The organism is Tsukamurella sp. DT100, assembly GCF_049844855.1.
Classification (GTDB): Bacteria; Actinomycetota; Actinomycetes; order Mycobacteriales; family Mycobacteriaceae; genus Tsukamurella.
Map to the genome: position 1 here is coordinate 196,642 of NZ_JBNCLV010000007.1, position 57,020 is coordinate 253,661.

At 71.5% G+C, this 57,020-nt stretch carries 53 protein-coding genes (1 of these 53 running past the window's edge); 44 read left to right on the forward strand and 9 right to left on the reverse strand.

The window, feature by feature from the left end:
* Positions 1-116: 116 nt before the first annotated feature.
* Entirely contained in the window at positions 117-1,526 is a 1,410-nt protein-coding gene (locus tag ACLQ3K_RS18150; RefSeq protein WP_224644962.1) for a hypothetical protein, read from the reverse strand.
* A 441-nt stretch (positions 1,527-1,967) separates the two neighbouring features.
* Between ACLQ3K_RS18150 and ACLQ3K_RS18155 the strand changes: the two genes are divergently transcribed.
* The 11 genes from ACLQ3K_RS18155 to ACLQ3K_RS18205 all read left to right on the forward strand — a co-directional run bounded on the left by ACLQ3K_RS18155 (position 1,968) and on the right by ACLQ3K_RS18205 (position 13,105).
* Complete coding sequence (locus ACLQ3K_RS18155; protein ID WP_426000994.1) at positions 1,968-2,681, forward strand: hypothetical protein; 714 nt, start codon at positions 1,968-1,970, stop codon at positions 2,679-2,681.
* 18 nt (positions 2,682-2,699) lie between these two features.
* Positions 2,700-3,122, forward strand: a complete 423-nt coding sequence (locus tag ACLQ3K_RS18160) for a TIGR02611 family protein (RefSeq protein ID WP_426000995.1) — start codon at positions 2,700-2,702, stop codon at positions 3,120-3,122.
* Positions 3,119-3,631 (forward strand): (2Fe-2S)-binding protein, encoded by a 513-nt coding sequence (locus ACLQ3K_RS18165; RefSeq protein WP_426000996.1) that lies wholly within the window; start codon positions 3,119-3,121, stop codon positions 3,629-3,631. The genes ACLQ3K_RS18160 and ACLQ3K_RS18165 overlap by 4 nt, the downstream gene beginning before the upstream one ends.
* Before the next feature lie 150 nt (positions 3,632-3,781).
* Entirely contained in the window at positions 3,782-5,779 is a 1,998-nt protein-coding gene (thrS, locus tag ACLQ3K_RS18170) for a threonine--tRNA ligase (protein ID WP_426001048.1), read from the forward strand.
* Between the two features lie 34 nt (positions 5,780-5,813).
* Positions 5,814-6,374: an HIT family protein gene (locus ACLQ3K_RS18175; protein WP_068525168.1), complete on the forward strand. Its 561-nt coding sequence runs from the start codon at positions 5,814-5,816 to the stop codon at positions 6,372-6,374.
* 2 nt (positions 6,375-6,376) lie between these two features.
* Complete coding sequence (gene pgsA, locus ACLQ3K_RS18180; RefSeq protein ID WP_336670436.1) at positions 6,377-7,036, forward strand: phosphatidylinositol phosphate synthase; 660 nt, start codon at positions 6,377-6,379, stop codon at positions 7,034-7,036.
* Positions 7,036-7,950: a phosphatidylinositol mannoside acyltransferase gene (locus ACLQ3K_RS18185; RefSeq protein ID WP_336670723.1), complete on the forward strand. Its 915-nt coding sequence runs from the start codon at positions 7,036-7,038 to the stop codon at positions 7,948-7,950. Before pgsA ends, ACLQ3K_RS18185 begins: the two co-directional genes overlap by 1 nt.
* Positions 7,950-9,074, forward strand: coding sequence for a glycosyltransferase family 4 protein (locus ACLQ3K_RS18190; RefSeq protein ID WP_336670435.1), 1,125 nt, complete (start codon positions 7,950-7,952; stop codon positions 9,072-9,074). Before ACLQ3K_RS18185 ends, ACLQ3K_RS18190 begins: the two co-directional genes overlap by 1 nt.
* A 14-nt stretch (positions 9,075-9,088) precedes the next feature.
* Complete coding sequence (locus ACLQ3K_RS18195) at positions 9,089-10,117, forward strand: NUDIX hydrolase (RefSeq protein ID WP_426001049.1); 1,029 nt, start codon at positions 9,089-9,091, stop codon at positions 10,115-10,117.
* A 9-nt stretch (positions 10,118-10,126) separates the two neighbouring features.
* Complete coding sequence (locus ACLQ3K_RS18200; protein WP_426000997.1) at positions 10,127-11,725, forward strand: protein kinase domain-containing protein; 1,599 nt, start codon at positions 10,127-10,129, stop codon at positions 11,723-11,725.
* 255 nt (positions 11,726-11,980) lie between these two features.
* Positions 11,981-13,105, forward strand: a complete 1,125-nt coding sequence (locus tag ACLQ3K_RS18205; protein ID WP_426000998.1) for a hypothetical protein — start codon at positions 11,981-11,983, stop codon at positions 13,103-13,105.
* A 43-nt stretch (positions 13,106-13,148) separates the two neighbouring features.
* Here the strand turns inward: ACLQ3K_RS18205 and ACLQ3K_RS18210 are convergent, their stop codons facing one another.
* Complete coding sequence (locus ACLQ3K_RS18210) at positions 13,149-13,868, reverse strand: hypothetical protein (protein ID WP_426000999.1); 720 nt, start codon at positions 13,866-13,868, stop codon at positions 13,149-13,151.
* Between the two features lie 152 nt (positions 13,869-14,020).
* Here ACLQ3K_RS18210 and pdxS point away from each other — a divergent pair, with 152 nt between their 5' ends.
* From pdxS to ACLQ3K_RS18270, 12 genes are all read left to right on the forward strand, one after another.
* Positions 14,021-14,953, forward strand: a complete 933-nt coding sequence (pdxS, locus tag ACLQ3K_RS18215) for a pyridoxal 5'-phosphate synthase lyase subunit PdxS (RefSeq protein WP_224644971.1) — start codon at positions 14,021-14,023, stop codon at positions 14,951-14,953.
* Between the two features lie 96 nt (positions 14,954-15,049).
* Positions 15,050-16,393 carry an RDD family protein gene (locus ACLQ3K_RS18220; protein ID WP_426001000.1) on the forward strand — a complete coding sequence of 448 codons (1,344 nt, stop codon included), beginning with the start codon at positions 15,050-15,052 and terminating at the stop codon, positions 16,391-16,393.
* Positions 16,390-17,193 carry a PP2C family protein-serine/threonine phosphatase gene (locus ACLQ3K_RS18225; protein WP_426001001.1) on the forward strand — a complete coding sequence of 268 codons (804 nt, stop codon included), beginning with the start codon at positions 16,390-16,392 and terminating at the stop codon, positions 17,191-17,193. The genes ACLQ3K_RS18220 and ACLQ3K_RS18225 overlap by 4 nt, the downstream gene beginning before the upstream one ends.
* A gap of 20 nt (positions 17,194-17,213) precedes the next feature.
* Positions 17,214-18,038: an acyl-CoA thioesterase gene (locus ACLQ3K_RS18230; protein WP_224644974.1), complete on the forward strand. Its 825-nt coding sequence runs from the start codon at positions 17,214-17,216 to the stop codon at positions 18,036-18,038.
* A 27-nt stretch (positions 18,039-18,065) separates the two neighbouring features.
* Positions 18,066-18,671: a pyridoxal 5'-phosphate synthase glutaminase subunit PdxT gene (pdxT, locus tag ACLQ3K_RS18235; protein ID WP_426001002.1), complete on the forward strand. Its 606-nt coding sequence runs from the start codon at positions 18,066-18,068 to the stop codon at positions 18,669-18,671.
* 37 nt (positions 18,672-18,708) lie between these two features.
* The gene (locus tag ACLQ3K_RS18240; protein ID WP_426001050.1) at positions 18,709-20,091 is read left to right on the forward strand and encodes a WS/DGAT/MGAT family O-acyltransferase; all 1,383 of its coding nucleotides are present in this window, start codon (positions 18,709-18,711) and stop codon (positions 20,089-20,091) included.
* Between the two features lie 45 nt (positions 20,092-20,136).
* Entirely contained in the window at positions 20,137-20,892 is a 756-nt protein-coding gene (locus ACLQ3K_RS18245) for a YebC/PmpR family DNA-binding transcriptional regulator (RefSeq protein WP_224644976.1), read from the forward strand.
* 69 nt (positions 20,893-20,961) lie between these two features.
* Positions 20,962-22,665, forward strand: a complete 1,704-nt coding sequence (locus ACLQ3K_RS18250; RefSeq protein WP_426001003.1) for a VanW family protein — start codon at positions 20,962-20,964, stop codon at positions 22,663-22,665.
* 88 nt (positions 22,666-22,753) lie between these two features.
* Positions 22,754-23,341 (forward strand): crossover junction endodeoxyribonuclease RuvC, encoded by a 588-nt coding sequence (ruvC, locus tag ACLQ3K_RS18255; RefSeq protein WP_224645189.1) that lies wholly within the window; start codon positions 22,754-22,756, stop codon positions 23,339-23,341.
* On the forward strand, positions 23,338-23,937 hold the full coding sequence (gene ruvA / locus ACLQ3K_RS18260; protein ID WP_426001004.1) for a Holliday junction branch migration protein RuvA: 600 nt from the start codon (positions 23,338-23,340) through the stop codon (positions 23,935-23,937). Before ruvC ends, ruvA begins: the two co-directional genes overlap by 4 nt.
* Before the next feature lie 51 nt (positions 23,938-23,988).
* The gene (gene ruvB / locus ACLQ3K_RS18265; RefSeq protein ID WP_224645190.1) at positions 23,989-25,026 is read left to right on the forward strand and encodes a Holliday junction branch migration DNA helicase RuvB; all 1,038 of its coding nucleotides are present in this window, start codon (positions 23,989-23,991) and stop codon (positions 25,024-25,026) included.
* A 46-nt stretch (positions 25,027-25,072) separates the two neighbouring features.
* Positions 25,073-25,999: an SDR family oxidoreductase gene (locus tag ACLQ3K_RS18270; protein ID WP_336670431.1), complete on the forward strand. Its 927-nt coding sequence runs from the start codon at positions 25,073-25,075 to the stop codon at positions 25,997-25,999.
* On the opposite strand, the gene ACLQ3K_RS18275 is transcribed toward ACLQ3K_RS18270, so the two are convergent.
* The 3 genes from ACLQ3K_RS18275 to ACLQ3K_RS18285 form a co-directional block, all read right to left on the reverse strand.
* Positions 26,000-27,982, reverse strand: a complete 1,983-nt coding sequence (locus tag ACLQ3K_RS18275; RefSeq protein ID WP_426001005.1) for a glycosyltransferase family 39 protein — start codon at positions 27,980-27,982, stop codon at positions 26,000-26,002.
* Complete coding sequence (locus ACLQ3K_RS18280; protein WP_426001006.1) at positions 27,979-29,235, reverse strand: glycosyltransferase; 1,257 nt, start codon at positions 29,233-29,235, stop codon at positions 27,979-27,981. The genes ACLQ3K_RS18275 and ACLQ3K_RS18280 overlap by 4 nt, the downstream gene beginning before the upstream one ends.
* Before the next feature lie 70 nt (positions 29,236-29,305).
* Complete coding sequence (locus ACLQ3K_RS18285) at positions 29,306-30,325, reverse strand: AraC family transcriptional regulator (RefSeq protein ID WP_426001007.1); 1,020 nt, start codon at positions 30,323-30,325, stop codon at positions 29,306-29,308.
* A gap of 124 nt (positions 30,326-30,449) precedes the next feature.
* Between ACLQ3K_RS18285 and ACLQ3K_RS18290 the strand changes: the two genes are divergently transcribed.
* The 12 genes from ACLQ3K_RS18290 (at position 30,450) to ACLQ3K_RS18345 (ending at position 44,145) form a co-directional block, all read left to right on the forward strand.
* Positions 30,450-31,430, forward strand: a complete 981-nt coding sequence (locus tag ACLQ3K_RS18290) for a quinone oxidoreductase family protein (RefSeq protein ID WP_415676369.1) — start codon at positions 30,450-30,452, stop codon at positions 31,428-31,430.
* A gap of 35 nt (positions 31,431-31,465) precedes the next feature.
* Positions 31,466-32,350: a TauD/TfdA dioxygenase family protein gene (locus ACLQ3K_RS18295; protein WP_426001008.1), complete on the forward strand. Its 885-nt coding sequence runs from the start codon at positions 31,466-31,468 to the stop codon at positions 32,348-32,350.
* A gap of 52 nt (positions 32,351-32,402) precedes the next feature.
* Positions 32,403-33,455 carry a 3-keto-5-aminohexanoate cleavage protein gene (locus ACLQ3K_RS18300; RefSeq protein WP_426001009.1) on the forward strand — a complete coding sequence of 351 codons (1,053 nt, stop codon included), beginning with the start codon at positions 32,403-32,405 and terminating at the stop codon, positions 33,453-33,455.
* Between the two features lie 14 nt (positions 33,456-33,469).
* Positions 33,470-34,816: an MFS transporter gene (locus ACLQ3K_RS18305; RefSeq protein WP_426001010.1), complete on the forward strand. Its 1,347-nt coding sequence runs from the start codon at positions 33,470-33,472 to the stop codon at positions 34,814-34,816.
* Positions 34,813-35,403, forward strand: coding sequence for an RBBP9/YdeN family alpha/beta hydrolase (locus ACLQ3K_RS18310; protein ID WP_426001011.1), 591 nt, complete (start codon positions 34,813-34,815; stop codon positions 35,401-35,403). Before ACLQ3K_RS18305 ends, ACLQ3K_RS18310 begins: the two co-directional genes overlap by 4 nt.
* 20 nt (positions 35,404-35,423) lie before the next feature.
* The gene (locus tag ACLQ3K_RS18315; RefSeq protein ID WP_224645191.1) at positions 35,424-35,792 is read left to right on the forward strand and encodes a carboxymuconolactone decarboxylase family protein; all 369 of its coding nucleotides are present in this window, start codon (positions 35,424-35,426) and stop codon (positions 35,790-35,792) included.
* Positions 35,793-35,882: 90 nt separating this feature from the next.
* Positions 35,883-37,991 (forward strand): RecQ family ATP-dependent DNA helicase, encoded by a 2,109-nt coding sequence (locus ACLQ3K_RS18320; RefSeq protein ID WP_426001012.1) that lies wholly within the window; start codon positions 35,883-35,885, stop codon positions 37,989-37,991.
* 101 nt (positions 37,992-38,092) lie between these two features.
* Positions 38,093-38,431 carry a preprotein translocase subunit YajC gene (yajC, locus tag ACLQ3K_RS18325; protein WP_426001013.1) on the forward strand — a complete coding sequence of 113 codons (339 nt, stop codon included), beginning with the start codon at positions 38,093-38,095 and terminating at the stop codon, positions 38,429-38,431.
* A gap of 83 nt (positions 38,432-38,514) precedes the next feature.
* Entirely contained in the window at positions 38,515-40,077 is a 1,563-nt protein-coding gene (secD, locus tag ACLQ3K_RS18330) for a protein translocase subunit SecD (protein ID WP_426001014.1), read from the forward strand.
* The gene (secF, locus tag ACLQ3K_RS18335) at positions 40,074-41,210 is read left to right on the forward strand and encodes a protein translocase subunit SecF (protein WP_426001015.1); all 1,137 of its coding nucleotides are present in this window, start codon (positions 40,074-40,076) and stop codon (positions 41,208-41,210) included. The genes secD and secF overlap by 4 nt, the downstream gene beginning before the upstream one ends.
* Entirely contained in the window at positions 41,203-41,763 is a 561-nt protein-coding gene (locus tag ACLQ3K_RS18340; protein WP_426001016.1) for an adenine phosphoribosyltransferase, read from the forward strand. The genes secF and ACLQ3K_RS18340 overlap by 8 nt, the downstream gene beginning before the upstream one ends.
* 39 nt (positions 41,764-41,802) lie before the next feature.
* Complete coding sequence (locus tag ACLQ3K_RS18345) at positions 41,803-44,145, forward strand: RelA/SpoT family protein (RefSeq protein WP_224644993.1); 2,343 nt, start codon at positions 41,803-41,805, stop codon at positions 44,143-44,145.
* Positions 44,146-44,228: 83 nt separating this feature from the next.
* Here the strand turns inward: ACLQ3K_RS18345 and ACLQ3K_RS18350 are convergent, their stop codons facing one another.
* Complete coding sequence (locus ACLQ3K_RS18350) at positions 44,229-45,362, reverse strand: peptidylprolyl isomerase (RefSeq protein ID WP_426001017.1); 1,134 nt, start codon at positions 45,360-45,362, stop codon at positions 44,229-44,231.
* A 108-nt stretch (positions 45,363-45,470) separates the two neighbouring features.
* Between ACLQ3K_RS18350 and ACLQ3K_RS18355 the strand changes: the two genes are divergently transcribed.
* The 7 genes from ACLQ3K_RS18355 to ACLQ3K_RS18385 are packed head-to-tail and all read left to right on the forward strand — an operon-like array spanning position 45,471 to position 51,405.
* Positions 45,471-46,208 carry an MBL fold metallo-hydrolase gene (locus tag ACLQ3K_RS18355; protein WP_224644995.1) on the forward strand — a complete coding sequence of 246 codons (738 nt, stop codon included), beginning with the start codon at positions 45,471-45,473 and terminating at the stop codon, positions 46,206-46,208.
* Positions 46,205-47,503 (forward strand): histidine--tRNA ligase, encoded by a 1,299-nt coding sequence (gene hisS / locus ACLQ3K_RS18360; protein WP_336670421.1) that lies wholly within the window; start codon positions 46,205-46,207, stop codon positions 47,501-47,503. The genes ACLQ3K_RS18355 and hisS overlap by 4 nt, the downstream gene beginning before the upstream one ends.
* Before the next feature lie 5 nt (positions 47,504-47,508).
* On the forward strand, positions 47,509-48,201 hold the full coding sequence (locus ACLQ3K_RS18365) for a hypothetical protein (protein WP_224644997.1): 693 nt from the start codon (positions 47,509-47,511) through the stop codon (positions 48,199-48,201).
* A 54-nt stretch (positions 48,202-48,255) separates the two neighbouring features.
* Entirely contained in the window at positions 48,256-49,296 is a 1,041-nt protein-coding gene (locus ACLQ3K_RS18370) for an Rv2578c family radical SAM protein (protein WP_426001018.1), read from the forward strand.
* A 33-nt stretch (positions 49,297-49,329) separates the two neighbouring features.
* The gene (locus ACLQ3K_RS18375) at positions 49,330-49,719 is read left to right on the forward strand and encodes a metalloregulator ArsR/SmtB family transcription factor (RefSeq protein ID WP_426001019.1); all 390 of its coding nucleotides are present in this window, start codon (positions 49,330-49,332) and stop codon (positions 49,717-49,719) included.
* Positions 49,716-50,204, forward strand: a complete 489-nt coding sequence (locus tag ACLQ3K_RS18380; protein WP_426001020.1) for an SRPBCC family protein — start codon at positions 49,716-49,718, stop codon at positions 50,202-50,204. Before ACLQ3K_RS18375 ends, ACLQ3K_RS18380 begins: the two co-directional genes overlap by 4 nt.
* Positions 50,205-50,250: 46 nt before the next feature.
* Positions 50,251-51,405 (forward strand): GTP-binding protein, encoded by a 1,155-nt coding sequence (locus ACLQ3K_RS18385; RefSeq protein WP_426001021.1) that lies wholly within the window; start codon positions 50,251-50,253, stop codon positions 51,403-51,405.
* On the opposite strand, the gene ACLQ3K_RS18390 is transcribed toward ACLQ3K_RS18385, so the two are convergent.
* Complete coding sequence (locus tag ACLQ3K_RS18390; RefSeq protein ID WP_426001022.1) at positions 51,399-52,949, reverse strand: glycerol-3-phosphate dehydrogenase/oxidase; 1,551 nt, start codon at positions 52,947-52,949, stop codon at positions 51,399-51,401. The two genes, ACLQ3K_RS18385 and ACLQ3K_RS18390, sit on opposite strands and share 7 nt — an antisense overlap.
* Positions 52,946-53,554 carry a TetR/AcrR family transcriptional regulator gene (locus tag ACLQ3K_RS18395; protein ID WP_426001023.1) on the reverse strand — a complete coding sequence of 203 codons (609 nt, stop codon included), beginning with the start codon at positions 53,552-53,554 and terminating at the stop codon, positions 52,946-52,948. The genes ACLQ3K_RS18390 and ACLQ3K_RS18395 overlap by 4 nt, the downstream gene beginning before the upstream one ends.
* A 15-nt stretch (positions 53,555-53,569) precedes the next feature.
* Between ACLQ3K_RS18395 and ACLQ3K_RS18400 the strand changes: the two genes are divergently transcribed.
* Together ACLQ3K_RS18400 and ACLQ3K_RS18405 are read left to right on the forward strand one after the other, a co-directional pair.
* Positions 53,570-55,159, forward strand: a complete 1,590-nt coding sequence (locus ACLQ3K_RS18400) for an FAD-binding oxidoreductase (protein WP_426001024.1) — start codon at positions 53,570-53,572, stop codon at positions 55,157-55,159.
* Entirely contained in the window at positions 55,156-56,037 is an 882-nt protein-coding gene (locus ACLQ3K_RS18405) for a diacylglycerol/lipid kinase family protein (protein ID WP_426001025.1), read from the forward strand. The genes ACLQ3K_RS18400 and ACLQ3K_RS18405 overlap by 4 nt, the downstream gene beginning before the upstream one ends.
* Before the next feature lie 3 nt (positions 56,038-56,040).
* Here the strand turns inward: ACLQ3K_RS18405 and ACLQ3K_RS18410 are convergent, their stop codons facing one another.
* On the reverse strand, positions 56,041-57,020 hold the 3' portion of the coding sequence (locus tag ACLQ3K_RS18410) for a DUF885 domain-containing protein (RefSeq protein WP_426001026.1). It continues 652 nt past the right edge of the window; only the last 980 of its 1,632 coding nucleotides appear in the window; the start codon falls outside the window, past its right edge; its stop codon occupies positions 56,041-56,043.

Sequence of the window (57,020 nt, forward strand, 5' to 3'; positions counted from 1 at the left end):
TGGCGCTGTGTCTCCGCGCGTGGGTCCTCGCACCTGGCGGGCCTCTTGTCCTCCTCGCCCCCGCGCGGCGGCGGGGGGAGCCCCGCCCCGGCCGCCGTGCGGTCGTCATGCCGGTATCAGTGCACGTCCACCGAGGGGGTGTCGGTGACGCTGACGCCGCTGGAGCTGGCGGTAGCCGAGCCGGTGTCGGCCTCGACGCCGTGGGTGCCCGCGGCCGTGGTCGTCTCGACACCGCCCGACGGGCCGGTCACCGAAGCCGACCCGGTGCTCGGGCTCACCGACGCGCTGCCGGTCTCGACGTGGCCGCTCGCGCTGCCGACCGGCGTGGTGACCTCGGCCTCGGCCTTCGGGCCGGTCACCGTGGTGTTGCCGTTGGGCGCAACGGTTGCCGACCCCGTCGAGACCGAGGCCTCGCCGCTGGCGACGGGGGTCGTGACCGAGCCGCTCGCGGCGGGGCCGGTCACCGAGACGCCGTTCGCGCCTGCGGAGGCGCTGCCCGTACTGGCCGTGACGGTGCCGCCGCCGACCGGCGTCGAGACGGTGCCGGTTCCCGACGGACCGGTCACCGAGACGCCGGCCGGGGTGATGCTGCCGCCGCCACCGTTGACGTTGAGCCCTGCCGTGACGACGTTGCCGACGTTCACGCCGGCCGTCACGTCCGGAGCGTCGACGGTGAGGCCGCCGGTTCCGACGGTGATCGTGCCGGGCGTCACGCCGACGGTGCCGCCGCCGAGCGGCGTGGTGATCGCGCCCGAGAGGCTCGGGGTCACGAGAACGAGCTGGCCGTTCTGGAAACCGATGCTGCCGAGGTTCAGGACGAGGTTGCCGCCGCCCAGAGGGGTGGTCAGGCCGAGGTTGATCGCCGGGAGGCCCACGATGAACGTGTTGGCACCGTAGGTCACCTTCACCGGCACGATCGTCGCGCTCGCCGCACCGAGGCCCAGGGGCGCGGTGGCGTTGAGCCCGAGCGACGGGGTCCACGTGGTGAGACCGCCCGCGGTGATCGCGCTGAGCGAGGTGTTCAGGCCCAGCGAGCTGCCCAGCGGGCCGTTGATGTTGGTGATGTTGCCGCCGACGCTGCCGACTCCGAGCCCGGGGCCGAGACCGACGAGGCCGTAGGTGGTGCTGGACAGGCCTCCGAGGCCCAGCGGAGCACCGACGGTGAAGGTGTCCTGCTGGCCGAGGCCGACCCAACCGGCCGGCGCGCCCGGCACCTGAGCGGTCGAGACGATCGGGCCCGACGTGTTGCTCACCGGAATCAGGCCGCTGAGAACGGGGATCTGGTTCCAGGCGGCGACGCCCTGGTTGATCTGCGGCGCGACGATCGGGATCGTCACCAGCGGAATGCCGCCGGGGAGGAGGGGGGCGGCGCCGAGGATCGCGTCGACCTGCGGGATGCCGGTCGGTGCCGCGTTCGCAGTCGCCGGGGTGGCGACGGTCAGTGTTGCGGCGGCCGCGACGGCGGTGGCGGCAACGGCGCTGCGGCGCACCGTCTTCCGGGCGTGCTTGGGTGAGGTAGGGGACATGGGAGGACCTCCGGTTCATGAAGGTTCGGCACGCTCGATCGAGCGCGCCGGTCGGTAGGGATGTGGACCCAGCAGAAAATAGAGGCGTCTGCGCTCGGTGCGAGTGCCTGAAGCGGCGCCTGTGCATCTCCTGGGAGTTCTGAAGTTATCAGTATTTCCACGGTTTCCCAATAGCTTTCGAAGCTATTCGTTCAAAGCGATTCTGGCTACTACGCAGTAGCGAAATCCAATGAGTTCTAACAGAACCCGTTCCACTCCTTTGCGATCAAAGGCCGCTGCTCAATCGATGTATTCGTAACCGATTGGGGTCGCCGTGAATGACGAGCGCAAGCGCGATGAATGGCAATCTAGGCACGCTAAAGATCCGATCCGCACAAGTGGATGTGCGAGCTGTCCTCCACTGTTTCGCGACGTTCCGATCGACCCGTTATCGTGAACGTCATGTTCACTGCGATGCAACGACAGGATGTCGGCAACCGCCTCATCGCCGCCGCCGAGGCGACGGAGGGCGTTCATGCCGGGGCCGTGGTCGGCGCCGCGGCGGCAGGAGCACTCGACGCGTTCACCGGCATCGACCTGATGTTCGCCGCCGCAGCGGATGTCGCGATAGCCGACCTCCGCGAACGATGGACCGAGCTGATGTACCGCGACTTCGGCGCGATCCACCACACCGCGGATCCGGGCGGCACCGTCTATTTGCTTCCCGACCTTCTGACGGCGCGGATCGCGGTCGTGCCGGCTGCGCGGTTCGGCCCCCGGCCGGGCGAGCCCTTCCATCAGGTCTTCGGGCCCGCCGGGCCGCAGGCGACGGCACCGTCGGGCCACCCGGACCTGGTCGGACCCGCCTGGCTCGCCGCACTGCGCACCCGCGCGGCGCTGCTCCGCGGCGACGGACCGGCAGCCGCGCTCGCCCTCGACGGCCTGCGCGACGCACTGATCGCGCTCGCGGGCGCCCGCACCGGCGCTCCGCCCGGATACCTCGAGCCCGCGGACCGTGATCGGATCCGCGTCACCGAGACCGGATCCCGCGACGTCGGCGCCGTCGCCAAGGCCTTCGGCGTCGCGGTGCAGATCCTCGACGCCGAGCTGCAGGCCGTCGCGCCCGCGATCGCGGACGCCGTCGCGCTCCCGCTGCTCGAGGAGGTCGCCGGCTGACGCCGGTACCGTGGAACCATGCATGACCAGCAGAAGGAGTTGTCGCAGAGCGGTCCGCGCGCGTGGCGCGCACGGATCAAGGCGTCCCGGCACGGCACGCTCGCCTGGCGCATCTGCGTCGGCGTCATCGGCGGCATCGTGCTCATCGCGGGCATCATCGCGATCCCGTACCCGGGGCCGGGTTGGCTGATCGTCTTCGCCGGGCTCGGCATCCTCGCCACGGAATTCGAGTGGGCGCACCGGCTTCTGCGCTTCGCCCGTGAACGCTACGACCGTTTCGCCGCGTGGCTCTCCCGGCAGAACATCGTCGTCAAGGGGGCCTTCGGGATCGGCACCTGCCTCATCGTGCTGGCCACCGTGTGGCTGCTGGGCGCGGCCGCGATGATCGGCGGCTGGTTCGGCATCCACTGGCCCTGGCTCGCCAGCCCGATCTTCGGGTGATCGCGGAACTCCGGCGTTCGGTCGCCGCCCCCGACGACCGCGTCGCCGGAGTCCTGTACTGGTACGCCCTGTCGGGAGCGCTCGCCCGCGTGGCCGTCGCGGGGCGGGACGCCGGGTCGGCGGTCGTCCGTTCCGGGGCCGGAGGCTGGCCCGAGGTGGGGGAGACGGCACCGTCGGACGATCCCGGCGGCGGCCTCGCTCGCGCCTGCCGCCGCCTGATCCCGGCGATCGCGACCGAGTCGGGTGCCTCGCAGCGGTCCCTCTGGGCGATCGCGACCGACTCGATCGCGTCCGCGGCGCTGGATACGACGGACCCGCGGACCGTCGCCGACGGGCTGCTGCGCGCGTGCGGTCCCGAGGCCCCACCGGCGCGGTTCGAAGAGGTGCCCGGGCGCGGCACCGTCGTCCGACGGGGCTCGTGCTGCCTGCTCTACCTGTGCCCCGGCATGGCGAAGTGCCTCAGCTGCCCCCGACAGACGCCGGACGAGCGGCGGACGCGGCTCGCCTGAGCGTCGCCTCCGGCGAGCGGCACGCGCGATGACCGATAGGATCGGATCCACTGACAACCGCGTGCGGCCAGGTATGCCGCCCGCTACATGACTAGGAGCACTGTGAGCACCACCTTCGTCGTCCCGGCAGGAATCGCCGCCGGGGCAGCCATGCGCGATCTGGACCTGCCGAACAAGGGCCCCGAGGCCGTCGTCGTCGTCAAGACCACGGACGGCACCCTCAAGGACCTGAGCTGGATCCCCGAGACCGACACCGAGGTCGAGGCCGTCGCGGCGAACACGGAGGACGGGCGCAGCGTGATCCGCCACTCGGCGGCGCACGTCCTCGCGCAGGCCGTGCAGGACGGCTTCCCCGGCACCAAGCTGGGCATCGGCCCGCCGATCAAGGACGGCTTCTACTACGACTTCGACGTCGCCGAGCCCTTCACGCCCGAGGACCTCAAGAGCCTCGAGAAGAAGATGAAGCAGATCATCAAGGCGGGGCAGAAGTTCAGCCGCCGCGTCTACGCGAGCAAGGACGAGGCCCGCGCCGAGCTGGCGAACGAGCCCTACAAGCTCGAGCTCATCGACGACAAGGGCGCGGCCGACGACAGCGAGGTCATGGAGGTCGGCGGCGCCGAGCTCACCGCCTACGACAACCTCAATCCCCGCACCGGCGAGCTGATCTGGGGCGACCTGTGCCGCGGCCCGCACGTGCCCACCACCAAGTACATCCCCGCGGTGAAGCTGACCCGCAGCTCCGCGGCGTACTGGCGCGGCGACCAGAACAACGCGGACCTGCAGCGCGTCTACGGCACCGCGTGGGAGTCGCCCGAGGCGATGGACGAGTACCTCGAGCTGCTCGCCGAGGCGGAGAAGCGCGATCACCGCAAGCTCGGCGCCGAGCTGGACCTGTTCAGCTTCCCGGACGAGCTGGGCTCCGGTCTGCCGGTCTTCCACCCCAAGGGCGGCATCATCCGCAAGGAGCTGGAGGAGTACTCGCGGCAGCGGCACATCGACGCCGGCTACGACTTCGTCAACACCCCGCACCTGACCAAGAGCACGCTCTACGAGGTCTCGGGCCACCTGGATTGGTACAAGGACGGGATGTTCCCGGCCATGCACCTCGACGCCGAGTACGACGACGAGGGCAACGTCACCAAGCCCGGCCAGGACTACTACGTCAAGCCGATGAACTGCCCGATGCACAACCTGATCTTCGACGCCCGCGGCCGCTCGTACCGCGAGCTTCCGCTGCGGCTCTTCGAGTTCGGCTCCGTGTACCGGTACGAGAAGTCCGGCGTGATCCACGGCCTGACCCGCGTGCGCGGCATGACGCAGGACGACGCCCACATCTACTGCACCAAGGAGCAGATGCACGAGGAGCTGACCACGACCCTCGAGTTCGTGCTCTCGCTGCTCAAGGACTACGGCCTCGACGACTTCTACCTCGAGCTGTCCACGAAGGACCCGCAGAAGTACGTCGGCTCCGACGACGTGTGGGAGGAGGCCACCAAGACGCTCCAGCAGGTCGCCGAGGCCTCGGGCCTCGACCTGGTGCCGGACCCGGGCGGCGCCGCCTTCTACGGCCCGAAGATCTCCGTCCAGGCGAAGGACGCGCTCGGCCGTACCTGGCAGATGTCCACCATCCAGCTGGACTTCAACCTGCCCGAGCGGTTCGAGCTCGAGTACACCGCGCCCGACGGCACCAAGCAGCGCCCCGTGATGATCCACCGCGCGCTGTTCGGTTCGATCGAGCGTTTCTTCGGTGTGCTCACCGAGCACTACGCCGGTGCCTTCCCCGCGTGGCTGGCGCCCCAGCAGGTGGTGGGCATCCCCGTCGCCGAGCAGTTCGGGGACCACCTCGAGACGGTGATCCGCGAACTGAAGAAGCACGGGATCCGCGCCGAAGTCGACCACAGCGACGACCGGATGCAGAAGAAGATCCGCAACCACACCACGCAGAAGGTGCCCTTCATGCTGCTCGCGGGCGAGACCGACCGCGACGCCGGCGCGGTCAGCTTCCGGTTCCGCGACGGAACCCAGGTCAACCAGGTGCCCGTCGACGACGCCGTGCAGCGGATCGTCCACTGGGTCCACTCGCGCCGCAACGAGTCCCCGACCGCCGAGCTGCTGGGCCCGGCGGAGGCCACCGTCGGCATCGCCTGACCGGGACCGCAGGGACGACAGGGGAGAGGAATCGATGACGGACGCCACGGACGGCGACGCGCGCGGCGCGCACACCGACTTCGGGGTCGGCGACGGTGACGAGAGCATCGAGCGGCTCTGGACGCCGTACCGGATGCGCTACCTCGTCGATTCCCCTCCCGTCCCGGAGGGCAGCACAGCCTTCCTCGAGATCCCCAAGCTGGCCGACGAGGACGGGCTGATCGTGGCCCGGGGCGAGCACTGCTACGTGGTGCTCAACCTGTTCCCCTACAACCCGGGCCACTGCATGGTGGTGCCGTACCGGCAGGTCGCGGAGCTGGAGGACCTCACCGACGACGAGGCCTTCGAGCTGATCAAGCTCACCCAGAAGACCATCCGCGTGATCAAGCGGATCTCGCGGCCGGCGGCGTTCAACGTGGGCTTCAACCTGGGCCGGTCGGGCGGCGGTTCGATCGCCGAGCACCTGCACCAGCACATCGTGCCGCGGTGGCCCGGCGATGCGAACTACATCACGGTGCTCTCGGGCACTAAGGTGATGCCGCAGCTCCTCGGACAGACCCGGGCGCTGATGGCGAAGGCCTGGGAGGAGGTCTAGCAGTGTCGTCGATCTTCAGTCGTGAGGCGGTCTCCAAGGTCACCCACCCGATCGCGAAAGTGCTGATCCGGACCGGGTTGACGCCGGACGCCGTGACGCTCTTCGGCACCGCCTGCTCGGTGACCGCCGCGCTGTGGCTCTTCCCGACGGACCACCTGTTCGTCGGCACGTTGATCATCTGGTTCTTCGTGATGTTCGACATGCTCGACGGTGCCATGGCCCGGGTGCGGGGCGGCGGCACCCGGTTCGGGGCCTGGCTCGACGCCACCTGCGACCGGGTGGCCGACGGTGCCATCTTCGCCGGCCTGGCCTGGTGGGCCGTGTTCACCGAGGACAACCGCTACAACCTGTTGATCGCCACCCTGATCTGCCTGGTCACCTCGCAGGTGATCAGCTACGCCAAGGCGCGGGCCGAGGCCTCGGGTCTCAAGGGCGACGGTGGCTGGATCGAGCGCCCGGAGCGCCTCATCATCGTGCTCGTGGGCGCCGGCATCACGGGCCTGGGTGTCTGGTGGGCGATCCACGTCGCGATGTGGGTGCTCGCCGTGACCAGCGTCGTCACCGTTCTCCAGCGGGCCCTGACCGTGCGCCGCTCGCCCGGCGCCACCGACTTGCTGCCGCTGCCGCAGGCGGCCGCGCAGCACGAGGAGGACCAGGCGTGATCGATCCGCGCGAGGAGGTCGCCGACCTCGCCTACCGCACCGGCTGGGCCGTCACCAAGCGGATGCCGGAGTTCGCCGCCAAGTTCCTCATCGACGACGTGGGCGGGCGGATCGGCGCGCGTGGCGACAACACACAGCTCCGCAAGAACCTCGCGCGCGTGCTCGGGACCACCCCGGACCTGGTGCCGCAGAGCCTGATCGAGGAGTCCTCACGCTCCTACGCGCGCTACTGGCGCGAGTCCTTCCGGCTGCCGTCCATGGACCTGGTCGAGCTCGGTGCGCGGCTCGACGAGTACGTCGACACGCCCAGCCTGCACGACGCGATGGCCGCCGGTACCGGCGCGGTGCTTGCCCTGCCGCACAGCGGGAACTGGGACATGGCCGGAGTGTGGCTGGCGCAGAAGTACGGCCGGTTCGCGACCGTCGCCGAGCGGCTCAAGCCGGAATCGCTGTTCCGGCGGTTCGTGGAGTACCGCGAGTCCCTCGGCTTCGAGATCTTCCCCCTCTCCGGCGGCGAGCAGCCGCCCATGCCCGCGCTCGCGCAGCGGCTGCGCGAGGGCCGCCCGATCTGCCTGCTGGCCGAGCGCGACCTCACGCGGCACGGCGTCCCCGTCACGTTCTTCGGCGAGCGCACCCGGATGCCCGCGGGCCCCGCGAAGCTCGCGATCGACACCGGCGCGCCGCTGTTGCCGGTGCACTGCTGGTTCGAGGGCGACGCCTGGGGTTTCCGGTCCGAGGCTCCGATCGACGTCTCCGGCGGCATCGAGGACGCGACGCAGCAGCTCGCGCAGGCCTTCGAGCGCAACATCGCCGAGCATCCCGCGGACTGGCACATGCTGCAGCCCCTGTGGGAGTCCGACTGGTCGCAGGCACGGCGCGACCGGATCCTCGGCGAGGGTCCCGAGGTGCGCTGATGCGGATCGGGATGATCTGCCCGTACTCCTTCGACGTCGCGGGCGGGGTGCAGGCTCACGTCGTGGACCTGGCCCGCGTGCTTATCGAGCGCGGCCACGAGGTCTCGGTGCTCACCCCGTCGTCGAAGGAGACGGTGCTGCCCGACTTCGCCGTCTCCTCGGGCAAGGCCGTCGCGATCCCGTACAACGGCTCCGTCTCCCGGCTCTCCTTCGGGCCCAAGGCGTTCGGCCGGTTGCGGAAGTGGATCCGCAAGGGCGAGTTCGAGGTGCTCCACGTGCACGAGCCGAACGCGCCGAGCCTCGGCATGCTCGCGCTGGCGATCGCCGACGGTCCCATCGTCGCCACCTTCCACACGTCGACCGAGAAGTCGCTGGTGCTCTCCGTCTTCCAGAGCGTGCTGCGCCCGTCGCACGAGAAGATCCGCGGCAAGATCGCCGTCTCCGAGCTGGCCCGTCGCTGGCAGATGGAATCGCTCGGCTCCGACGCCATCGAGATCCCCAACGGCGTCGACGTGCGCGCCTTCGCCGACGGCGATCCGCTGCCCGGCTACCCGCGACCGGGTAAGACGGTGCTCTTCCTCGGCCGGTACGACGAGTCGCGCAAGGGCATGGCCGTCTTCCTCGAGGCGCTACCCGCGATCGTCGCGGCCCAGCCCGACATCGAGGTGCTCGTCATCGGCCGGGGCGACTCGGAGAAGCTCCTGCGCGACGCCGGCCCGTACGCGAAGCACCTGCGGCTCATGGGCGCCGTCACCGACGAGGAGAAGGCCGCCGCGCTGCGTTCCGCCGACGTCTACGTCGCGCCCAACCTCGGCGGCGAGAGCTTCGGCATCGTCCTCGTCGAGGCGATGGCCGCCGGCACCGCCGTCGTCGCGAGCGACCTCAACGCCTTCGAGCGCGTCCTCGACGGGGGCGAGGCCGGCCGCCTGTTCCCGGTCGGCGACGGTGCCGCCCTCGGCCGCGCGATCGTCGAGCTGCTCGACGACGACTTCCGCCGCGCCGAGCTGGTCACCCACGCCTCCGAGGTGGTCTGGCGCTACGACTGGTCCGTCGTCGCCGAGCAGGTCATCCGCGTGTACGAGACCGTCGCCGTGCCCGGCGTGGTCGTGTCGATCGACGACTGAAGGGGGCCGCAGTGCTGAATCTCACCGCCACCACCGTGCTCGTCATCGGCCTGATCGTGATGGCCGTGCTGATCGTCGCGGCCCTGGCCTACCAGACGGCGCACCGTCTGGACCGGCTGCACGTGCGGGTCGACCTCTCGCTCGCCGCGCTCGACGCCGCCCTCGCCCGACGGTCCGCCGTCGCTCGCGCGGTCGCCGCCACGCTGCCGCCCGAGCAGGGGCAGATGCTCCGCGCCGCCGCCGACCGCGCCGAGAACGCCGCCCCCGAGGACCGGATGCCGATGGAGAACCGGCTCTCCGGAGCCATCGGTGCGATCGACATCGAGACCCTGCCGCGCTCGCTCGTCGCGGAGATCGCCGACGCCGACACCCGCGTGACGATGGCGCGCCGGTTCCACAACGACGCCGTCCGCGACACCCGCGCCCTGCGCGGCCGCCGGTTCGTGCGCTGGCTGTACCTGGGCGGCACCGCGCCGATGCCGCAGTACTTCGACATCGTCGACCGGGGCGGCATCCTCCCGGCGGCGCTGCTCGCCGTGAACGACGAGCGGCGCGTCTCGGCGCGGGTCATCGTCGTGGACCCCGACGGTGCCGTGCTCGTCGTCCGTGGCCACGAGCCCGTCCCGGAGGGGACGCGGCCCGCGGGCCACTGGTGGTTCACCGTCGGCGGGGGAGTCGAGCGCGGTGAGGACCTGCGCGCCGCGGCCGCCCGCGAACTGCGGGAGGAGACGGGCCGCGTGCTCGCGCCGTCGGCGTTCGTCGGCCCGCTCTACCGCCGGGAGGCGGTCTTCTCCTTCGACGGCGAGGTGATCGACTCCGTCGAGTACTTCTTCGCCGTCGAGTGCGAGCGGTTCGACCCGGCACCGTCGGGCTGGACGGACCTGGAACGCCGGACGCTCGACGAGATGCGCTGGTGCACCCCCGACGAGATCCGGGTGTTCGCGGACCCCGTCTACCCCGCGGCGCTCGCCGACCTGATTCCCGATGTGCGGAGCGCGTTCGTGTCCGGGAAGGCGCCGGCCGAGCCGGCCGTGATCGAGTAGGGAAGCGCGATGCAACCGAAGGAGATCTCCGGATACCGGGTGGTGCGCCGCCTCGGCGCGGGCGGCATGGGCGAGGTCTTCCTCGTCGAGCACCCGCGGCTGCCGCGGCAGGACGCGCTGAAGCTGCTCGGACCGCAACTGGGCGACGACCCGAGCTTCGCGACGCGCTTCCTCCGCGAGGCCGACATCCTGGCCGGCCTGCGGCACCCGAACATCGTCACGATCCACGACCGCGGCGAGTACGAGGGTCGGCTGTGGCTCGCGATGGAGTACGTCGAGGGCGAGGACGCGGCCCAGTACCTGCGGACGCGGGGCCCGCTGCCGCCCGCGATGGTGGCCGACGTAATCGAGCAGGTCGGGAGCGCGCTGGACTGGGCGTGGAGCGAACGCCGCCTGACGCACCGCGACGTCAAGCCCGGCAACATCCTGCTCGCGCCCGTGCGGCCCGGACGGCCCGTCGGGGTGAAGCTGGTGGACTTCGGGATCGCCAAGGCCAGCGACGAGGCCAGCTCGCTCACGGCGACCGGCGTGGCCGTCGGGACCATGGCCTACCTCGCGCCCGAGGTGATCGAGGGCAATCCCCTGGACAACCGGGCCGACGAGTACTCGCTGGCCTGCGCGGCGTTCGAGCTGCTCACCGGCACACCGCCGTACGGCCCCGGCTCGCCCAGTTCGGTCCTGATGGCGCACCTGCAGGCGCCCGTGCCGGACCCGGCTGCGCGGGTGGCCGGCATCCCGCCCGGGCTGGCCCGCGTCTTCGAGCGGGCGCTGGCGAAGCAGCCGCGCGACCGGTTCCCCGACAACGCCGCCTTCGCTCGGGCATTCCGGGCTGCGCTGACCGCCCCGTCTTCGGCGCCGGCGCCGACACCGCACGTGGGGGCCGGGCCCACCGTGATCCGGCCGACCCCGCCGCCGACTCCGCCCCCGGCGTACACGCACGCCGCGCCTCCCGTGCCGGCCCAGGGGCTCGCGGGGACGCCGGTGCCTGCGTCGACGGCCGTCGGGGGCGTGGGCGCCGGGACGGCTCCGGCGCGCAACGGCCGCGTGTGGGCCTTAGCGGCGCTGGTGGCGGTGCTGGTGATCGCGCTCCTGGCCGTCGGCTACCTGGCGTTCGGCCGGGGTGGGGAATCCGCGTCGGCCGATCCGACGGGCGCGCCTGTCCCGTCGGGCACTACCGCGCCAGCGGAGACGTCTGCGCAAGCCACGTCGGCAGCGCCGACGGGCGCCTCGGAAACCGCCTCGGCGCCGACGGTCCCGGGCACGGACGCCTACGGCTTCGTCGGGAGCCCGGCGCGGTGCGCCGGAGGTGAGACGCTGCAGCTGGCGCTGCTCACGTCGAAGGCGAACGGCGGCGGCTCCCGGGTCGTGATCTGCGGTTCCGCCGGTGAGTTCACCTACCGCGGCGCGCAGGTCTCCGCGGATAACAGAGGCATCACGCTCACCGCGACCCGGAACGGCGCCGGCGGCTTCCGCGCGATCAATCGCGACGCCAAGGGCAAGGACAAGGACGACACGATCTACACCGTCAGCTCCGGCGGCCTCGTGATCACCCGCGGCGACGGCCGCGCCGTCTCGTCGGAGCCCGCCCGCTCCGTCTGGACCCGCTGACCCCCGGTCAGTGGTGAGGCCGATGGTGTTGGACGCGATGTTCGACTGTTGAGCGGTTGACCGCCTATGAAACCCTGTCCGCGGTGGACACGGATTCATAGTCGGCAGCGGCTTTCGCCAGCCCGCGGACCCGGCGACCGGGGCATCCGCCTAGGCTACGTGCAGCGGCGTGGGGGCCGCAGTTCGATCACATCGGGGGATGCGACGTTGCTGAGAAGGCAATTCACTACCGGTTGGAACTGGGCGTTCGGTCCGATGGCGCCGCGCTACGGGCCGACGCCGAGTCGGTTGAGGACGACGGCGGCGGTGGTTGGGAGCCTCGCGGCCGCCCTCTCGTCGTGGTACTGGAACTCTTCGTCGATCGGAGTCGACAGGCTCTTCCAGGCCGCAGTGATGGGCGTCGTCAAGGTCGCGCTTATCGCTGCTTGCATCGTCCTGCTGTGCAGCTGTGCGTCGTTCTTCCTTCCGCGCGGGCGCGCGTCGGTCGATCCCTTCTGGTTGATGCGCAATCTCGGGGGACCACTGATCGCCTTCGCGGCACTGGTGGCACTCGTAACGGTGCCTGTCGTCGCCTCCGCCCTCGGCCCCGTGTCACTACTTCTGCTGCTGGGGCTGCCACTCTGGTTGGGGGCCGTGATCAACGCAGCCAGATTGGGCGCGGCGTACCAGTTCCGTCTCGGCGAGGCCCATCCGTCGCTGGCATCGGTGTGCATCCTTGCGACGGGCGCGTTCGGACTCGTGGAGGCGCTCACCAAGACGGCGGTGACCGGGCATGAGTTCGACCCGTTGGTCGTCTGGCTGCTAGTGACCTTCGTGGGTCCGGTCGCCACGATCGGGCTCGCGCTGTGGGACTTGCGAATCCACACGCCGCGTGTCGACCGCCTGACGATGGTGGCGCTGGCGGCAGTGATGGCCATGCTTGCGGGAGTCGTCGGCCATCTTGCCGGATGGCACGAAGGCGGGCGCCCCGATGTCGCCGACAAAGCAAGCGGAACGTCATCGAGCACCCCAACGCCCGAATCGATCGCTTCGACGCTGACACGGTCCGGATTCGTCGACGGCCCGAACTGCGAATCGCGTGGCACCGTCGTCTACCGCGCAGTCACGGATCCGGACCCGGAGAAGGGAGGGAACGGCTCTCGATTCGTCATCTGCGACGCGGGAGAGTCCCTGTGGTACCAGGGGCAGCGGCTGAGCAGGAGTGTCGGTGGGTACATGCCGGCCGACCGCACGCCGCGGGGATACCGCGCGACGCTCCGTTCGGAGGGTGCTACCGCGACCTACGAGTGCTTCTTCGATGCGAACCCGCTTTTCGTCGTGACGACGATGAACTCTCGCCTCGAGGAGCGCGTGATCTGGTCGAGTACAGGCCCGGCATAGAAGCCTGATGCGCTCACGCGAAACGGGAGATCCCGACGACGTCCTATTCCGATCGGACGACCGGGCCGCCTGCCCCGGCTTCGACGGTGACGACACGGCCGTCGCGGTGCGCGGCCGTGAGCACACCGTCGGTGTCGCGCACCGCCCAGTTCTCCGCCCAATAGGTGTAGCCGGGCGCCACATCACGGACCGGGATTCCCCAGAAGGCGTGGTCCGGCACCGTCTGCACCTCGATCTCGTGGTCGTGGAGCATCACGCGCCATCCGTTCCAACTGACCTCGGGAGACCAGTCAGACACCGGCCGGCGCACGATCACAGGCACCGTCTCCCAGCCGTCCCGGATGTCCCAGATCTCCGGAGGGCAGTCAGGAGCGGCGAAGGCGTCACGTGCGGTTGCCGCGTCTGCGACGACGAACAGCTCGAAGGCGTGCGGGTCCTCGAGTTCCAGCCACCCAGCATCGATCGAGATGAATCGGCCGGAGTGGTCGATGAAGGTGCCCCCGACGGTGAACATCCAATCGATCGCCATGTCGACTTCGTCAGCGACCGGACCGTGGATCACGAACTCCTCGGTTGATGCGCTGATCCGAGGGAGCGCCCCGTGCGCGATGTCGTCCGCAGTGAGGTACTCGTCCTCGCCGTCCGGCGACGGCGCCAGGGACCAGCGGTTCACGAAGTCCTCGACGGCCTCGGGCGCGAAGCCCGGTCCGACTTGAAGATCCGTGTCGATGAGGAATGGAAGTACGCCGACGGTGATGCTCATGGACGCGGCGTAGCCCTGCGTGGATGCCTACACATGCCGCCACTGTATCGACGATGTCGTGAAGTGCATGTCGTCTGCACTGTCCGGGTGAGCGCGCCCCGGCGACCCGGGCTGGGAAGCGCGCACCGTCATCGGGAATACTGGAGCCCCACATGTCCCAGCTACGAGGAGACCCATCAGTGACCACTGATCCCCAGACCGCACCCGTCACCGGCACCGCACGCGTCAAGCGCGGCATGGCCGAGATGCTCAAGGGCGGCGTGATCATGGACGTGGTGACCCCCGAGCAGGCGAAGATCGCCGAGGACGCCGGTGCGGTCGCGGTCATGGCGCTCGAGCGCGTGCCCGCCGACATCCGCGCGCAGGGCGGTGTCAGCCGCATGTCCGATCCGGACATGATCGACGGCATCATCGAGGCCGTCAGCATCCCGGTCATGGCGAAGGCCCGCATCGGCCACTTCGTCGAGGCGCAGATCCTGCAGGCCCTCGGCGTGGACTACATCGACGAGTCCGAGGTCCTGACCCCGGCCGACTACGCCAACCACATCGACAAGTTCGCCTTCACGGTGCCCTTCGTCTGCGGCGCGACCAACCTGGGTGAGGCGCTGCGCCGCATCACCGAGGGCGCGGCGATGATCCGCAGCAAGGGCGAGGCCGGCACCGGCGACGTCTCGAACGCGACCACGCACATGCGCAAGATCCGCGACGAGATCCGCCGCCTGACCTCGCTGCCCGAGGACGAGCTGTACGTCGCGGCCAAGGAGCTGCAGGCCCCGTACGACCTGGTCGTCGAGGTCGCCAAGAACGGCAAGCTGCCCGTCACCCTGTTCACCGCGGGCGGTATCGCCACCCCGGCGGACGCGGCGATGATGATGCAGCTGGGCGCCGAGGGCGTCTTCGTCGGCTCCGGCATCTTCAAGTCGGGCAACCCGGAGCAGCGCGCCAAGGCGATCGTCGCCGCCACGACCTTCTACGACGACCCCGGCAAGCTCGCCGAGGTCTCCCGTGGGCTGGGCGAGGCGATGGTCGGGATCAACGTCGACGACATCCCGCAGCCGCATCGCCTGGCGGAACGCGGCTGGTAACGGCATGTCGCCCGCCGGTGTCCGACGATTCGCGCTAGCGTCGAGATGCGCGTGTCGGGCAGACGCGGGATCGAAGTGGAAGCAGTGAGGCGGAGGATGTCAGACCAAGCAACGGCCAGGGCCACCCGGGGGTACGGGGCCCAGACGTCCCTGGGCGGGTCGCAGGTGGAGGCCGCGCCCAACGTGTTGCGCGTGCTCGCGTACATCGCGGACCTGTGTCTCGCATCGGCGGTGGTCGCCATCGCCCTGATCGTCAACGTCGTGGCCGGGCTCGAGCTCGGCTGGGTGTTCCTCGGCGTCGGGGCCGCGGTCGCGATCATCGCGTCGATCGTGCTGCACGGCGTCTACGGCGCCAGCCCCGGCAAGCTGCTCGCGGGCCTCAAGGTGGTCGACGCGAACTCCCACCGCCCGATCGGCTTCCCGTCGTCCGCGATCCGCTCGGTCGTCTTCAACGTCCTGGCGCCGCTCGTCTACCTCCCGGCCTGGTCGATCCTCGCCGACGGTGGCCGCCGCGGCGTGCACGAGAAGGCCTCCACGTCGACCGTCGTCGACGATGCCGACGTCGCGAACCCGGCCCGCGCGCAGGCGCCCGCACCGTCGGGCCCGCTCGGCGGCCTCGTGACCGGCGATTCCGACAACACACTGCAGCGCATCCCGACCCCGCTGCCGGAGGAGACCCGCGTCGACGCGGTCGCCGCCGGCGCGGCCACCGAGGTCGTCGAGACCGGGGAGCCGCGCGAGCGGCTGCAGCCGCCGTCGCTCCCGCCGCTCCCGGACGACGTGCCGGGCCTGCGCCCGATCCCGCCGCGCTTCGGCCCGCCGCCCACCGGGGGCGACGAGCCCACGACCGGCTTGCCGCCCGCCGCGGCCTTCGCGCCCCCGCCGGCGCAGGCCTCGCAGCCGCAGCCGCCCCAGCAGTTCGCCCCGCGCCCCAGCGGGCCCACCGGTCCCAGCGGTCAGCCGCGCGGGCCGGTGCAGGGCCAGCCGCCCGTCGGCCCGCCCGCCGGCCGGCCGGTCGCGCCCCAGGGCGGTCAGCCGCTCCAGGGGCAGCCGCAGCAGGGCCAGCCCCAGCAGCCGCGCCCGGCGGCGCCCGCCCCCGCGGGCGGGGCGCCGATCGTCCTGCGCTTCGACGACGGTCACTCGGTCGACGTCCGCGGCGACGGCATCATCGGCCGCGAGCCGGTCGTCCCGCCCAGCGCGGACCCGGCGAAGGTCACCAAGCACGTGCTGGTCGACGACACCGCCTCGGTGTCGAAGACCCACTTGCTGTTCGGCATCACCCGCGGTGAACTGTGGGTGGAGGACGTGGGCTCGACCAACGGATCCGCGATCGCCCTCGGCGACTCGTGGACCGAGCTCACCAAGGGAGTCAGGTACGCCGTGGAGAAGGGCAGCGTCGTGCACATGGGTCAGCGCAGTTTCAAGGTGTTCGGCGGATGACGGCAGAAGCGGGGGAGGCGCGCTCCGAGATCGTCTACGGGGTGCAGGGCGGCGTGTCCATGAAGTGGGTCGCCATCAGTAATCCCGGTCGGGTGCGCCTGACCAACGAGGACGGTGCGCTCACCGGCCCCGGCATGTTCCTGCTCGCCGACGGCATGGGCGGCCACGACGCCGGCGAGGTGGCCTCTGCGGCCGCGCTCGAGGCGCTGGCCGAGGTCTTCGGCCCCGAGCCGGCCGACGCTCAGGTCGTGATGGAGCAGGTCGTCGACCGCTTGCGCGATGCGCACGCCGCGATCGAGGCCATCGACTCGGAGACCGGCAAGCGTGCGGGCACCACGGTGACCGGCGTCCTGCTCACCACCTACGAGGGCGTGCCGCACTGGCTGGTGGTCAACATCGGCGACTCGCGCACCTACCGGCTCGCGGAGGGCTACTTCGAGCAGCTCACGGTCGACCACTCGCAGGTCCAGGAGCTCATCAGCGGCGGCTTCCTCAGCCCCGAGCAGGCCCGCGTCGACCCGCGCCGCAACGTCATCACCCGCGCACTGGGTGCCGGCATGGAGCCCGACGCGGACTTCTGGATCGTGCCGGCCCAGCCGCACGAGAAGCTGCTCGTGTGCTCCGACGGCCTCAACGGCGAGCTCACGGACGACGAGATCCGGCAGATCCTCGAGAGCGACGTGCCGATCGACGAGTGCGCCGACCAGCTCGTCGCCGCGGCGCTCAACGCCGGCGGCCGCGACAACGTCACGGTGATCGTGGTGGACGCCACCACGGAACCGACCGATCCGGACTGGTGACCTGAGTAGAGTCATCCCTCGTGGCTGACATCGAAGCGCTGCTGAGTCTCGAGCAGATCGACCGCGACATCTTCCGCGGCATTCACGCACCGTCGGTGCTGGTCCGGACGTTCGGCGGCCAGGTGGCCGGCCAAGCCCTGCGGTCGGCGATCGAGACCGTCCCGGACGCCATGCAGGTGCACTCGCTGCACGGCTACTTCCTGCGCCCCGGCAACCCGGACGCCGACACGGTGTTCCTCGTGGATCGCATCCGCGACGGCCGGTCCTTCTGCACGCGCCGCGTCAACGGCGTCCAGAACGGCGAGGCGATCTTCTCCATGTCGGCCTCCTTCCAGCTGCCGGGGCAGGAGGGCATCGAGCACGCCGACGAGATGCCGCCGACGCAGGACCCCGAGTCGGTGCTCAGCCCGCGGGAGGACCCCAACGCCACCCGCGAGAGCCTCGGGCTGTTCGAGGAGTGGAGCGACTGGGACATCCGGATCGTGCCGCAGGACGAGACGGTCCCGTACGTCGGCCGGGCGGTGCACCAGCAGGTCTGGTTCCGACATATCAAGCGCCTGCCCGACGATCTGAACATCCACGTCAGCGCCCTGGCGTACATGAGCGACATGACGTTGCTCGGCTCCGCGCGGGTTGCGCACCCGGGTGTCGACACCCAGGTCGCCTCCCTCGACCACGCCATGTGGTTCCTGCGCCCCTTCCGCGCCGACGAGTGGCTGCTCTACGACCAGACATCCCCGTCCGCGGGCGGTGGGCGCGCCCTCACGGCGGGCCGGATCTTCGCCCAGGACGGCACGCTCGTCGCCGTCGTCATCCAGGAGGGCCTGCACCGCTTCCGGGCGTGACCGCGCCGCCGTTTAGGCTGGCTCCCCGTGACCGTACGGATCGGAGTCCTCGCTCTCCAGGGTGACGTGCGCGAGCACCGCCACGCGCTCGAGGCGGCGGGAGCCGCCACGACGGCGGTGCGGACGGCGGCGGACCTCGCCGCCGTCGACGGCATCGTCATCCCCGGTGGGGAGTCGACCACCATCAGCCGGCTGCTCGGCGTCTTCGACCTGTTCGACCCGCTCCGCGAGGCGCTCGCCGGCGGGCTCCCGGCTTATGGCTCGTGCGCGGGGATGATCCTGCTGGCCTCGGAGGTGCTCGACACCCGTCCCGACGCCCGGTGCCTCGGCGCCATCGACATGACGGTGCGTCGGAACGCCTTCGGCAGGCAGGTCGACTCCTTCGAGACCGACCTCGCGGTCGAGGGCGTCGACGGCGATCCCGTGCGCGCGGTCTTCATCCGCGCGCCGTGGGTGGAGCGGGTCGGCGAGGGCGTCGAGGTGCTGGCGAGGGTGCCTGCGGAGGCCGGCTCGACGGCGGGTACGGTTGTCGCTGTTCGACAGGGTGTGACGATGGCCACATCCTTCCATCCCGAGGTCACGGGCGATCTGCGGATCCACCGTCGCTTCGTGGACATCGTCCGGCGGGGATGACACCGCCGCCGCAGAGGGGAGTGGCGTCGTGAGCTACATGCCGGTGACCGATTCGATGTTCCTGATGGCGGAGTCCCGCGAGCATCCGATGCACGTCGGCGGTCTGCAGTTGTTCACGCCGCCCGAGGGCGCGGGACCCGATTTCGTGCGCTCCGTGGTCGAGACGATGCGCTCGCACGTCGCCGTGAGCGAGAAGTTCGGTCGCCGGCCAGCCGACCCCGTCGGGATCCTCGGCAACACCTGGTGGTCCGAGGTCGACTCCATCGACCTCGAATACCACGTCCGGCACTCCGCTCTGCCCCAGCCGGGCCGCATCCGCGAGCTCTTCCAGCAGGTCTCGCTGTGGCACGAGACCCTGCTCGACCGGCACCGTCCGATGTGGGAGGTGCACGTCATCGAGGGCCTCGAGGACGGGCGCTTCGCGGTCTACTCCAAGGTCCACCACTCGCTGGTCGACGGGGTCTCCGCGCTGCGGTACATGACCCTGGCGCTCTCGCCCGATCCCGACGACCGCGAGGGCCGCGTCGTCTGGCAGCCCGGTCTCGGGCGCCGCCGGAAGCCGGAGACGGCGGCGGCACCGTCGAAGGGGGGCCTGCCGTTCAACCCGCTCAGCGCGGCGAAGCAGATCGGCGGCCTCACCGGCGAGGTGCTGGGCATGCTGCCCGCCTCGATGAAGGTCGCGGGCACGTCGATCCGCGACCACGACTACAAGGCGCCCTTCCAGGCCCCGCACACCATCTTCAACGTGCCGATCGGCGGCGCGCGGCGGTTCGTCGCGCAGTCGTACTCCCTGGACCGGATCGACGCGGTCCGGAAGAAGGCCGGCGCCACGGTCAACGACATCGTCCTCGCCATGTGCGGTGCCGCACTCCGGGCCTACCTGCTGGAGCTGAACGAGCTGCCGGACCGGTCGCTGACGGCGATGGTGCCGGTCTCGCTGCACAAGGAGGGCGCCGAGTCGTCGTCGAACGCCGTCGGCGCGGTGATCTCGACGCTGGCGACCGATCTGACCGACCCGGCGGCCCGCGTCACCGCGATCCAGGACTCGGTGCGCGCTGCGCGCAAGGTGATGGGGGAGTTGTCCCCGCTGCAGGTGCTGGCGTTGAGTGCGGCCAACATCGCGGGCCTCGCGCCGGGCATGCTGCCCGGGTACCGGGGCGTCGCGCGTCCGCCGTTCAACCTGGTCATCTCGAACGTCCCGGGGCCGCGCGAGGCGATGTACTGGAACGGCGCGCACCTCGACGGCGTGTACCCGGCGTCGATCCCGTGGGAGGGCCAGGCGGTGAACATCACCATCTGCACGAACAACCGGAATCTCGAGTTCGGGATCACCGCGTGCCGGACGTCGGTCCCGCACGTGCAGCGCCTCATCCACCACCTCGAGGACGCGTTGACGGAGCTGGAGAAGGCTTTCACGTAAACTCGCAGGGTTGATGCAGCGCACCCGAACGGAATCGAGGGATCGATGAGCGGCCATTCCAAATGGGCCACCACCAAGCACAAGAAGGCGGCGATCGACGCCAAGCGCGGCAAGCTGTTCGCCAAGCTGATCAAGAACATCGAGGTCGCGGCGCGCACGGGTGGCAGTGACCCCGACGGCAACCCCACGCTCTACGACGCCATTCAGAAGGCGAAGAAGACCTCGGTCCCGAACGACAACATCGAGCGGGCCCGCAAGCGCGGCGGTGGCGAAGAGGCCGGCGGCGCCGACTGGCAGACCATCATGTACGAGGGCTACGGCCCCAACGGCGTGGCGGTGCTGATCGAGTGCCTCACCGACAACCGCAACCGCGCCGCCGGCGAGGTCCGCGTGGCGATGACCCGCAACGGCGGCAACATGGCCGACCCGGGCTCGGTCTCGTACCTGTTCACCCGCAAGGGCATCGTCACCCTGGACAAGAACGACCAGGCCGAGGACGACGTGCTCATGGCCGTGCTCGACGCGGGCGCCGAGGAGATCAGCGACCTGGGCGACCAGTTCGAGATCATCTCCGAGCCCACCGACCTCGTCGCGGTCCGCAGCGCCCTGCAGGAGGCCGGCATCGACTACGAGTCGGCGGAGTCCGGCTTCCGCGCGTCGGTCGAGGTCCCCGTCGACGCCGACGGTGCACGCAAGGTGTTCAAGCTGGTCGACGCGCTGGAGGACAGCGACGACGTGCAGAACGTGTACACCAACGTCGACATCTCCGACGAGGTCCTCGCGGAGCTCGACGAGGACTGAGTGCCCTGAGATTGCCGTATCGCATCGCCCCTACTGTGCGGTAATAATGCGTCAGGATATTCTCAGGTTGTGACTTCCACCCGAACAGCGCTGCGGCGCGCCCCGGCCCTGGCTCTGGTGGCGGCCCTGCTGCTCGGGGCCGGCGGTGCCGCCGTCTGGGAGTCGGGGCGCGCCGAGACCGTCCACGGGGCCACCGCGGTGGGCGTGGAGTTCGGGGCGCTGGGACGCGACGATGCGACCCACCGCCTCGACGGCGCCGCCAAGCGGGTGGACGCGGAGCCGATCACGCTCCGCACCGCCAAGGGCGAGGTCCGGCTCCAGCCCGCACAGCTGGGGCTGACCATGGACGTGCCGGGCACCGTGCAGCGCGCGATCGACGAGCGCTCGCCGCTGCGCGACCTGATCGGCCTGGTCAGCGACCGGCACGTGCACCCCGCGTCCACGCTGAACCGGCAGGTCTTCGACGCCGCGATCACGAAGGCCGCCGGCGCCCTGACCTCGGAGGCCGGCGACGGCGCCGTGATCTACCGGGGCGGCAAGCCGGTGGCCGTCGAGCCCAAGGCCGGCGACAGGATCGACCTGGGCAAGGCGGCCGAAGCCGTCGCCGCCGCCTGGCCCGACTCCACCGACATCACCGTCCCCACGCAGGCCGTGACGCCCACCGTCTCCGCGGACGTGGTGCGCTCCGTCGCCACCGGGGCCGCCGCACAGGCGGTCGCCTCCGACGTCGTCCTGCGGCGCGACGCCGCGGGACAGGTGGCCGCTGGCACCGTCGGCCGCGTCTCCGGGGCCGACATCGGCACGTTCCTGTCCTTCCAGCCCGACGGTGCCGGCAACCTCGCGCCCAAGGTCGACCGGGAGGCCGCGAAGAAAGTCCTCGGCACGCGGCTCGAATCCGCCGTCGCCAAGCCCAAGGACGCGAGCTTCGACCTCTCGGGCGGCACCCCGACGGTGACCGAGGCCGTCCCGGGCCGCGAGGTCGTGTGGGACCCGACGATCGACGCCGTCACCAACGCCGTCACCGAGCAGTCCACCCAGGGCCGCACCGCGACCGCGCAGTTCAAGGCCGTCGAGCCCAAGGTCTCGACCGCGAAGGCCAAGGAACTCGGCGTGCGCGAGGTGGTCAGCGAGTTCTCCACCGGCGGCTTCAGCGACGCCTCGGGAGTGAACATCCGCCGCGTCGCGCAGCAGGTGAACGGCGCCGTGGTGCTGCCCGGCGAGACCTTCTCCCTCAACGGCTACACCGGTCCCCGCGGCACCGCGCAGGGCTACGTCGAGTCCGGCATCATCAACAACGGCCGCCCCGACAAGGCCGTCGGCGGCGGCATCTCGCAGTTCGCGACCACGCTGTACAACGCGGCCTACTTCGCCGGCCTCGAGGACGCGGGCCACACCGAGCACAGCTACTACATCTCGCGGTACCCCGAGGCACGCGAGGCCACCGTCTTCGAGGGCGCGATCGACCTGCAGTTCCGCAACGACACCCCCTACGGCATCGTGATCGAATCCAGCGCGGGCTCGTCGTCGGTGTCGGTGCGGATGTGGAGCACCAAGACCCGCGAGGTGTCGTCGAGCACCGGCTCCCGCAGCCTGCCGACGCAGCCGTCGACCATCCGGCTCGCGAAGGGGCCGCACTGCGTCGCCAGTACCGGGCAGCCCGGCTTCACCACCAGCAACACCCGCACGATCACCGACGCCCGGAGCGGCAACGTCATCTCCCGGCACACCCGCACCGTCAAGTACGACCCGGTGCCCACCGTCATCTGCGAGTAGCGGGCGCGTCGCTGCCTCCCGGCATCGGGCGGGCGGGTATGCTCTCGAACAAAGGTTTGACTGTTCGACGGTGCGCGGAGGTACGGCGATGCGGGTGATGGGGGTGGACCCCGGGCTCACGCGCTGCGGCCTGTCGGTGGTCGAGACGGGCGCGGGCCGCAAGGTCACGGCGCTCGATGTCGACGTCGTCCGCACGCCCGCGACGATGCCGCTCGCGGAGCGGCTGCTGGCGGTGTGGACCGCGGCGGAGTTCTGGATGGACACCCACGAACCCGACGTGATCGCGGTCGAGCGGGTCTTCGCGCAGCACAACGTCTCCACGGCGATGGGCACCGCGCAGGCGGGCGGCGTCGTCGCGCTCGCCGCCGCGCGCCGCGGCATCGACGTGCACTTCCACACCCCGTCGGAGGTGAAGGCGGCCGTCACGGGCAACGGCAACGCGGGCAAGGCGCAGGTGACGGCGATGATCACCCGGATCCTCGGGCTGCAGAAGGCGCCGGAGCCGGCGGACGCCGCGGACGCCCTCGCCCTCGCCGTCTGCCACAGTTGGCGGGCGCCGATGATCGCGCGGATGGCGGAGGCGGAACGTCGTGCGGCGGAACAGAAGAAGGTCTTCGAGCAACGGCTCGCGGCGCAGCGCCGCGCGGCGAAGAAGGTGACGGGGGGAGTGCGATGATCGCGTCGCTGCGCGGCGAGGTACGGCACATCGGTCTGGATCACGTGGTGATCGAGTGCGGCGGCGTGGGATACAAGGTCCTCGTCGCGCCGAACACCGCGGGTGCGCTCACCCGGGGCAGCGAGGGCTTCCTGCTCACGTCGATGGTCGTGCGCGAGGACTCGCAGACCCTCTACGGCTTCACCGATGGACCTCAGCAGGAGCTGTTCCACCTGGTGCAGACGGTGCAGGGCGTGGGGCCCCGGCTCGCCATGGCGGCCATCGCGGTCCTCGATCCCGCGCAGATGCAGACCGCGATCGCGGCGGGCGACCTCAAGACGCTGTGCCTGATCCCCGGGATCGGCAAGCGGGTCGCCGAGCGCATCCACGTCGAGCTCAAGGACAAGGTCTCGGCCGCGCCGTCCGACGGCGGCGGCGCCACCGGGGCGACGGTGCCGGCGGGCGGCGTCTCCCAGCAGCTCCTCGACGCCCTGGAGGGCCTGGGGTTCACTGCGAAGCAAGCCGAACCGGCGGTCGCCGCGGCCGTGGAGGCCGGGCCCGATAAGTCCGTCTCCGAACTGCTGCGCGACGCCCTGAAGTCCCTGGGACGCGGGTAGATGCACTACGACGACGAGGTGGGCAGCGAGTTCGACGAGGCCGAGGGCATCATGGGCCCGGCGGCGCTCACGGGCGACGACACCGAGTCGCTGCGCCCGAAGTCGCTCGACGAGTTCATCGGGCAGCCCAAGGTCCGCGAGCAGCTGCAGCTGGTCCTGCACGGCGCGAAGCTCCGCGGCGGCACCCCCGACCACATCCTGCTCTCCGGCCCGCCCGGCCTGGGCAAGACCAGCCTCGCGATGATCATCGCGGGCGAGCTGGGTACGGCACTGCGGGTCACGTCCGGCCCCGCGCTCGAGCGCGCCGGCGACCTCGCGGCGATGCTGTCGAACCTCGTCGAGGGCGACGTGCTGTTCATCGACGAGATCCACCGCATGGCCCGCCCGGCCGAGGAGATGCTCTACCTCGCGATGGAGGACTTCCGGGTCGACGTGGTGGTCGGCAAGGGCCCCGGCGCCACCTCCATTCCGCTCGACGTGGCGCCGTTCACGCTGGTCGGGGCCACCACCCGGTCCGGCGCGCTCACGGGCCCGCTGCGCGACCGGTTCGGCTTCACCGCCCACATGGACTTCTACGAGACGGCCGATCTGGTCCAGGTCATCGAGCGCAGCGCGAAGATCCTCGGTATCACCATCGACCGGGAGGCCGCCGCGGAGATCGGCAGCCGCAGCCGCGGTACGCCCCGCATCGCCAACCGTCTGCTCCGCCGCGTCCGCGACTTCGCCGACGTCCGTGCCGACGGGACGGTCACCGTCGACGTCGCACGCGGGGCGCTCAAGGTCTACGACGTCGACGAGCTCGGCCTCGACCGCCTCGACCGCGCCGTGCTCGGCGCACTGATCCGCAGCTTCGGGGGTGGGCCCGTGGGTGTCTCGACGCTGGCCGTGGCCGTCGGCGAGGAGCCCGGCACCGTCGAGGAGGTGTGCGAGCCCTTCCTCGTGCGCGCCGGCATGCTGGCCCGCACCCCGCGCGGCCGCGTCGCGACGATGGCCGCCTGGCACCATCTCGGCCTGGAGCCTCCGGCGGGGGCACTCGCCACGGGCATCGAGGTCCGCGCCGACGTCGACCCGGACGAACGCCTCTTCTGACGCCTGTTCCCGGCCTGCGGCGCGGTCGAGCGGGTAGACAGGGGAGGTGGACCCGGTCGGGAAGGACCTGCGAGGCCGCGTGGCGGTCGTCGCCGGGGCGACGCGCGGCGCCGGCCGCGGCATCGCCGCAGGCCTCGCGGAACGGGGCGCGACCGTCGTGTGCACCGGCCGCAGCAGCCGCGACGGCGACCCGTCGATCACCTCCGACTACCCGCGGCGGGAGACGATCGAGGAGACGGCCGAGCTCGTGGACGCGCTCGGCGGCACCGGCGTCGCGGTGCAGGTCGACCATCTCGATCACGAGCAGGTCTCCCGCCTCGCGGACCGCCTGCGTGCCGAGTACGGGCGGATCGACGTGCTGGTCAACGACATCTGGGGCGGCGAGCTGCTCAAGGGGCCGCCGCCGACGTGGAACACGCCGCTGTGGCGACAGGACCTCGATGCCGGGCTGCGCCTGCTCCGCCTCGCCGTCGAGACGCACATCGTGACCGCCCACTTCCTGACACCGCTCCTCATCGAGCGCCCCGGCGGATCGCTCGTGGAGATCACCGACGGGACCGCTGATTTCAACGCCGACACGTACCGGATCTCGGTCTTCTACGACCTCGCCAAGGCGTCGGTGAACAGGCTCGCCTTCTCCCAGGGGCACGAGCTCGCCGAGTACGGCGCGGCCGCGGTCGCAGTGACCCCGGGATGGCTGCGCTCCGAGATGATGCTCGACGCCTACGGGGTCACCGAGGAGGACTGGCGGACCGCCCTCGCGGAGCGTCCGGGCCGACCCACCGCGCCGCCGGCCTTCGGATTCTCCGAGTCGCCCCGCTTCGTCGGCCGCGGGATCGCCGCGCTCGCGGCGGATCCCGGCCGGGATCGATGGAACCAGCGGTCCGTCAGCTCCGCGGAGCTCGCCGCCGCCTACGGGATCACCGACGTCGACGGCACCCGGCCCGACAGCTGGGCCGGGCGCCGCGACTGATCACGCCTTCGGCGCGGTGAGGTCGTAGACCGTGACCCCGTCGACGGTCCGCGACGGATAAGTCGCCTCCACCCACGACCGGATCTCGGCCGCCGTCCCGGATCCGCCGAAGCCGCCGAAGCCGCCACCGGACTCGGCCAGGAAGTAGTGGATCCTGCCGTCCCGCACGTAGTCCTGGAACTGCGCGAGCGTGGGGGAGGGATCGGTGCCGTTGAAGCCGCCGATGGGCATCACCGGCTTCTCCGTGGCGAGCTGGTAGCCCGCCGCGGCGTTCGCGCCGATCGTCGCCGCGACCCACGTGTAGCGGTCCGCGTCGGCGAGCAGGAGCGCGGTCACCTCGGGGCCGGCCGTACTGCCCATCAGGAACGACGGTCCGCCGCCCCGCTCGTCCCCGCCCGGCCCACCGGTGCGGGCACCGTCGGGCCGCGTGCCGCCGGCCGTACCGCCGACACCGATGGGCCGCTCCATCCGGCCCTTGGCCCCGCCCGGTCCGAAGCCGTGCCCGCTCGAGGGGCCCGCCGAGACGATGGCGCCCTGCCGCGGCGTCGCGATGGTCTCGACGGTGAAGGCCACCTGACCGGCGAGCGCGGTGAACAGGGCCGTCGCGGCGATCGCCCCGGCGAGGCGCCGGGTGCGCGCGACCGCGGGGAGCAGGGTCGCGAGGATCGCCACCGTCGAGGCGACCGCCGCCACGGCGATCGCCCAGCGCAGCCACGGATTCCATTCCGGTGTCTGGTCCAGGATGTACCAGGCCGTCGCGCCCGTCGCGGCGACGGCGAGGGCCGCGACCGTGCGGACCCAGGCCCGGTCACGCTCCCGCCAGCCCACGGCCACTCCGATCGCGACCAGCGCCGCGATCGCGGGCGCCAGGGCCACGGTGTAGTAGGCGTGGAAGATGCCCGCCATGAAGCTGAACGTGATCCCTGTGACGAGCAGCCATCCGCCCCAGGCGATCACGGCGGCGCGATCACCGTCCGTGCGCGGGGAACGACCGCGCAGGACGAGCACCAGGACGATCGCGATCAACGCCGCGGGGAGCAGCCAGGCGATCTGTCCGGCCTGCTCGGGCTGGAACATGCGCAGGACGCCGGCGTCGCCGAACATCCCGCCTCCGCGGTGCCCGGGCATCTCCATGCCGGCGGGGAGCTCGAAGCCCGCGGGCATCTCCATGCCGCCACGGCCCGGCCCGACGCTGCCCTTCTCGTTCCCGTTGAGCCGGCCGAGGCCGTTGTAGCCGAGCGTGAGCTCGAGGATCGAGTTGTTCTGCGAGCCGCCGATCCACGGCCGGGACGAGGCGGGCCACAGCTCGACGGTCAGCAGCCACCACCCGGCGGCGACGACCATCGCGGCGCCCGCGGCGAACAGCTGCGCGACGCGCTTGCCGAGTTTCGGTGGCCCGGCGACCAGGTAGGTCAGCGCCAGCCCTGGCACGATGAGCATCACGGCGAGCTGCTTGGTGAGGAAGCCCAGGCCCACGAAGGCGCCGCACGCGATGAGCCACCGCCACCGGCCGTCCTCGACAGCGCGCAGCATCGCCGAGGTCGCGGCGATCATGAGCAGCACGAGCAGGGCGTCCGGGTTGTTGAACCGGAACATCATGGCCGCCACCGGCGTGACGGCGAGCAGGAGGCCGGCGAGGAGGCCGGCGCCGGGGCCGAAGCGGCGGCGCACCGTCGCGTAGAGGAGCGCGACGGACGCGACGCCGAGCAGCGCCTGCGGAACCAGCATCGCCCAGGAGTTCACGCCGAACAGGCGGGTGGAGAGTTCCATCACCCACAGCGAGGCGGGCGGCTTGTCGACGGTGATGGAGTTCGCGCCGTCCGAGCTGCCGAAGAACATGGCCTTCCAGCTGACGGTGCCCGCCTGCACGGCGGCCGAGTAGAAGGCGTTGGCCCACCCCGCCCGGCCGAGCGACCACAGGTAGGCGATCGCCGTCCCCACCAGGAGGACGGCGACCGCGATGCGCTCGCGGCTCTTGGTCACTGGAGCCCGGCCTTCGCCGAGGTCGCCGACCGGAAGATCAGGCGCAGGCCCAGGAACCTCGTCACGGTCGCGACCAGGTTCGCCACCACGAGCACGGCGAGCTGCACGCCGCGCCCGGCATCGGGGGCGACATGAGCGAGGACCGTGAGGCTGCCGGAGGTGAGCGCCCACGTGAGCAGGAAGACCGCCAGGCCCTGCAGGTGGTGCCGCGCCGCGCCCTCCCGGCCCCGCACACCGAAGGTGAAGGAGCGGTTGGCCGCGATGTTGCCGACCGCCGTGATCAGCAGGGCCGCGAAGTTCGCGCCCTGCGCCCCGATCAGCGGGTGCAGCATCAGGTAGAGGATCGCGTACGCGACGGTGCTCGCCACGCCGACCGCGGCGAACCGGGCCAGCTGACCCACCATGTTGCGCGGCACGCCCGCCAGCTGCGGTTCCTCGCGGCCGAGGGCGCGGCGCACGTCGTCGAGGGGGAGAGCGCCCCGGCCCAGTGCCCGCCCGACCCGGATCACGCCCTTGAGGTCCTTCTTCACGGTGTCGACGATGTCCACCCGGCTGTCGGGGTCGTCGGTCCAGTCGACCGGGACCTCGTGGATCCGCAGGCCCGCGCGCTCGGCGAGCACCAGCAGCTCGGTGTCGAAGAACCACTCGCCGTCCTCGACCAGGGGCAGCAGCGCGCCGGCGACGTCGGTGCGGATGGCCTTGAAGCCGCACTGCGCGTCGGAGAACCGCACGCGCAGGGTGGTGTGCAGCAGCAGGTTGTAGCCGCGGGAGATGAGCTCGCGCTTCGGCCCGCGCACGACGTTCGCGCCCCGCCCGAGGCGGGTGCCGATCGCGAGATCGCTGTGGCCGGAGAGCAGGGGCGCGACCAAGGGGTGCAGCGCCCTGAGGTCGGTCGAGAGGTCCACGTCCATGTACACCAGGACGCGCGCATCGGACTCCGCCCAGACGCGGCGCAGGGCGCGGCCGCGCCCCTTGGCGTCGAGGTGCACCACCCGCACGCCGTCGATGGCCGCGGCCAGCGAGTGCGCCACGCGCAGGGTGTCGTCCGTGCTGGCGTTGTCGGCGATGGTGATCCGCGCCGGGATGTCGAGCTCGGCGTCGAGGTAGTCGCGGAGCGTCTCCACGCAGTGCGCGATCGTGTGGGCCTCGTTGTAGACGGGGATCACGATGTCGAGGACGGGGGTGGTCCCGGAGCGACCGGGCAGCGCGGCTCCGGTCTCGACCGTGCGGTCGGGTGCGGTCTCGGTTGTCATGGCAGCAACCCTCGGTCGCCGCGCTGGAGCTACCCTGCGGGCGGTCTGTGCACCTGCTGGGAGACGTCGTTCATCGGTCGCCGCCCGCCGCGGCGGCGCGCCATTGCCGGGGCGTGGTGTCGAACCGGCCGCGGAACCAGCGGGAGAAGTTCGACGGGCTGGAGAAGGCCAGGATGCCGGCGATCTCGGCGAACGAGTAGGTGCGTCCGGCGACCAGGTGCCGGGCCAGCGCGGCGCGGGCGTCGTCGACGACCTCGGTGAAGGTCGTGTCCTCGGCCGCGAGCCGCCGGTGGACGGTGCGCCGGTCCACCCCGAGGCTGCGCGCGACCTGCTCGGCGGAACACCGCCCGGTGGGGAGCAGCAGGTCGACGAGCTCGCGGATGCGGGCCGTCGCGTCCCGTCCGCGGGCGTCGCCGCCGTCGAGGAGCCTGCGGGTGTACTCGCGCAGCTGCGGGTCCGAGGTCGCGGTCGCGCGGTCGAGATCGCCCGCGGGAAGCCGGATCCCGTTGTGGTCGGCGTCGAAGTGCAGGGCGCCGCCGAACATCCGCCGCGCGGTCTCGACCCGCACCGGCGGGGGATGGCCGAAGGACACCGACAGGGGAGTCCAGTCCCGGCCGAGCAGCTCGCGCAGCACGCCGTACACCACGCCGACGGCGAGGTCGACGGCCTGCCGGTCGGGTGCGGGGCGCTCGAGGTCGAGTTCGACGCGCACGGTGGCGATCCCGTCAGCGACGGACAACCGGGTGTGCAGAGCCTCGTTGTACATCCGTTCGTGCCGGATCAGGACCTGCAGCGCGCTGCGGACGTCCGGCTCCTCCCGCAGCACCAGGCTGAGCGGGCCGAGGTGCGACAGCCGCCGAAGCTCCGCGAGGCGCAGCCCCAGGTCGTCCCGCCCGGTGACCGCCGCGGTGCGTTCGAGCAGGTCGTTCACCGCGTCCGCCGGGATCCACCGGTCCTGGACCGTGACGCCGCTCGGGTCCAGCCCGCTCGCGCGGAGCAGCAGGCGCGGGTCGGCGCCCAGGGTGCGCGTGAGCTCGGAGAAGTTGGCCAGTGACGCGTAGCGCGCCAGGGGTCGCTTGACTGTGACCACCATCACCTCCGTGTCCCGATGTGAATAGTCATCCGTCCCGTAGCGAACAGTTTACGCCGAACTCCGCTCGTACTGTCATCTGCATCACATCCCGAGAACCGCTCCGGCGAGAGGAATCCACGACATGGCGAACGCGATCCGCTTCCACGAGACCGGCGGACCCGACGTGCTGCGGCTCGAAGACATCGAGGTGGGCGCACCCGGTGCCGGCGAGGTGCGCGTGCGGCACCACGCCATCGGCCTGAACTTCGCGGACATCTACTACCGCACCGGCCTGTACCCGGTGCCCCTGCCGAACGGCATGGGTGTCGAGGCGTCGGGCGTCGTGGAGGAGGTGGGGCCGGGCGTCGAGGGTTTCGCTCCCGGTGACCGCGTGACCTACACCTACACCGGCACCCCCCTCGGCGCGTACAGCACCGAGTTCGTGCTCCCGGCCCGGCACCTGATCCACCTGCCCGACGGCGTGGACTTCACCACCGCCGCCGCCTGCACGATGCGCGGCCTCACCGCGGCGTACCTGATGCGGCGCATCCACCCGTACCGCGAGGGCGACACGATCCTGCTGCACGCGGCCGCCGGCGGCGTCGGGCTGATCGTCGCGCAGTGGGCGAAGCTGCTGGGCCTGACCGTGATCGGCACCGTCTCCACCGAGGAGAAGGCCGAGGTCGCCCGCGCGAACGGCGTGGACCACATCATCTACTACCGCCGTGAGGACACCGCGCAGCGCGTCCGCGAGCTGACCGGCGGGGCGGGCGTCCCCGTCGTGCTGGACAGCATCGGCGCGGCCACCGTCGAGGCATCCCTGAACAGCCTCGCCAAGCGCGGCCTGCTCGTCTGCTTCGGTACGTCGTCCGGGCCGATCCCGCCGATCGACCCTATGCAGCTCGCCATCAAGGGCTCGCTGTTCGTCACGCGGCCGGGGCTCGCCGACTACATCGCCGATCCCGCCGAGCGGGCCGACCTCGCGGGCGAGCTCTTCGGCCACATCGCGGCCGGCCGCATCACGATCCAGGTGGGGCAGACCTACCCGCTGGCCGACGCCGCCCGCGCGCACAAGGAGCTCGAGTCCGGAGCTCTCACCGGATCGTCGATCCTCCTCCCCTGAACCCGAACTCCGAGAACGAGAAACCAGGCAGCACCATGACCGTCACCTCCGCCCCCCGGACCACCGGAACCATGCGCGCCCAGCGCCTCACCGCCCACATCGGTGCCGAAGTCACCGACGTGGACCTCGCCGAGGTGGCGCACGACGAAGCCCGGTTCGCCGAGCTGCGCGCCCTCCTCGTCGAGCACAAGGTCCTGTTCTTCCGCGATCAGCCGATCAGCCGCGCCGATCACGTCGCCCTCGCCCGCCGCTTCGGCGACCTCGAGGACCACCCCGTACTGGGCAGCGACCCCGACCACCCCGGCCTGGTCCGCATCTACAAGGACCTCGACAGCGACCGCGAGGCGTACGAGAACTCCTTCCACTGCGACGCCACCTGGCGCGAGTGCCCGCCCTTCGGGTCCGTCCTGCGCTGCGTCGAGGGCCCCGACGTGGGCGGCGACACCATCTGGGTCGACATGGTGGCCGCCTACAACGCCCTCCCCGCGGAGGTCAAGGAGCGGATCGACGGCCTGCGCGCACGGCATTCCCTCGAATCCAGCTTCGGGGCGCGCATGCCGATCGAGCAGCGACACGCCCTGCACGCGAAGTTCCCGGACGCCGAGCACCCCGTCGTGCGCACGCACCCGGAGACCGGCGAGAAGATCCTGTTCGTCAACTCCTTCGCGACCCACTTCACGAACTTCCACAACGACGCGAACGTCCGCTTCGGCTTCGACTACGCGCCCGGCGCCGGCGAGCTCCTGCAGTACCTGCAGCGCCAGGCCGCCGTGCCCGAGTTCCAGGTGCGCTGGCGCTGGACCCGGGACAGCTTCGCGATCTGGGACAACCGCTGCACCCAGCACTACGCCGTCCAGGACTACTGGCCGGCCGTGCGCCGGATGGAGCGCGCCGGCATCGTCGGCGACCGCCCGTACTGACCCCCACACACCGAGACACCCAGCCCCACAACCACGCACGAGGAGAACCATCATGCATTTCCACGACGACGCCCTGTTCCCCGAGGTTCAGGAGAAGCAGGTCATCACCGTCGCGCCGTACGGCCCCGAGTGGGAGCTCGACGACTTCCGCGAGGACCTGCCGCTCACCATGGAGCAGCACGTCCAGCAGGCCGTCGACTGCTACGAGGCCGGCGCCACCGTCCTGCACATCCACGTCCGCGAGGAGGACGGCCACGGCTCCAAGCGGCTGTCCAAGTTCAACGAGCTGCTCTCCGGCCTGCGCGAGGCCGTGCCGGACATGATCCTGCAGGTCGGTGGCTCGATCTCCTTCGCCCCCGAGGGCGAGGGCGCCGACGCCAAGTGGCTCTCCGACGACACCCGGCACATGCTGGCCGAGCTCGACCCCAAGCCCGACCAGGTCACCATCGCCATCAACACCAGCCAGATGAACATCATGGAGCTGATGACCGAGGGCGACATCGAGGGCACGTCCATGCAGCGCCCCGAGCTGTACGACACGTACCGCGAGATGACGGTGCCCGCCGGACCCGAGTGGGTCGAGGAGCACCTGCGCCGCCTGACCGCCAACGGCATCCAGCCGCACTTCCAGCTCAGCTCGATCCCGCAGCTGGAGACCGTGGAGCGCCTGATCCGCCGCGGCAAGTACATGGGCCCGCTCAACCTCACCTGGGTCGGCATCGGCGGCGGTTTCGACGGCCCGAACCCGTACAACATCATGAACTTCATCAGCCGCGTCCCCGACGGCGCGATCCTCACCCTCGAGACCCTGATGCGCTCGGTGCTCCCCGTGAACACCATGGCCATCGCGATGGGTCTGCACACCCGGTGCGGCAACGAGGACACCATCTGGGGCCGTCCCGGCGAGAAGATCACGTCCGTCGACCAGGTCAAGCAGCTGGTGCGGATCAGCCATGAGCTCGGTCGCGACGTCGCCACCGGCAAGGAGGCCCGGGACATCTACCACATCGGCGAGCAGTACGGCTCCGTCGACGAGACCCTCGCCAAGCTGGGCTACGCGCCGAACCGGCAGCTCGGTCAGCTCGGATTCACACAGCACGCCTGAACGGATGAATGACAATGGCCCTCATGACCACCCGCTCGGGTGACATCGAGGACGCCGACGGTACGCCGACGGGACCCGCGCGGTCCCGTCGGCGGATCTACCCGTGGGTGGTCTTCGCGCTCGCATTCGCACTGCTCCTGTCCGACTACATGTCCCGCCAGGTGCTCGCCGCGGTCTTCGTCCCGCTGGGGCAGGAACTGCACCTCGACAAGGCCCAGCAGGGCTCGCTCATCTCCGTGGTGGCGCTCATGGTCGGCGTGCTCACGCTGCCGGTGTCGATCCTGGCCGACCGCTGGGGCCGCGTCCGCAGCCTCGTCCTCATGGCCGTGATCTGGTCCGTCGCCACGCTCGCGTGCGCGTTCGCGCAGAACTACGAGCAGCTCCTCGCCGCCCGCTTCATGGTGGGGGTCGGCGAGGCCGCGTACGGCAGCGTCGGTATCGCGTTGGTGCTCAGCCTGTTCGCGCCCCGCGTGCACGCCGCGCTCTCCGCGTCCTTCATGGCCGGTGGCTCCTTCGGCACCATGGTCGGCACCGGACTCGGCGGCCTCATCGCCGTCCACTTCGGCTGGCGCTGGTCCCTCGGCGCGATGGCCGTGCTCGGCCTGCTGCTCGTCGCCGTGTTCAAGGTCGTGGTCACCGAGGCCCGCGTCAAGCGGAACCAGGTCGACGAGGCCGGCGCGGCACCGTCGTGGGAGAACGCGGAACCCATCCGCGTGGCCCGCGCCCCCCTGTCGAGCCTGTTCACGAACTCGCCCGTCGTGTGCGCCTACATCGGCAGCGGCCTGCAGATGTTCATGGCCGCGGTCATGCTGACCTGGCTGCCCACGTACTTCAAGGAGGCCTATCACCTCTCCGTCGACAAGGCGGGTGGTGCGGCGGCGATGTTCGTTCTGCTGGTGGGCTCCGGAATGATCGTGTGCGGCTTCCTCGCCGACCGGTACAGCCTGAGCGACGGTACGCGGAAGTGGACGGCGGGCATCGCCTACTGCACCATCGCCTTCGTTGCGCTCATGATCGCCTTCCGGATGCCCACGGGCACCGCGCAACTCGTGCTCCTCGGCATCGGTGCGTTCTTCGCCGCGGGCAGCTCCGGCACGGCGGCCGCCATGGTCGCCTCGTTGACGCACCGCTCGGTGCAGGCCTCCGCCATGGGTACGCTCACGCTGGCGAACAACCTGCTCGGGCTCGCGCTCGCGCCCATCCTCATCGGCGCGCTCGCCGACCGGATGGGGCTTCTGGGCGCGCTGCAGCTGGCCCCGCTCGTCTACGTCCCCGCGGTGCTGTTCATGGTCTTCGGCAAACGGCTGCACCCGCGCGGGCTCGCGAAGCTGCAGGCCCTGAACGCGGAGCCGGCGCGGTGATCGGGCCCGTGCCCGTGATCGTTCCGGGCCTGCGGGGGAGCGCACCGTCGCACTGGCAGGAGCTGTACGCCGCCCGGACCGACGGCGCCGTCACGGTGCCCTTCCCGGCCGAGGCGGACTGGCACTCGATCGACGAGCGGACCCGGCTGCTGGGGGAGACCGTCGCGGCCGTCGACGGCCCGGTCGTCCTGGTGGCGCACAGCGCCGGCGTGCTCGCCGCGGTGCGGTGGATCCGCTCCCTGCCCGACGGTGCGCCCGAGCTCGGCCGGGTGGTGGGCGCGGTGCTCGCGACGCCCCCCGACTTCGGGGTCGACTGGCCGGAACCGCACCCGCGGCCCGCGGAGCTGTCCGCGGCCGGCTGGGAGCCGATCCCGCGGCGGCGCTTGCCCTTCCCGTCGGTCGTCGCCGCGAGCCGCACCGATCCGCTGGCGCGGTACCGGGTGACCGCCGGGCTGGCCGAGGCGTGGGGGAGCAGGCTCGTCGACCTCGGCGACGCCGGACACCTCAACCCGGCGTCGGGCTACGGCGAGTGGCCGCTGATCGACGAGCTTGTCGCGCAGCTCGTCGCCGCCGGGAGCCGGTCGTGACGGAGTCGGTGGTCGGCGCCATGCGCGACGCCGGTCACTGGAATCCGATGTGGGACGGCGTCGCCGAGCTCGACCCGGAGTGGACGGAGTCCTTCATGCGGACCACGATGAGCACCTACCGGGGCGGGGTCCTCACCCCGCAGGTGGTGGAGCTGTTGTGCATCGCGGTCGACGCGGCCTGCACGCATCTCTACGCGCCGGGCGTCCGCCGGCACATGCGGGCGGCGCTCGACCTGGGCGTCGAGCCGCGCGAGATCCTCGAGGTGCTCAAGCTCGCGACCACGGTGGGCGTGCACTCGATCAACGTCGGCGCGCCGATCCTCATGGAGGAGCTGGAGGCACGGGAGCGCGCCTCCGGCGACCGCGGAGCGGCCCCGGAGGGCGAATAGGCCGATCGCGTCGCTGCGGGACCGCCGCGGCGGCGCGTGTCGGTGGGTCGGTCTAGCCTCGGGGTGCAACCGATCAGGGGAGTCGCGGCGATGACGGAACGAATGCTCACGGGAGAGCGGGCCGAGCGCGCCCGGCGGGTGATCGAGGCCCTCGCCGGGCCCGGCGCCGCGCTGCGGGACGACCAGGAGACAGCGGTCGCCGCGCTGCTCGAGCCCGCGGCGCGCGTGCTCGTGGTGCAGGCCACGGGCTGGGGGAAGTCCGCCGTGTACTGGGTGGCCACCGCGTTGCGCCGGGCCGAGGGGGCGGGCCCCGCGCTGATCGTCTCGCCGCTGCTCTCGCTCATGCGCGACCAGGTCGCCGCCGCCGAACGCGCCGGCCTGCGCGCAGCCACCCTGAACTCGTCCAACTTCGAGGAGTGGAACACGATCGAGGCGGCGCTCGCCGCCGGCGAGATCGACGTGCTGCTCGTCTCGCCGGAACGACTCGCGAACCCGTCCTTCGGGCGGCGCGTGCTCGACGCACTCGAGGGCTCGCTCGGCCTGCTCGTGATCGACGAGGCGCACGCGGTCTCGGACTGGGGCCACGACTTCCGGCCCGACTACCGCCGCGTCTCCGACGTGCTCACCCGGCTGCACCCGCAGACCCCGGTGCTGGCAACCACCGCCACCGCCAACGCCCGCGTCACCGAGGACGTGGCCGCCCAGCTCGGCGACGCCACCCTGGTGCTCCGCGGGCCGCTCGCGCGCCGGTCGCTGCAGCTCAACGTCCTGCCGGCGCTGGCGCCGATCACCCGGTACGCGTGGGTCGCCCGGCACCTGCCGGACCTGCCCGGCTCGGGCATCGTCTACGCGCTGACGGTGGCCGACGCGGAACGGCTCGTCGACGGCATCCGCGCGGTGCACGGCCCCGGGTACCCCGTGGCCGCGTACACCGGCAAGCTCGATCCGGACACCCGCGCCCGCCTCGAGGACGCCCTGCGCGCGAACGAGATCAAGGCGCTCGTCGCCACCTCGGCGCTCGGCATGGGCTTCGACAAGCCGGACCTGGGCTTCGTCGTGCACGTCGGCTCGCCGCCCTCGCCGGTCTCGTACTACCAGCAGGTCGGCCGTGCCGGCCGCGCCATCGACCACGCCGTCGTCGCGCTGCTCCCGTCGGAGTCCGACGCGGGCGTCTGGGACTACTTCGCCACCGCGACCATTCCCGATCCGCAGCAGATGGACCGCGTGCTCGCGGCCCTCGCCGACGACGAGACGGGGGGCGGGCAGTCCGCCATCGCGCTCGAGGCCTCGACCGGCATCCGGCGCACCCGGATCGACCTCATGCTCAAGCAGCTCGCGGTCGACGGCGCTGTGGAGCGGGTGGAGGGCGGCTACCGCGCCACCGGCGCGCCCTGGCACTACGACGGCGCCCACTACGACGGGATCGTCGCCACCCGCCGCCGAGAGGCGGACATCATGCGGGCCTACACGCGCGGCGAGCGCTGCCTGATGCAGCTGCTCACCGAATCGCTCGACGATCCCGAGGCCGCGCCCTGCGGCCGCTGCTCGGTCTGCCTCGGGCACGTCCCCGACGGTCTGGGCGAGCCCGTCCCGCCGGACACCGCGCGGGCGGTCGCGGGGGCGCTGCGCTCCCAGAGTCAGGTGCTCGAGCCGCGCAAGATGTGGCCGGGCGGCGTCGCGGGCCGCAAGGGCCGGATCCAGCCCGACTTCGCGGCCGAGCCCGGCCGGGTGCTGGTCTTCGCGGACGCCCCGGAGTGGACGGGCACCGTCGGGGCGGCGCGCTCCGGCGATTCCCAGGCGATCGCCGACCTCGCCGACGCCGCCGTCGCGGCGCTCTCGCGGTGGCGCGACCAGTGGCGCGCCCGGCCCGAGGTCGTCGCCTCCCTGCAGCTGACCGACCGCCCGGCCCCCGTCGAGCCGGTCGCCGACCGCATCGCCGAGGTGGGCCGGCTGGACCGCGTGAGCCTGCCGGTGCCGCGCGGCCCGGCGCCCGGGCGCGACGCCTCCGGGGCACAGGAGGCCGCGCACTGGCTGGACGCGATCGACGCCGCTCCCGCCGCGGAGGCGGTCCGCGGCAGATCGGTGCTCCTCGTGGTCGACGAGTCCGGCACGGGCTGGGCCGTGACCGTCGCGGCGGCCCGGCTCCGGGAGGCCGGAGCGGCCGTGGTGTTGCCGCTGGTGGTGCACCGTCCCGCCTGACCCGCGCGAGATGTGGAACACTGGAACACCGAGTGCCGCTCAACACTGGGTGGCCGCATATGCGGGCCTACCGCGACCCGACCACGGAGGATTAACCAATCATGGGCAATTTGCTGCTGCCCCTTCTGCTCGTCCTGATGCTCGTCTTCATGTTCTTCCAGTTCCGGAAGCAGAAGAAGCAGATGAACGAGACCATGGAGATGCAGGCCGCCCTCACCGTGGGTACCAAGGTCATGACCAGCACGGGCCTGTACGGCACCGTCGTCGGCCTCGGCGAGGACACGATCGACCTGGAGATCGCCCCCGGCATCAGCACCACCTGGGTGCGGCGCGCCGTCGCCAAGGTCCTGAGCCCGGAGGAGCTCGACGCTCCGTCGATCGAGACCATCACCGAGGACGAGGGCCAGATCGACCTGGACAAGCGCTCCGAGGACCGCTGACCCGCATCACCGTCACCACCGACGAACTTCTCCGGCGGACCTCCGCCGGGGAAGTTCTCCACGCCGAGGAGTCGTAACCGCCCGTGGCCAGGAAAACATCGAGCAGCGACCGCACCGAGTCGCGGCTCCTCATCGCCTTCGGGCTGATCTTGATCGCGGTCTTCGGGCTGGTGTTCTTCACCGGTGACCGCGAGCCGACGCCCAAACTCGGCATCGACCTGCAGGGCGGCACCTCCGTCGTGCTGCAGGCCGTCACGCCCGACGGGAAGGCGCCCGAGGCGGAGAAGATGGAGCAGGCGCGCGACATCATCAACAAGCGCGTCAACGGTCTCGGCGTCTCCGGCTCGGAGGTCAAGATCAGCGGGCGGAACCTGATCATCACCGTGCCCGGCTCCGACGGCGACCAGGCCCGCACCCTCGGCCAGACGGCCCAGCTCAAGGTGCGCCCCGTGCTGGCGACGCAGGCGGCTCCCGCGGTCAACACGCCCGCGCCCGACCTGACCGATCCGGCGGCCGCGAAGAAGGCGATCGACGAGGCGCGCGCCACGCGCCAGTCGACCGACCCCGCGGTGCAGAAGAAGGCGATCGAGACCCTCAACTGCAACGCCCCGTCGGACCCGCTGGCCGGCAACGACGACCCGTCGAAGCCCCTCATCACCTGCGACCGGCCCGACGAGCGCAAGGCGGGTCAGCCGAGCTCGGTCTACACGCTGGGCCCCGCGATCATCGACGGGCAGTCGATCAAGAACGCGTCCTCGGGCATCCCGCAGAACCAGGTCCAGTACGTCGTGACCCTCGAGTTCACCGGCGAGGCCTCCCGGGTGTGGGCGGACTTCACCTCGAAGAACGTCGGTAAGCAGGCCGCCTTCGTCCTCGACTCGCAGGTCATCACCGCGCCGAACATCAACGGCCCGATCACCGGCGGCCAGACCCAGATCACGGGCGACTTCAACCAGCAGACGGCCGGCGACCTGGCGGGCGTGCTCAAGTACGGCTCGCTGCCGCTCTCGTTCAAGCCCGGCACCGCGCAGACCGTGAGCGCGACGCTCGGCTTCGAGTCGCTCAAGGCGGGCCTCATCGCCGGCGCGATCGGCCTGGTCCTCGTCCTGATCTACGCGCTCGCGTACTACCGCGCGCTCGGCGTGCTCGTCGCGCTGTCGCTGGCACTGTCGATCGCGCTGCTCTACGGCCTCCTCGTGCTGCTGGGCCGGTGGATCGGCTACTCGCTCGACCTCGCGGGCATCGCCGGCATCATCATCGGCATCGGCATGACCGCCGACTCCTTCGTCGTCTACTTCGAGCGCATCAAGGACGAGATCAGAGAGGGCCGGAGTTTCCGGTCCGCGGTCCCACGCGGCTGGGCGAGCGCCCGCCGCACCATCTGGACGGGCAACGCGGTCTCGCTGCTCTCCGCCGTCGTGCTCTACGTGCTGGCCGTGGGCGACGTGCAGGGCTTCGCCTTCACGCTCGGCCTGTCGACCATCCTCGACGTCGTCATCGTCTTCCTCGTGACGCACCCGCTCGTGTACTTCGCATCGAAGACCGAGTTCTTCGCCAAGCCGTCGATGAACGGCCTCGGCGCCGTGGCCGCGATCGGCCGTGAGCGCAAGCGCGCCGCAGCTACCACCGGGGAGGCGTCCGCATGACCGACACCAGCATCGAGAGCGAGAAGAAGGCATCCTTCTTCACCAAGCTCTACACCGGTACCGGCGCCTTCGACATCGTCGGCAAGCGCAACCGGTACTACCTCGCGACCGGCGTCATCATCGTGATCGCCATCCTGGGCATCCTGATCCCCGGCTTCAAGTTCAGTATCGACTTCGAGGGCGGCACGCAGATCTCGTTCCCCGTGGGGAACGCCCAGGTCGACACGGCCAAGGTGCGCGAGACCGTGCGCGAGGCGACGGGCGTCGAGCCCTCGGCGGTGCAGACCGCCGGCACCGGCGCGGCGCAGACCTACCAGGTGGCGCTGTCCGAGCTCAGCAACAACCAGATCACCCAGGCGCGGGACGCTCTCTTCACCACCTTCCACCCGCCCGCGCAGGACGGGAAGCCTGCGGAGAACACGATCAGTTTCTCGGGCGTGAGCTCGACCTGGGGCGATCAGATCACCCAGCGCGGTCTCCTGGCGCTCGCGGTCTTCCTCGTGCTGGTCACGGTGTACATCGCGGTCCGCTTCCGCGAGTGGGACATGGCGCTCGCCGCGCTCGCGTCGCTGTTCTTCGACGTGGTGGTCACGGCCGGCGTGTACGCCTGGTCCGGTTTCGAGGTCAGCCCGGCGACGGTGATCGGCCTGCTCACGATCCTCGGCTTCTCGCTGTACGACACGGTCGTCGTCTTCGACAAGGTCGAGGAGAACGTGCGCGGCGTGCTCAACACCAGTAGGCGCACGTACGCCGAACAGGCGAACCTCGCGATCAACCAGACGCTCATGCGCTCGATCAACACCACGGTGATCTCGGCGCTGCCGATCATCGCGCTGATGGTCGTCGCCGCCGGCATGCTCGGCGTCGGCACGCTCATGGACCTGGGCCTGATCCAGCTGGTCGGCGTCGTGGTCGGCACCTACTCGTCGGTCTTCTTCGCGGCGCCGCTGCTGGTCACGCTCAAGGAGCGCCGCCCGCAGTACAAGGCGCACAACGAGAAGGTGCTGGCCCGCCGGGCGCGCGCCGAGGCGGGGGAGACCGCCGACGCGGTGGCCGCGACGGATTCAGGCGCGGTGCAGCTCGACAAAGCGCCCGCCCGCCCGCAGACCAAGCGCAGCCGTCGTCGTGACTGACGCGGCCCGCGCGGCCGTCGCCGCGCACACGCGGCACGTCGCCGGCTTCCCGGAGCCGGGGGTGGTCTTCGCGGACCTCACGCCGGTCTTCGCCGACGGTGCCGCACTCGCCGCCGTCATCGACGGACTCGCGGCGGCAGGTCGCGGGCCGGACGGCGACGCCACCGTCGACCTGGTGGCCGGGCTGGACGCGCGGGGCTTCCTCCTGGGCTCCGGCGTGGCCCTGCGCCTGGGCGTGGGCACCCTCGCGGTGCGGAAGGCCGGCAAGCTGCCGCCGCCCGTGCTGCGTGAGGAGTACCAGCTCGAATACGGTTCCGCGGCACTGGAGATCCCCGCGGAGGGCATCGCGCTGGAGGGCAAGCGGATCCTCATCGTCGACGACGTGCTCGCCACCGGCGGCACCGTCTCGGCGGCGGTCGCGCTGCTGCGGCGCGCGGGCGCGATCGTGGAGCGCGTCTCGGTCGTCCTCGAGCTCGAGGCGCTCGGCGGACGCGCCCGACTGCAGGAATTGCCCGGCGGTGCCATCGCGGTGTCGGCTATCTCGGTAGGCTGAATCCCTAGTCCAGTCACGTCGTCCGGGCGGGGAGGCACCATGTCGCTGCAGTCTCAGGGTTCCGACTCCGCGGGTACGCCTGTCGCCTCGTCGCAGCCGGCCCCGCCCAACCTCGAGACGACGGGCTCGACCACCCGCCGGGTCCGGGCGCGCCTCGCCCGCCGGATGACGGGCACGCGCAACCACGTCCGGCCGGTCCTGGAACCGCTGGTGGCCCTGCACCGGGAGGTGTACCCGAAGGCGGACGTCGCGCTGATCGAGCGCGCCTACGACGTCGCGGAGCAGCGGCACGCCAGCCAGATGCGCAAGTCGGGCGACCCGTACATCACCCATCCGCTGGCCGTGGCGACGATCCTCGCCGAGCTGGGCATGGACACCACGACGCTGGTCGCGGCGCTGCTGCACGACACCGTCGAGGACACCGGGTACACGCTCGAGCAGCTCACCGCCGAGTTCGGCTCCGAGGTGGCGCACCTCGTGGACGGCGTCACCAAGCTCGACAAGGTGGCGCTCGGCAACGCCGCCGAGGCCGAGACGATCCGCAAGATGATCATCGCCATGGCCCGCGACCCGCGGGTGCTGGTGATCAAGGTCGCGGACCGGCTGCACAACATGCGCACGATGCGCTTCCTGCCGCCGGAGAAGCAGGCCCGCAAGGCCCGCGAGACCCTCGAGGTGATCGCGCCGCTCGCGCATCGCCTGGGTATGGCGACGGTGAAGTGGGAGCTGGAGGACCTGGCCTTCGCCATCCTCCACCCGAAGAAGTACGACGAGATCGTGCGGCTCGTCGCCGACCGCGCACCGTCGCGCGACACCTACCTGGCGGCCGTGCGTGCCGAGATCAACGGCGCGCTGTCGGCCCAGCGGATCGTCGCCGACGTGCAGGGACGGCCCAAGCACTACTGGTCGATCTACCAGAAGATGATCGTCAAGGGCCGCGACTTCGACGACATCCACGACCTGGTCGGCGTGCGGATCCTGTGCGACGAGGTGCGCGACTGCTACGCCGCGGTCGGCGTGGTCCACTCGCTGTGGCAGCCGATGGCCGGCCGGTTCAAGGACTACATCGCGCAGCCGCGCTACGGCGTCTACCAGTCGCTGCACACCACGGTGATCGGCCCGGAGGGCAAGCCGCTCGAGGTGCAGATCCGCACCCGGGAGATGCACCGCACCGCCGAGTTCGGCATCGCCGCGCACTGGCGGTACAAGGAGACCAAGGGGCGCTCCGGCGGCGGCGCCAAGGGCTCGGACCTGACCGAGGTCGACGACATGGCGTGGATGCGCCAGCTGCTCGACTGGCAGCGGGAGGCCGCGGACCCGGGGGAGTTCCTCGAATCGCTCCGCTACGACCTCGCGGTCAAGGAGATCTTCGTCTTCACCCCCAAGGGCGACGTGATCACGCTGCCCGCGGGTAGCACCCCCGTGGACTTCGCCTACGCCGTGCACACCGAGGTGGGTCATCGGTGCATCGGCGCCCGCGTCAACGGCCGGCTCGTGGCGCTCGAGCGCAAGCTCGAGAACGGCGAGGTCGTCGAGGTCTTCACCAGCAAGGCCGAGAGCGCGGGCCCGTCGCGCGACTGGCAGACGTTCGTCGTCTCCCCGCGGGCCAAGGCCAAGATCCGGCAGTGGTTCGCCAAGGAGCGCCGCGAGGAGGCGCTGGAGAACGGCCGCGACGCCATCGCCAAGGAGGTGCGCCGTTCGGGCCTCCCACTGCAGCGCCTGACGAACGCGGAGTCGATGGCGGGGATCGCCAAGGAACTGCGCTACGCGGACGTCTCCGCGCTGTACACGGCCGTGGGCGAGCACCAGGTGTCCGCGCACACCGTCGTGCAGCGGATGCTCGAGCAGCTGGGCGGCATCGAGGAGGCGACGGAGGAGCTGGCCGAGCGCAGCACCCCGTCGACGATCTCGGGTCCGACCGCGACGACCGACGTGGGCGTGCTCGTCACCGGGCAGCCGGGCGTGCTCGCGAAGCTCGCCAAGTGCTGCACGCCCGTGCCGGGCGACGAGATCGTCGGCTTCGTGACCCGCGGCGGCGGCGTCAGCGTGCACCGCACCGACTGCACCAACGTCGCCGAGCTCCGCAAGGAGCCCGAGCGCTTCCTGGACGTGAAGTGGGCGCCGTCCGCGTCGTCGGTGTTCCTGGTCGCGATCCAGGTCGAGGCGCTCGACCGGCACCGCCTGCTCTCGGACGTGACGAAGGTGCTCGCCGACGAGAAGGTCAACATCCTCTCCGCCTCGGTGACCACGTCGCGCGACCGGGTCGCCGTGTCGCGCTTCACCTTCGAGATGGGGGACCCGAAGCACCTCGGGCACGTGCTCAACGTCGTGCGCAACGTGGAGGGCGTCTACGACGTCTACCGTGTGACCTCGGCGCAGTAGCGTTCCGCCGGCACCGCACGGTCGCGGCGCGCCCCGAACGACGAAGGCCCCCGCCGGAGCGGGGGCCTTCCTCGTACGTCGGACTACTGGCCGGCGAGGGCCATGGTGGTGATGTTCACCGGGTCCTTGGGCTTACCGTCGGTGACGGGGGTGCCCGGCTTCGGGGCCGGGTCGCCCGGCTTCGGGACGATGCCCTTCTTCGCGATCATCTGCAGCACGGTCAGGCCGGCGTCATCCGTCTTGCCGATCACCGAGTAGTTCGCGGGCAGCGTGGTGTCCTTGTAGACGAGGAAGAACTGGCTCGAGCCCGTGTTGTACGTGCCCTCCTGGCCCGTCTGCGGGTTCGACTGCTGGTTCGCGTTCGCGACGGCGATCGTCCCGGCCGGGTAGATCACGTTCTGCGAGGCCGCCATCGGGTTGGCCTCCGCGGTCGCCGGCTTGAGGAACTTCGGCGCCTCGTCGGGCGAGGTCCAGCTCGGGCCGCCGAGGCCGGTGGCCGACGGGTCGCCGCACTGCAGCACGTAGAGGCCGCTCTTCTTGTCGGCGGCTTCGCTGGCCGTCTCGCGGTGGCAGGTCGTGGCGTCGAAGAACTTGGCCTGCATCAGTGCGACGAAGGTCTCCACGTTGCACGGCGCCTTCGAGCGATCGAGCTCGAAGCCGATGGGGCCCGCGTTGGTGGTAATGGTGCCCGTCATCGTGCCGGTGTTCGGGACGTCCTTGCCCTCGGGCTTGGTGAGCGACTTGTTGCGCTCGGCGAGCTTGTCCAGCTGCGGCAGCTGCTTCTCCGCCTCCGCGATCGTCTTCTCCGAGGCGTCGGTCTGCTCGATCGCCGCGTCGATCTGCTGCTTGAAGGAGGCCTGCTGATCCGCGGGCATCGTCGGCAGGCGCTTCTGCGCGTCGGCGATCTGGGTACGCATCGTCGCGATCTGCTTCTTCTGCGCGTCGAGGTTCTTCCGCGCATCGGCCGCGGGGTCGCGGTCGCCGAAGTCACAGGTCACGTGGAGCGACTTGTACTTGTTCTCCGCGGCCACGCGCAGGGGAGCGCGGGGACCCGCCGGGACCCAGATGTAGGCGGCCACGACGGCGGCCACCGCCACCACGGCGACACCTGCTCCGATGGCCTTCACCTTGCGCTTGCGCGCGTCGGACTCACGCCGCTCGTTCTGCTTGGCCAGCTTCTCGCGGGCTGCCTGGCGGCGCTCTTCATTGCTCGGCACGGTGTGACGACCTCCTCATTACCGACATCCGGCGGGCACAACTGATCGCCAAGTCTGCCAGCTAAACCTGATAGACGCCGTCACCGGGTCTGGTGCCACAATGGTCGGATGCTGATCACCGGATTCCCCGCGGGGGTGTTCCAGACCAATTGCTACGTCGTCGCGGCCGGTCCGGACTCCGACGCCGTCGTCATCGACCCCGGTCAGGACGCCGTCGCGCCGCTCAAGCAGTTGCTGGCCGAGCATCGCCTGAACCCGGTCGCGGTCCTGCTCACGCACGGTCACCTCGACCACACGTGGACCGCGCAGCCCTTCGCCGACGAGTACGGCATCCCCGTCCACATCCACGACGGCGACCGGGCGATGCTCGCGGATCCCGCCGTCGGCATCGGCGCCGCGCTCGGCGCGATGATCGGCGACCAGGTCTTCGTCGAGCCGCAGAAGGTCATCGACCTCGTCGACGGCGAGCCCGTCACCCTCGCCGGGATCACGTTCGGCGTGGACCATGCGCCGGGCCACTCCGCGGGCTCGATCGTCTTCACCGTCGAGGCCCCCGCCGTCGACGGTGCCGGAACCCCCGTCGAGGGCGAGACCGTCACCGTCGCCTTCGACGGCGACGTACTGTTCCAGGGTTCGATCGGCCGGACGGACCTGCCGGGCGGCAGCCACGAGCGGCTCCTCGAATCCATCGCGGCGAAGCTGCTGCCCCTGCGCGACGACACCGTCGTCCTGCCCGGGCACGGCCCCGCCACCACCATCGGACGGGAGCGGGCGTCGAACCCGTTCCTGCAGGGCCTCACCGGCACGCAGACGCCGGGTGAGCGGAAAGGACGATACGGACTGTGAGCGCCGGTAGCTTCCAGGCTCCCAAGGGCATTCCCGACTACATCCCGGTGCCGTCGGGGGAGAAGAACAGCTCCGCCGACTTCCTCGCCGTGCGCACCGCGCTGCTGCGGGCGACCGCCGAGGCGGGATACGGCTACATTGAGCTGCCGATCTTCGAGGACACCACGCTGTTCGCGCGGGGCGTCGGCGAGTCGACGGACGTGGTCGCGAAGGAGATGTACACCTTCGCCGACCGCGGCGACCGCTCGGTGACGCTGCGCCCCGAGGGCACCGCGGGCGTGGTCCGCGCGGTGCTGCAGCACGGCCTCGATCGCGGCCAGCTGCCGGTGAAGGCGGCCTACGCGGGCCCGTTCTTCCGCTACGAGCGTCCCCAGGAGGGGCGTTACCGGCAGCTGCAGCAGGTGGGCATGGAGGCCATCGGCGTGGACGACCCGGCGCTGGACGCCGAGGTGATCGCCGTGGCGGACCGGGCCTACCGCAGCGTCGGGCTCGACGGCTTCCGGCTGGAGGTCTCGAGCCTCGGCGACGCGACGTGCCGCCCGCAGTACCGCGAGAAGCTGCAGGAGTTCCTCTTCGCGCTCGACCTCGACGAGGAGACCCGGCGTCGCGCCGAGATCAACCCGCTGCGGGTGCTCGACGACAAGCGGCCCGAGGTCAAGGCGATGACCGCCGATGCGCCGCTCATGATCGACAACCTCACGGCGGAGCCGAAGGAGCACTTCGAGAAGGTGCTCGGCTACCTCGACGCGCTGGGCGTGCCCTACGTGGTCAACCCGCGGCTGGTCCGCGGGCTCGACTACTACACCAAGACCTGCTTCGAGTTCGTCCACGACGGCCTCGGCGCGCAGTCGGGCATCGGCGGCGGCGGCCGGTACGACGGCCTCGTCGAGCAGCTCGGCGGCCGCGAGGGCGTCACCGGCGTCGGCTTCGGGCTCGGCGTCGACCGCACGCTCCTGGCGCTCACGGCGGAGGGGAAGCGCGCACCGGCGGCGCCCCGCGTGGTGGCCTTCGGCGTGCCGCTCGGGGATGCCGCGCGCGACGCCATGGTGCCGCTGCTCGGCCGCCTGCGTCTGGCCGGCGTCGCGGCCGACATGGCCTACGGGAACCGCGCCATGAAGGGCGCGATGAAGGCCGCGGACCGTTCGGGCGCCCGCTTCGCGCTGATCCTGGGTGATGCGGAGCTCGAGCAGGGCGTCGTCATGGTCAAGGATCTGGCGAAGGGGGAGCAGCGCGCGCTCCCGATCGATACCGTCGTGGACGTGATCGTGACCGAGAGCGCCGAGAGCGCAGGGTAGCCCGCGTGTCGTCCAGTCCCGCCGAGCCCGGCGCCCGCGATCCGCGGGAGCTGAGCGCGGAGGACGCCGTCGATGTGGATCTGATCCCGCCCCGCGTGGTGCTGCCGAAGGTGCGCCGCGCGGTGGCGGTGGGGCTTCTCGTCACCGTCGTGGTCGCCGTCGTCGTGACCGTTGTGGCGGGCCCGGTGTGGGGCACCGCGGTGCTGCTCGCCGGTGCCGCGCCGGGCCTGGGCGGGTACCTCGGCGTCGCGCGGCGGCGCGTGGTGCTCGATCACCGCGTGCTCACCCGGCGGACGCTGCGCACGCAGCGGGTCAACCTCATGGACGCCGACGAGGTCGACCTCGTCGCCGAGGTGGCGCGGTTCGCCCAGGTGTCGTTGCGCATCCGGCACGGGAGGACGACGGTGCGCCTCCCGGTCGCCCTGTACGAGGGGCCCGGCCGGGGCCGGGTGCGCGGCCGCGAGCTGCCGATGCTGGGCACCCGCCGGCTCGCGGAGGCGCTGGACCGCAACCGTCGCGCGGAGGTGCGCGATATCGGGCGGGTGCTCGCGGAACAGTCCAGGTCGCAGGCCTCGTCGACGCCGATGCGCGACCGCCCGCTGTTCCGCGCGGCCGGGATCGCGCGGGAGGTCGGCGGCGCCGAGGAGCTGGTCTTCACGGCCGACGAGGTGGACGAGATCGCCCGGCCGCCGTGGTAGACGCGCGGTGTTCGAACGCTTGACTGCGCTCGAACAAAATGTTCGACTAGCGGTGTGCGATGGGACGGTCAGCTGCTGAGTGATGCCGGTTCGGGCGTGCGTGCGCTGCCCGGCCTCGAGGGCGTGGGGCGCACGGTCACGACGCCGGAGTTCGAGGGCATCACCTTTCACGAGGTGCTCTGCAAGAGTGCGCTGAACAAGCTGCCGGAGTCCTCGGCGATGCCCTTCTCCTGGACCGTCAATCCGTACCGCGGGTGCACCCATGCGTGCACGTACTGCTTCGCCCGGTCGAGCCACGAGTACCTCGAGTTCGATGCCGGCGGCGATTTCGACTCGCAGATCGTGGTGAAGACGAATCTCGTCTCGGTGCTCAAGAAGGAGCTGCGCCGCGCGTCGTGGAAGGGCGAGCCGGTGGCGCTCGGCACGAACACCGATCCGTACCAGCGCGCCGAGGGGCGGTACCGGCTCATGCCCGGCGTCATCGGGGCGCTGGCCGGCGCGGGCTCGCCGATCTCGATCCTCACCAAGGGCACGCTGCTGCGGCGCGACCTGCCGCTGCTCACCACGGCCGCGACGCGCGTGCCGGTGCAACTGTCGGTGTCGCTGGCGCTGCTCGACCCGGAGCTGCAGCGCTCGCTCGAGCCCGGGACGCCGAAGCCCGAGGCCCGGTTGGAGCTCATCCGGGCCATTGCGGACGCGGGCTTCGACTGCCACGTCATGGTCGCCCCCGTCGTGCCGTATCTCACCGACGACGCCGCCTCGCTGCGGGCGCTGATCTCCGCGCTCGCGGACGCGGGGGCGGCCAGCGCCTCGGTCATGGCGCTGAATCTCACGGGGCGGTACCGGGACTGGTTCCTCGGGTGGCTGTCGGAGAATCATCCGATGCTGGTGCGGCGCTACCGCCAGCTGTACGGCTCCACCGGCCGGGTCTCGGCCGACTACCGCACGCACCTGCGCGCCCGCGTCACGCCGATGCTCGAGGAGTTCGGGCTGCTGCGCCTGGAGGATCCGTACGCGAGCCCGCCGCAGCGTGCGCCGCGCACCCCGCGGGTCCACGGCTCCGCCGCGCCGGACCTGCAGGAGTCGCTCTTCTAGACAGGTGCGTAACCAATGCGTTACGCTTCTGGGGTGAGCGTCTTCGCGGCCATCGCCGACCCGGTGCGACGTCGGATCGTGCTGCTGCTGAGCGCGGCACCGATGACCGCGGGGCAGATCGCCGCCGAGTTCGACATCAGCCGGCCGGCTGTCAGCCGGCATCTGCGCGTGCTCCGCGACGCGGGCGTCGTCGAGGGCGGACCGTCGGGCGAGGACGGGCGCGAGCGCTCGTACGCGCTGCGGCTCGCCGCTCTCGAGGAAGTCGACGGCTGGCTGGCGCGGGTCCGCGGCCCCGCCCGGCTCGCGGGCCTGCTCGCCTCGCCCGCGCTGGACACCGAGGTGCGCCGCACCCGGCGCGACAACGCCCGCGCCGCGGGCGGGACCACTGAGATCGACGGAACACGAGAACGGGGAACGGCATGACCAAGCAGGCGACGGGGCGCGTGGAGCCGACGGACGGCGGACGCGACCTGATTCTCGAGCGGTACTTCGACGCGGGCGTCGACGACGTCTGGGCCTCGATCACGGAGCCGGTGCGGACGGCGCGGTGGTTCGGCTCCTGGGCGGGTGAGCCCGGCGTCGGATCCGTGGTGCAGGTGACGATGGGCTTCGAGGAGGGCGCCCCCGTCATGCCGATGACCATCACGGCGTGCGAGCCGCCCCGCAGGCTCGGCGTGCACTCCAAGGACGAGTACGGCGAGTGGAACCTCGAGGCGCTCGTCGAGCGGGACGGGGATCGGACTCGGCTCACCTTCGTCCATCACCTCGACGCCGCGGCCAATGCGGCCGAGGTCGGACCGGGGTGGGAGTACTACCTCGACGCCCTCGTCGCCGCCGAGACCGGCGGTGCGACACCGGATTTCGAGGACTATTTCCCGGCGATGTCGGCGCACTACGGCGGCGAGTGACGGGGCTGCCCTCGCGCCGCTAATGAAAACGATTACTATTAGTGGCATGACCGACTCAGCCCCACTGCCCGTCACCGTCCTCTCCGGCTTCCTCGGCGCCGGCAAGACCACGCTGCTCAACCACCTGCTCACCAATCGCGACGGCCTGCGCGTGGCGGTGATCGTCAACGACATGAGCGAGGTCAACGTCGACGCCGCGCTGGTCGATCTCGGCGGCTTCGATCGCACCGAGGAGAAGCTCGTCGAGCTCAGCAACGGGTGCATCTGCTGCACCCTGCGCGAGGATCTCGTCGACGCCGTCGGGGCGATCGCGCGGCAGCGCACCCCCGAGGGGGAGCCCCGGTTCGATCACCTCGTCATCGAGTCGACCGGTATCTCCGAGCCGATGCCCGTGGCCGCGACCTTCGATTGGACCTTCGACGACGGCAGCCGCCTCGGCGACCTCGCCGCCCTCGACACGATGGTCACGGTCGTCGATGCGAGTACCTTCCTCGGCGAGATCGCGCGCGGTTCCAGCCTCGCGCAGCGCGGCCTCGGCGCCGCCGCGGGCGACGAGCGGTCCATCGCCGACCTGCTCATCGATCAGGTCGAATTCGCCGACGTCGTGCTCATCAGCAAGCTGGATCTCGTCTCCGCGGCGGCCGGCGGCGCGGTCGAGGCCACCGTCCGCAGGCTCAACCCCCGGGCGCGCGTGCGGCCGCTCCCGCGCGGCGAGATCGCGGTTGCCGAAGTGATCGGCACCGGCCTGTTCGACCACGAGGCCGCGTCCTCGGTCGCGGGGTGGGACGACGAGGTGATCGGCGGCCACACGCCCGAGACGGAGGAGTACGGGATCTCCTCGACCGCCTACCGGGCCGACAGGCCTTTCCATCCGCAGCGGCTGCTCGAGTCGCTGGCGGAGGTGCGGGCGGTGCTCCGGAGCAAGGGCTTCTGCTGGATCGCGAGCCGCCCCGACCTGGTCGGCGTCTGGTCCCAGGCCGGCCCCAACCTCACCATCGAGCCAGCCGCCTACTGGTCCCAGGTCGACGGTGCGCCGCAGCAGGAGTTGGTCTTCATCGGCGTGCGCCTCGACGCCGAGCGGATGCGGGCCCTGCTCGACCGCGCGCTGCTCACCGACGACGAGGTGGCCGAGGGGCCGGCAGCGTGGGTGGAGTACCCGGACCGGCTACCGGCGTGGAACGTTCCGGCACACCGTCACTGAGCGGTGAGGGCGCGCCTGGCGGCACCCGTCGCCGCCGCGGCGACCTCCGGGATGAGCGCTAGACGCGTGCGGCGCTCGAGCAGATCCTCGGCCGTGATCGCGCCCTCGACGAGCGCGCCGAAGGCCAGCTCCGCGCCGGTGATCTCGGTGCCGTCGGCGACCGGCGCGGCGAGCGCCGGGTCGGCCGCGCCGAGCGCGACGACGACGGGAGCCTCGGTGCCGTAGGCGCGGACCAGCCGCTCCGGGGCGTCGACGCGCCGCAGGGCGTCCCGCGTCGCGGCGCCGACCAGGGGCAGGGTCCGGGTGACGCAGGGGCCGGCGGTCAGGCCCGATGCCGCGAGGGCGGCGTCGACGGCGTCCTCCGCCATCCGGCGGTACGTCGTGAGCTTGCCGCCGACCACGGTCACGAGGCCGTCGCCGCGGGTGAGCACCGCGTGCTTGCGGGAGACGTCGGCCGTCCGCCCTTCGCCGGAATCGAGCAGCGGGCGCAGACCGGCGAAGGTGCCGACGACGTCGTCGCGGGTCAGCGGCGTGCCGAGGGCCAGGTTCACCGTCGCGAGCAGGAAGTCGATCTCGGTGTCGGACGGCGTCGGCACGTCGGGCAGCGGACCGTCGGCCTCCTCGTCCGTGAGGCCCACGTAGACGCGCCCGTCCGGTTGCGGCAGCGCGAAGACGTACCGACCGAAGGCGCCGGGCACGGGCACCGTCAGGCCCGCGGTGAGCCCGCCGAACGTCTCCTGCCGGAACACGAGATGCGTGCCGCGGCTGGGCCGCAACGCGATCGCCGGGTCGACGGTGCCCGACCACACTCCGGTCGCGTTGACCACGGCCTTCGCGCGGACGGTCACCGAATGGCCGGTCAGCTCGTCGGTGATCGTGGCGGCGGTGCCGGTGACCTGCGAGGCGGAACAGTGGGTGAGGACCGTCGCACCGTGGCCCGCGGCGGTGCGGGCGATGCCCACGGTGAGCCGGGCGTCGTCGGTGAGCTGGCCGTCCCAGTTGAGGAGGCCACCGCGCAGGCCCGCGCGACGCACGGTGGGGGCCATCGCGATGACCTCTCCCGCGGAGATGCGGCCCGACCGGGCCAGCTCGGACGACGGGGTGCGGGCAGCCAGGCGCAGCGCGTCCCCGGCGAGGAAGCCGACCCGGGTGAGCGCGGCGTCGCGGCGCCGGACGTCGCCGAGGAGTGGAACCACCTGGGGGAGAGGCCGGGTGAGGTGCGGAGCGATCACCCGGATCAGGGCGTCGCGTTCCACGGCACTCTCGTAGGCGATCCCGACTGCGCCGGAGGCGAGGTAGCGCAGGCCGCCGTGCACGAGCTTCGAGGACCAGCGGCTCGTGCCGAACGCGAGGTCGTGCTTCTCGACCAGCGCGACGCGCAGGCCGCGGCTCGCGGCGTCGAGCGCGACGCCGGTGCCGGTGACCCCGCCGCCGATGACCAGCAGGTCGACGGAGGGGTCGGCCGTCAGTGCGGCGAGGTCGGCGGAGCGGCGGGCGGTGGAGAGCCGGGAGGCGGGATCGATCGACTCGACGGTGGCGGTCACGGCGCGAGGTACCGGTCGATGAGGTCGAAGAGCTGGGCGTCGAGCAGGTCGGCGGACTCGGTGAACACGGGCCCGGTGAGCGCGGACGACCACGCGAGCTGCAGCACGACGGCCGCGTGCTCGGCGGGCTCGCCGGCGCGGATGCTGCCGTCGGCCTGGCCGGCGGCGATCCCGCCGGTGATGGCCTCCAGCTGGGCGCGGGACGTCCGGCCGGTGCGGTGCAGCAGGTAGGGCATGAGGAACTCGGGATCGAGCTCGATGATGCGGCGCAGCAGCGGGTGCGAGCGGGCAGCCGCGGTCACGTGCACGACGGTGCGCGCGACGGTCTCGCGGCCGGTGGCGCCGTCGAACAGGCCGACGCCGGTGAGCGCGGCGACGAACTCGCGCGTGGTCACGGCGGCGGCCAGGGCCTGGACGTTCGGGTAGCGGCGGTACAGCGTGGCGCGGGAGACCTGCGCGGAGCGGGCGACGTCGGCCATCGTGGTGCGGCGGATGCCGATGGTGGCCATCAGGTCGCGCGCGGCGTCGAGGATCAGCTCGTCGTCGACGGCGTTGGCGGGGCCGCGCGTGGACGTTCCCCGAGGATTGAGATCCTGCGACATCATGTGTACAAATGTATCATGACTTCGTCCGAGGTGGATCTGCCCGTCGTCGCTTTCGAGCCCGGCCGCTGGGGTGATCCCGCGAACCCCATGCACCTGTCCGAGTCGGTGCTCGGCGCCCTCACGATGCTCGGCATCGAGGGCGGCCCCGGGGAGCCCGAGCAGCCCTTCCTCATGCCGTCGCGCGTCTCCGGCCGGGCCCTCGCGGCCCTGCAGAAGACAGGTGTGACGGTCGCCACCGACGACGCTACCCGGCTCGCGCACCTGCGCGGCTACTCCACGCCGGACCTGCTGAAGTTCCGTGCCGGCGACACCTCCGACACGCCCGACGCGGTCGTCGTTCCGGCGACCGCGGAGCAGGTCGCCGAGGTACTCGCCGTGTGTGCGGCCAAGGACCTCACGCTCAGCCCGTTCGCCGGCGGCACGTCCGTCACCGGCGGCCTCGCGCCCGAGCGCACCCGCCCCGTCGTCGCGCTGGACCTGCGGGGCCTGTCCGGCCTGATCGGCCTCGACGCGGTCTCCCAGATCGCGACCCTGGCGGCCGGGACCCGCCTGCCCGAGGCCGAGCGCCTGCTCGCCGAGCACGGCTACGAGCTCGGCCACTTCCCGCAGTCCTACGAGGGCGCCACCGTCGGCGGCTGCGCCGTGACCCGCTCCGCCGGGCAGTCCTCGATCGGCTACGGCCGGTTCGACGAGATGGTCGTCGGGCTCACCGTCGCCACGCCGCAGGGCGTCGCCGAGATCGGCACCGCCCCCAAGTCCGCCGCCGGCCCCGACCTGCGGCAGCTCTTCCTCGGCTCCGAGGGCGCCTTCGGCGTCGTCACCGCCGTCCGCGTCCGGGTGCACCCCGTCCCGACGGTCCGCCGCTTCTACGGCTGGCGCTTCCCCGACTTCGCGGCAGGCGCGAACGCCATGCGCGTGCTGGCCCAGAGCTCCGTCCGCCCGACGGTGCTGCGCCTGTCCGACGAGGCGGAGACCGGCCTCAACCTCGCGAACCCCGGGGCCGCCGGTCAGGCGGCCGTCGGCGGGTGCCTGATGGTGGTGGGCTTCGAGGGCGACGAGCCCGATGTCGACTGCCGCGACGGCTACGTCTCCGCGCGCCTGATCGAGCTGGGCGGCGAGTTCCTCGGCGAGGAGCCGGGGGAGGCCTGGCGCGCCGGGCGGTTCCGCGGCCCGTACCTGCGCGACCCGCTGCTCGACGCGGGCGCGCTCGTCGAGACGCTGGAGACCGTGACCTTCTGGTCGAACGTCGACCGGCTCAAGGCCGACGTCACCGCCGCGCTCACCGGCGCCCTCGGCGCGCAGGGCACGCCCGCCGTCGTCATGTGCCACATCTCGCACGTCTACCCGACCGGCGCCTCGCTGTACTTCACCGTGATCGCGAAGGCACTGGAAGATCCGCTGGCACAGTGGGGTGCCGCGAAGGCCGCCGCCAACGCCGCGATCCGCGCCGCGGGAGCGTCGATCACGCACCACCACGCCGTCGGCACGGACCACCGCGCCACCTACCTGGAGGAGATCGGCGACGTGCAGGTGACCGCGCTGCGTGCGGTCAAGGAGGCCCTCGACCCGCAGGGCGTGCTCAACCCCGGGATCCTGCTCCCGTGACCGCCACGGATGTCATCGCCGTCCTCAACCCGATCTCGGGCGGCGGGATCGCGCGCACCCGGTGGGCCGCCGTCGCCGAGGAGTTGGCCCGCCGGGACGTCTCCACGGACGTCGTCGAGTCGACGTCGAGCACCGACGCGCGGCGGCTCGCCGAGGAGGCCGCCGCGTCGGGCGCGCTGACCGTCGCGGTCGGCGGCGACGGCCAGATCCGCGAGGTCGCCACCGGCGTCCTCCGCGTGCCGGGCGCACCCATGGGCATCGTCACCGCGGGCCGCGGCAACGACATGGCCCGCCACCTGCGCATTCCCGACGAGCCGTCGGCCATCGCCGACGTGCTCACCGACGGCCGCCGCAAGGACCTCGACGTGCTCACCGTCGGCGGCGAGATCGCCGTCGGCAACGTCTACGTCGGCCTGGACTCGGTGGCCACCGAGCTGATCAACAAGCTGCGCTGGATGGGGCCGCTCGCGTACCGCCTCGCCCCGGCGATCGCCGCGCTCCGCTGGAAGCCCGCCGCCTTCCGGATCGAGGTCGACGGTGCCGTCCACGAGGGCCCGGTGCACATGGTGGTGATCGCCAACTCCGGCTGGTACGGCAGCGGCCTGCACATGGTCCCCGCCGCGGCGTCCGACAACGGCCGCATCGAGGTGCTCGCCGTCGACGGTGCCGGGAACAAGCTCAAGCTCATCAGCGCGATGGGGGAGGCGAAGACCGGCGCCCACGTCGCGCGGGCCGAGGTCCTGACGTTCAGCGGCCAGGAGGTCGTCGTCAGCGCCGACCGTCCGATCCCCGTCCACGCCGACGGCGACTACCTGCAGGAGCTGCCCGTCACCGTCGGGATCCGCACCGCCGTCCTCCCGGTCCTCGTGCCCCGCTGACGCTCAGACGATCGCGGCGCGCAGGGTGTCCAGGCCCATGCCGCCGAGCGCCAGGGCGTCGCGGTGGAAGTCCTTGACCGTCGATCCGGGGTGCGCGGCGAGGTAGGCGTCGCGGGTCTGCTGCCACACGCGCTGGCCCACCGAGTACGACGGTGCTTGCCCGGGCCAGCCGAGGTAGCGGTGGTACTCGAAGCGCAGTTGCTCGTCCGACATGGCGACGTGCGAGCGGAGGAAGGCCCAGCCCTTGTCGTAGGTCCAAGCCCCGCCGCCGACCTCGGCGGGCGCCTCGAAACCGCAATGCACGCCGATGTCGAGAACGACCCGCGCCGCGCGGAGGCGCTGGGAGTCGAGCATGCCCATGAGGTCGCCGTCGTCGTCGAGGAATCCCAGGCCGCGCATCAGGCGTTCGGCGTACAGCGCCCACCCCTCGCCGTGGCCGGAGGTGAACGAGTAGAGCTTGCGCCACCGGTTGAGCGGCGCGATCACGGCCTGCCCGATCTGCAGATGATGGCCGGGCACGCCCTCGTGATAGACGGTCGTCTTCTCCTGCCAGGTATGGAACTCGGTGACACCGGGCGGCACGGACCACCACATCGAGCCCGGCCGGGTGAGGTCCGCGGACGGACCGGTGTAGTAGATCCCGCCGTTGCTGCTCGGCGCGATCCGGCAGTCCAGGTGATGCAGCTCGGCGGGGATGTCGAAGTGCACGCCCGCGAGCGCGGCCACCGACTCGTCCGACGTGCGCTGCATCCACTCGCGCAGAGCGTCGGTGCCCTGCAGCGCGTACCGCGGCTCGGTGTCGAGCCTCGCCAGGGCGTCCGCGACGGTCGCGCCCGGGTACAGGCGGGCCGCCACCTCGTTCTGTTCGGCGACGATCGAGGCGAGGAGTTGCCGGCCCCAGGCGTAGGTCTCCTCCAGATCGACGGCCGTGCCCAGGAACACTCGTGAGTGGAGCGGGTACGCCTCCCGCCCGACACCGAGGC

What these genes read in the sequence shown, in the direction of transcription:
- ACLQ3K_RS18150 (WP_224644962.1), bottom strand. Translation starts at nt 1,526, where the DNA reads ATGTCCCCTACCTCACCCAAGCACGCCCGGAAGACGGTGCGCCGCAGC.
- ACLQ3K_RS18155 (WP_426000994.1), top strand. Translation starts at nt 1,968, where the DNA reads ATGTTCACTGCGATGCAACGACAGGATGTCGGCAACCGCCTCATCGCC.
- ACLQ3K_RS18160 (WP_426000995.1), top strand. Translation starts at nt 2,700, where the DNA reads ATGCATGACCAGCAGAAGGAGTTGTCGCAGAGCGGTCCGCGCGCGTGG.
- thrS (WP_426001048.1), top strand. Translation starts at nt 3,782, where the DNA reads ATGCGCGATCTGGACCTGCCGAACAAGGGCCCCGAGGCCGTCGTCGTC.
- ACLQ3K_RS18175 (WP_068525168.1), top strand. Translation starts at nt 5,814, where the DNA reads ATGACGGACGCCACGGACGGCGACGCGCGCGGCGCGCACACCGACTTC.
- ACLQ3K_RS18190 (WP_336670435.1), top strand. Translation starts at nt 7,950, where the DNA reads ATGCGGATCGGGATGATCTGCCCGTACTCCTTCGACGTCGCGGGCGGG.
- ACLQ3K_RS18200 (WP_426000997.1), top strand. Translation starts at nt 10,127, where the DNA reads ATGCAACCGAAGGAGATCTCCGGATACCGGGTGGTGCGCCGCCTCGGC.
- ACLQ3K_RS18205 (WP_426000998.1), top strand. Translation starts at nt 11,981, where the DNA reads ATGGCGCCGCGCTACGGGCCGACGCCGAGTCGGTTGAGGACGACGGCG.
- ACLQ3K_RS18210 (WP_426000999.1), bottom strand. Translation starts at nt 13,868, where the DNA reads ATGAGCATCACCGTCGGCGTACTTCCATTCCTCATCGACACGGATCTT.
- pdxS (WP_224644971.1), top strand. Translation starts at nt 14,021, where the DNA reads ATGTCCCAGCTACGAGGAGACCCATCAGTGACCACTGATCCCCAGACC.
- ACLQ3K_RS18220 (WP_426001000.1), top strand. Translation starts at nt 15,050, where the DNA reads ATGTCAGACCAAGCAACGGCCAGGGCCACCCGGGGGTACGGGGCCCAG.
- ACLQ3K_RS18225 (WP_426001001.1), top strand. Translation starts at nt 16,390, where the DNA reads ATGACGGCAGAAGCGGGGGAGGCGCGCTCCGAGATCGTCTACGGGGTG.
- ACLQ3K_RS18240 (WP_426001050.1), top strand. Translation starts at nt 18,709, where the DNA reads ATGCCGGTGACCGATTCGATGTTCCTGATGGCGGAGTCCCGCGAGCAT.
- ACLQ3K_RS18245 (WP_224644976.1), top strand. Translation starts at nt 20,137, where the DNA reads ATGAGCGGCCATTCCAAATGGGCCACCACCAAGCACAAGAAGGCGGCG.
- ruvC (WP_224645189.1), top strand. Translation starts at nt 22,754, where the DNA reads ATGCGGGTGATGGGGGTGGACCCCGGGCTCACGCGCTGCGGCCTGTCG.
- ruvA (WP_426001004.1), top strand. Translation starts at nt 23,338, where the DNA reads ATGATCGCGTCGCTGCGCGGCGAGGTACGGCACATCGGTCTGGATCAC.
- ruvB (WP_224645190.1), top strand. Translation starts at nt 23,989, where the DNA reads ATGGGCCCGGCGGCGCTCACGGGCGACGACACCGAGTCGCTGCGCCCG.
- ACLQ3K_RS18280 (WP_426001006.1), bottom strand. Translation starts at nt 29,235, where the DNA reads ATGACAACCGAGACCGCACCCGACCGCACGGTCGAGACCGGAGCCGCG.
- ACLQ3K_RS18290 (WP_415676369.1), top strand. Translation starts at nt 30,450, where the DNA reads ATGGCGAACGCGATCCGCTTCCACGAGACCGGCGGACCCGACGTGCTG.
- ACLQ3K_RS18295 (WP_426001008.1), top strand. Translation starts at nt 31,466, where the DNA reads ATGACCGTCACCTCCGCCCCCCGGACCACCGGAACCATGCGCGCCCAG.
- ACLQ3K_RS18300 (WP_426001009.1), top strand. Translation starts at nt 32,403, where the DNA reads ATGCATTTCCACGACGACGCCCTGTTCCCCGAGGTTCAGGAGAAGCAG.
- ACLQ3K_RS18305 (WP_426001010.1), top strand. Translation starts at nt 33,470, where the DNA reads ATGGCCCTCATGACCACCCGCTCGGGTGACATCGAGGACGCCGACGGT.
- ACLQ3K_RS18315 (WP_224645191.1), top strand. Translation starts at nt 35,424, where the DNA reads ATGCGCGACGCCGGTCACTGGAATCCGATGTGGGACGGCGTCGCCGAG.
- ACLQ3K_RS18320 (WP_426001012.1), top strand. Translation starts at nt 35,883, where the DNA reads ATGACGGAACGAATGCTCACGGGAGAGCGGGCCGAGCGCGCCCGGCGG.
- yajC (WP_426001013.1), top strand. Translation starts at nt 38,093, where the DNA reads ATGGGCAATTTGCTGCTGCCCCTTCTGCTCGTCCTGATGCTCGTCTTC.
- secF (WP_426001015.1), top strand. Translation starts at nt 40,074, where the DNA reads ATGACCGACACCAGCATCGAGAGCGAGAAGAAGGCATCCTTCTTCACC.
- ACLQ3K_RS18345 (WP_224644993.1), top strand. Translation starts at nt 41,803, where the DNA reads ATGTCGCTGCAGTCTCAGGGTTCCGACTCCGCGGGTACGCCTGTCGCC.
- ACLQ3K_RS18355 (WP_224644995.1), top strand. Translation starts at nt 45,471, where the DNA reads ATGCTGATCACCGGATTCCCCGCGGGGGTGTTCCAGACCAATTGCTAC.
- ACLQ3K_RS18380 (WP_426001020.1), top strand. Translation starts at nt 49,716, where the DNA reads ATGACCAAGCAGGCGACGGGGCGCGTGGAGCCGACGGACGGCGGACGC.
- ACLQ3K_RS18385 (WP_426001021.1), top strand. Translation starts at nt 50,251, where the DNA reads ATGACCGACTCAGCCCCACTGCCCGTCACCGTCCTCTCCGGCTTCCTC.
- ACLQ3K_RS18395 (WP_426001023.1), bottom strand. Translation starts at nt 53,554, where the DNA reads ATGATGTCGCAGGATCTCAATCCTCGGGGAACGTCCACGCGCGGCCCC.
- ACLQ3K_RS18400 (WP_426001024.1), top strand. Translation starts at nt 53,570, where the DNA reads ATGACTTCGTCCGAGGTGGATCTGCCCGTCGTCGCTTTCGAGCCCGGC.